The sequence below is a fragment of the Nocardiopsis baichengensis YIM 90130 genome, assembly GCF_000341205.1.
Lineage (GTDB): Bacteria > Actinomycetota > Actinomycetes > Streptosporangiales > Streptosporangiaceae > Nocardiopsis_A > Nocardiopsis_A halophila.
Genome location: NZ_ANAS01000004.1, coordinates 446,320 through 495,000 on the forward strand (window position 1 = coordinate 446,320; position 48,681 = coordinate 495,000).

Sequence of the window (48,681 nt, forward strand, 5' to 3'; positions counted from 1 at the left end):
AGGCCTACCCCGACGCCAAGATCCTCCTGACCGTCCGGGACGCCCGTCGGTGGTACAAGAGCGCCTCTGAGACCATCTTCCAGTCCGCGCGCATGCTCGACGCCGTGGACGGCGAGGAGCACGGCGGCGCCGGGCAGGAGGACGAGGCCGGTGCGACCACCACGGCGCACCTGAGGAGGCTCCACGAGACGCTGCTGAGCACCATGTGGCGCGGGGCCTTCGGCGTCGGCGCCGACGAGGTCCCCGACGAGGCCACGGCGGTCGCGGCCTTCGAGCGCCACATCGAGTACGTGCGCTCGCGGGTCCCCGAGGACAGGCTGCTCGTGTTCGAGGCGGCCCAGGGGTGGGAGCCGCTGTGCGACTTCCTCGGCGTCCCCGTCCCTGAGGACGAGCCCTTCCCCCACCTCAACGAATCCGAGGACCTGAAGGAACGGCTGGGGAACGTGATGAGGGGCGGCCGGCCCTACTAGGCGCCACCCGAGGCGCGGACCGCGGACCGCAGAGGGCGGCCGCCGGCCCCGGGGCTCCCCGAAGGCCGGCGGCCGCCCCGGGGCCTCAGTCCTCGACCGGGGCCAGGCGCACGGTTCCGTCCTCGTCCACGCTCCATCCGGGGTTGTGGCAGACCTCCCACACCACGCCGTTGGGGTCGGCGATGTGGCCGTGGTACCCGCCGAAGGCCGCCTTCTGCGGACTCTTGACCAGGCGGGCACCCGCCTTCACCGCCCGGGCGACCACGGCGTCGACCTCCTCGGGCGAGGCGACGTTGTGGGCCAGGGTCAGCCCGCCCAGCCGGGCGTCCTCCGGGCCGCCCGCCATGTCGCGGGCGAAGGCACCGGACTCGAAGAGGCCGAGGACGGTACCCGGGGCGATCTGGAAGAAGATGATCTCCCCCGGTACGTCCAAGAGCGGCCGCCAGCCGAGCCCGTCGGCGTAGAAGGACCGGGCGGCGTTGAGGTCGAGCGTGGACAGGGTGATGAAGTGGACCGACTGGTTCATGGGTCCGATCATGGCGGGGAGGGGGGGAGGAGTGTCTTGAACGAAACGGACGCGCCGCGATCGGCCTACCGGGAGTTCCCGCCAGCGGGCCCGGTTCCGGCCGCCGTGTGCGCCTGGGAGCAGACCATCGCCCCCGGGCGGGGATACGTCCAGCGGGTGCTCCCCGACGGGTGCGCCGACGTGGTGGTCACCGCGCACGGCCAGGCCCGCCTCGTCGGCCCGACCGCCGAGCCGGCCCTGGCCCGCCTGGCCCCCGGCGGGACGGTGCGGGGGCTGCGCCTGCGCACGGCGGTGATCGGGGCCGCGCTCGGATGCCCGGTGGGCCCCCTGCGGGACGCGGACGTCCCTCTGGAGGACGCCCTGCCCTCCGGCGCCGCCCGCCGCCTGGCCGAACAGGTGTGGTGCGGCGACCCGCCGGAGCTTCCCCTCCACCGCCGCGCGGACGGCCGTGTGCGGGCGGCGCTGCGGGCGCTCGGCACACCGGCCGGCCCGGGGGCGCCGGCCCCCTCGGTGCGCGGCGCCGCCGAGTCCGCCGGGGTCTCCGAGCGCCACCTGCGGCGGCTGCTGGCCGACGCGACCGGGCTGGACCCGCGGGCGCTGCAGCGCGTCATGCGCCTGCAGCGCTTCCTGGCCCTGGCCGACGCCGCGCCCGACCTGCGGGCGGCGGACCTGGCGGCGCAGGCCGGCTATGCCGACCAGCCGCACCTGACCCGCGAGGTGCGCAGGATGTCCGGGCTCACTCCCGCGGTCCTGCTGCGTGAACGCGCCGCCGGCGGCGGGGCCCCGCCGCCGCCCCGGCCCGACGCCCGCTCGGCCGGGTCGCCCCGGCCGCGGGAGCTCAGCCGAAGATGTTCCACCAGCGGCGCTTGCGCCTGCCGTCGGAGGCCCGCAGCGCCTCCCGCGCGCGCTCGGCGCGCTGCTCCTCCAGACGCCGCCGGGCCTCGGCGTTCTTCTCCCGCCACTCGGCCACGACCTCCTCGACGTCGAAGGGCATCATGTTCAGCGGCGGGCCGGAGGTGGGGAACCTGACGGTGCGCACGATCTGCTCGTTGATCCCGGCGATGATCCGGCGGGCCTCGTCCTCGGTGCGGGCGCCCACGGCGGCGGCCCGCGCCTCCTCGGCCTCCTTGCGCACGCGCAGCGCCGGCGGCAGCGGCGCCACCCCCTCCTCCTCGGTCTTGCGCCGCACCCACCACAGGGCGTCGCGCGGGCGGTCGATGTCCGGGATGGGCTTGCCCGCCCCGGGCAGGCCGTCGAACTCACCGCGGTCCATCGCCCGGCGGACCTGCTGGTCGGCCCAGGACTCCCACTCCATCCCCGCGGGCTTGCGTTCGGTCATGGCCGCTCCCCCGTTTCCGTGCTCCGCCGTCCCGCCGCGCCCGGTCGCCTCCGCGCGGCGCCCACACTTCATGATACGCCTGTATCATAACCACGGCCGGAGCCCCTGGGAAAGGAGCACGCACGTGCCCCGCACCGTCGACCACGCCCGACGGCGGACCGACATCTGCGACGCCCTGGTGCGCACCGCCGCACGCGAGGGCCTGCACGCCGTCACCATGCGGTCGGTCGCCGCCGAGGCCCAGGTCTCCCTGCGCCTGGTGCAGTACTACTTCTCGACCAAGGCCGGGCTGATGCACGCCGCCCTGGTCCACCTCGAAGAGCGCAGCCACCGCCGCTGGTCCGAGCGCCTGGCCGGGCTCCCGGTGCCCGCCGCGCCCCGCGCCCGCGTCCGCGCCTTCCTCGAGGAAGCGCTGCCCACGGACGAGGAGAGCCGGGTCTTCCACCTCCTCTGGACCTCCTTCGCGGTCCTGGCGATGACCGACCCCGCCCTCGCCGAGCAGCCGTTCGTCTCCGGCCCACAGCGCTTGGAAGGCCAACTGGCCGCACTGCTGGAGGAGGCCCGTTCCCAAGGCGCCCTGAGCCCCGAACAGGACCCGGCCCTGGAGGCCGCCCGGCTCCTGGCCCTCACCCACGGGCTGGGCACCGACGTGCTCACCGGGCGCATCACCCCTGAGCGCGCGCTCGCCGTGGCCGAATACCACACGGGCGCCCTTTTCGACGCCTGCGTCCCCGCCGACGACGGGACACCGGGGCACGGCTGAGGCCCGCCCGGGCGGGCGGACCTCCACCGCCCCCCTTCATCGCCCTGGGCCGAGGCGGGCGCCGCGCCGCCGGATCCGCGCCCGCTGAAGGGTAGGTAGATGCCACGCCGCCACCGCGACGAAAGGACGCCATGTCCCCCACCGAATCGGAACCCAGCGACGCGGAACCCGCGGAGAACGAACACACCGCACCCGCCGCACGCACTGCACGCACCGAGCTCAAGGCCGCCGTATGCGCCGAGATCGACCGGCGCGCCGGGGAGATCACCGCGGTCTCCCGCGAGGTCCTGCACAACCCCGAGACCGGCTTCCGGGAGGAGCGGACCGCCCGCCTGGTCCGCGACCGGTTCGCCGCCATGGGGCTGGAGCCCCGGTCGGGGATGGCCGGGACCGGCGTCGCGGCGCGGATGGACGGGCGCGCCCACCGCCGCACCGTCGCCGTCCTGGGCGAACTCGACGCGCTGCTGGTCGCCGACCACCCCTGCGCCGACCCCGCCACCGGAGCCGCGCACGCCTGCGGGCACAACGCCCAGATCGCCTCCCTGCTCGGCACCGCCTACGGCCTGGCCCCGGTCATGGACCGCCTCGACGGGGACGCGGCGCTGATGGCCGTCCCCGCCGAGGAGTGCATCGAGGTCGACTGGAGACTGGACCGCCGCGCCGCCGGGGACCTGGAGTTCATCGTCGGAAAGCCCGAACTCGTCAGGCTGGGCGCCTTCGACGGCGTGGACATGGCGATGATGGTGCACGCCGGCCCCGCCGTGGCGTCCCCGGCCATGTCGGTGTCCATGACGGCGAACGGGTCCCTGGTCAAGCGGGTGACCTTCCACGGAACCGCGGCCCACGCCGGCGCCACCCCCTGGAACGGGGCCAATGCCCTGAAGGCCGCCACCCTGTCCCTCGCCGCCATCGACGCCCAGCGCGACACCTTCCGCGACGCCGACGCGGTGCGGGTGAGCCAGATCCTCACCGGCGGCGAGGCCGTGAGCGCCGTTCCGGCCAGCGCGCGCATGGAGGTGATGGTGCGGGCCGCCACCGTCGAGGCGATGCAGGACGCGTCGGACAAGGTCGACCGCGCCCTGCGCGCCGGAGCGCTGGCGCTGGGCGTGCGCCTGGAGATCGAGACCGTGGGCGCCTACCTGCCGCTGCGGCCCGACGCCCCCTTCGCCGACCTCGCCTATGCCAACTGCGTCGAACTGTTCGGCGCCGGGGAGGTGGTGCGCGACGCCGGGTCCATGGGCGGCTCGACCGACATGGGCGACCTGGGGTTCCTCATGCCGGTGCTGCACCCGTGGTCGGCCTCGGGGTGCGACGCGCCCTTCCACGGGCCCGCCTTCCACACCGCCGACCACGAGGCGGCCGCCGTGGCCCCGGCCAAGGCCATGGCGATGACCGTGGTCGACCTGTTGGCCGACGGCGCGGCCGGAGCCGAGCGGGTCATCGCCGATTCCGGCCCCAAGCTGGGCACCGAGGAGTACCTGGACCTGCGGCGCTCCTTCGATGCCCACACCGTCGAGGACCCCCTGGAGCGGCTGCGATGAGCGGGGACGGGACCGCGTCGGCCCGCACGCACGGGACCGGTGCCGCTCGGAGCGCGGGCGCCCTGCACGAACGGGACGCCGTGGGGCTGGCGCGGATGCTCCAGGAGAAGCGCGTGTCGGCCCGCGAGGTCGTCGCGGCGCACCTGGACCGGATCGCCGAGGTGAACCCCCGCGTGAACGCGGTGGTGACACTCTGCGCAGAGCGCGCGCTGGAGGAGGCCGCGGCTGCGGACGAGCGCCTGGCCTCGGGGGCCGTCCCCGGCCCGCTGCACGGGCTCCCCGTGGCGGTCAAGGACACCCATGCGACGGCGGGGGTGCGTACCACCCTGGGCTCGCCGGTCTTCGCCCACCACGTCCCCGAGGCGGACGACCTGGTGGTGGAGCGGATGCGGGCCGCAGGGGCGATCGTGGTCGGTAAGACGAACGTGCCGGAGTTCGCTGCGGGCTCGCACACCTTCAACCCGGTGTTCGGCACCACCCGCAACCCCTACGACGCCTCCCGCTCGGCCGGGGGCAGCAGCGGCGGTGGGGCGGCGGCCCTGGCCGCGGGGATGCACCCGATCGCCGACGGCTCGGACATGGGCGGATCGCTGCGCAACCCGGCCTCGTTCACCAACGTGGTCGGACTGCGGCCCTCACCGGGCCGGGTCCCGGCGTGGCCGTCGGCGATGCCGTGGGAGACGCTGTCCACGCCCGGGCCGATGGGCCGGTCGGTGGCGGACGCGGCCCTGTTGCTGTCGGTGATCGCAGGGCCCGACCCGCGGGCGCCGATGGCGCTGGGCGAACCGGGCCGGGTGTTCGCCGATCCCTGGCCCGCGGAGGTGCGCGGGGCGCGGGTCGCGGTGGCGCCGGACTTCGGCGGGGCGCTGCCGGTCGCCCCCGAGGCGGCGGCCGTCGTCACCGCGGCGGCCCGGACCCTGGAGGGGCTCGGCGCCGCGGTCGAAGAGGCGGTGCCGGACTTCTCCGGAGCGGACGGCGTCTTCCGGACGTTGCGCGCGTGGCAGTTCCATCTGGCGTGGGGCCCGGTGATCGAGGCGCACCCGGGCGCGGTCAAGGAGGCGGTGGTGCGCAACGCGGCGGCGGGGGCCGCACTGAGCGGCGAGCGGGTGGGACGCGCCAAGCAGGGCCTGGCCGGGCTCTACCACCGGTTCCGTCTCTTCTTCGAGCGGTACGACCTGCTCCTGCTCCCGGTGAGCCAGGTGCCGCCCTTCGATGCCGGGGCCGAGTACCCCGCCGAGGTGGCGGGACGGCCCATGGGCGACTACCTGGAATGGATGGCGTCGTGCTACTGGGTCTCGGCGACCGGCTGCCCTGCGCTCTCCGTCCCGGGCGGTTTCACCGGCGAGGGGCTTCCCGTGGGCGTCCAGATGGTGGGCCCGCACAGGGCGGAACGGCGGCTCCTCGGGATGGCCGCGGCGTTCGAGGCCGCCACGGGGTATGGACGTCGGCGCCCGGGACTGAGCTGATGCATCTGCCCGGAGGACTCTTCAGCGCAACCTCAGTGCAGCCTTGACGATGTAGATTCAACTATGACAAAACGCAGAGCGCTGGCACGGCGATCGGTTCGCGCCTCCAGAGCGCTGGAGACACGAACCGATCGCAGCCTGAGGACTTTCTTCCCATCGGATTCCCGGAGACGGTGGAAGGCGCGAACGACGCCCTTACAGGCCTCCTCCAAGAGGATTCCATGACTCCAGAAGAACTGGCAGAGAGGATCAAGGCGAGCGCCGACCCCGAACAGGCCTATGAACTCATGGCCGCGCAGCCGATGAGGGCCCGCCAGGCCGCCCATCACGCCCTGCCCCTCGCCTCTCGCCTCGCCCTGTGGGAGGTCCAGTTCGACCGGTTCGCGGAGGACGAGGTCCTGAGGTCCGCATGGGCACCGATCCTGGGACATCGACCTGAGTTGAGGTCAAGGGCTGCGGCCGACGCGGGGAGGCCGGTACAGGGAGGACGGTCCGGGAAGGAGCCGCAGCGGCCGGGCGGCCCCGAGTCACCCCTCGGGACGGTCCTCCAGTAGAGCCTGCGCAACCGCACTGTCCGTCACCAAGGTCGACACCAGGCCGCTCTTGAGCGCCGCACCGATCGCCCTGGCCTTGGCCTCGTCGCCCGCTCCGGCGACGGCGACCACCTCGGGGACCTTGCGCAGCTGCTCGGCCCGGATGCTGATCACCCGCTCGTCCAGATCGCAGTGGACCGGCCGCCCCTCGGCGTCGATCAGCTGCGCCGACACCTCCGCCTGCACCCCCAGGCCGCTGTAGCGCGCGCGGGAGTCCGGGTCCAGGGACTGGAACACCGTGGAGTTGTGCTCGTCCCAGCCGCCGATGGCGACCACCGCCGTGGTGAGCCGGTCGTAGTGGGCGAAGGCCGAGGCGATACCGGGGTCCGCGCGCAGCGTCGCGGCCGTGGCCGCGTCGGGCAGGATCAGCGGGGCATAGACCGGGTAGGCCGGTCCGCCCGACAGCGACGCCGCCCGGCGGACCGTCTCCACCGAGCCGCCGCCGTCGGCGAACTCCGAGAGCACCCCGTTCAGCTGAACGACCGTGCACCGGGGAAGCTCGGCCAGTTCGGCGCCCACCGCCTGCAGCACCCGGCTCCAGGCCAGACCCAGCACCTCGCCGGGGCGCACGATCTCCGGCAGCAGCCGCGCCGCCGCCGCGCCCAGCGCCCTGCGGGTCTCCACCGGGTCCTCGGCGGCCTCCACCACGATCGCCCGGCGCAGCCCGTAGGCCTGCCGGAGCCGCTCCGACAGCTCACCGTCCAGCCGCGCGGGCAGGCGCACCTCGATGCGCACGATCCCCGCGCCGCGGGCCGTGTCCAGGTCCCGGGCCACCTTGAAGCGGCTCAGCCCGAACTCCTCGGCGATCTCCACCTTCGACCGCCCGTCCAGGTAGAACCTGCGCGCGATCGCGGCCAGCCGCACCATCTCCGCGGGGCCGCCCGCGGCGGCCTCCGGCGCCTCACTCCGCCGTTCGCTCATATGCGCAGCAGTGTACTCGATCGAGCGAGACGCATTGACACCGTGTTTCGCTTGGGTTTTCAATACACGAAACATCTGTGATCCAGGACGCTCACATGAGCGTCCCCGGTCACGCCACCCCCGACCCCTGGAGAGACCCCTCGTGCGTGCCGCCATCATCGACGAGCCCGGAACCGTCAGCGTGGGCGAGAGGCCCGACCCCGCCCCCGCCCCCGGCGGGGTGGTGGTCCGCGTCGGCGCCTGCGGGATCTGCGGAACCGACCTGCACATCGCCGACGGCGAGTTCCCGCCCAGCCCCTACCCCCTGGTCCCCGGGCACGAGTTCGCCGGGACCGTCACCGCCGTCGGCGAGGGCGCCCCCGGCGGCCTGCGCCCCGGCGACCGGGTGGCCGTGGACCCGTCCCTGTTCTGCGGCCACTGCACCTACTGCCGCGCCGGCCGCGGCAACCTCTGCGCGAACTGGGGCGCGATCGGCGACACCGTCGACGGCGCCTTCGCCGAGTACGCGTCCGTCCCCGCGGCCAACTGCTACCGCATCCCGGACACGATGACCCTGCGCCAGGGCGCCCTGGTCGAACCGCTCTCCTGCGCGGTGCACGGGCTGCGCCGGATCGGCGCGCAGGTCGGCGAGCGCTTCCTGGTGGTGGGCGCGGGCACGATGGGCCTGCTCCTGCAGCAGCTCCTGCAGCGCTCCGGCGCGCGCGTCACCGTCGTCGACCGCAACACCCGGCGGCTGTCCATCGCCGCCGGCCTGGGCGCGGAGGCGACCGCCGCCGACACCGCCGACCTCGCCGACGAGCGCTTCGACGCCGCGATCGACGTGACGGGCGCTCCCCCGGCCATCGAGGCCGCCTTCTCGGCGCTGCGCCGGGGCGGCCGCCTCCTGGTGTTCGGGGTCGCCGCCGACGACGCGCTGGTGTCGCTGTCGCCGTTCCGCGTCTACAACGACGAGATCACCATCGTCGGCTCCATGGCGGTGCTCAACAGCTTCGGCCCCGCCGTGGACCTGATCGGCTCGGGCGCGATCGAGACCGCCCCGCTGCTCACCGATGCGCTGCCGCTGGAGAAGTTCCCCGAGGCGCTGAGCATGATGCGCTCAGGGGCCGGAGTGAAGATCCAGGTCGTCCCCGACGAGGACGGCGCCCACGGCGACGGCGGCACCGCCTGACCCCCGAAGCGATCGGAAGAGGCAGCACAGTGCACCCCACCCCCTTCGCCCGCGCCGCCGCCCGCGCCTTCGCCGTCGCCGCGGCCGGGCTGCTGCTCACCGGATGCGCCGGCGCCGGGGCCACCGGCTCCGGCGGCGACTCCGTCCGGCTGACCGTCGCCATCGTCTCCAACCCCCAGATGCAGGACGCGATCTCGCTGGAAGAGCGCTTCCGCCGGGAGAACCCGGGGATCGAGGTCGACTTCGTCTCGCTCCCGGAGAACGAGGCCCGCGCCAAGATCACCACCTCGGTGGCGACCGGCGGCGGCGAGTTCGACGCGGTGATGATCAGCAACTACGAGACGGCCCAGTGGGCCGAGTACGGCTGGCTGGAGAACCTGCAGCCCTACATCGACGACTCCCCCGGCTACGACGACGGGGACTTCATCCCCTCGATCCGCGAGGACCTGTCCTACGAGGGCGACATGTACTCGGTGCCCTTCTACGGGGAGTCCTCCTTCCTGGCCTACCGCGAGGACCTCTTCGACCAGGCCGGCGTCGAGATGCCGGAGAACCCCACCTGGGACGAGGTGGCCGAGCTGGCCGCCGAGCTCGACGGCGTGGAGCCCGGCGTCTCCGGGATCTGCATGCGCGGCCTGGCCGGCTGGGGCGAGATGCTCAGCCCGTTCAACAGCATGCTCCACACCTTCGGCGGGCGCTGGTACGACCAGGACTGGAACGCCGAGCTGGACTCGCCCGAGTTCCGCCGCACCGCCGAGTTCTACGTGGACCTCACCCGCGAGCACGGCCAGACCGGGGCGGCCAACAGCGGATTCGGCGACTGCCTGAACCGCTACGCCCAGGGGCGGGCGGCGATGTTCTACGACTCCACCTCCATGGTGAGCACCATCGAGGACGACAGCGCCGGGACGGTGGCCGGGCTCAACGGCTACGCCCCCGCGCCGGTGTCCGAGTCCGACTACGGCGGCTGGCTCTACACCTGGTCGCTGGGGATCCCCTCCACCTCCGAGCACAAGGAGGAGGCCTGGGCGTTCCTGGAGTGGATGACCGACAAGGACTACATCCGCCTGGTCGCCGAGGAGTACGGCTGGCAGCGGGTCCCGCCCGGCAACCGGCTCTCGACCTTCGCCGAGCCCGAGTACCAGGAGGCCGCCGGCGCCTACGCCGACCCCATGCTGGAGGGCATCGAGCAGGCCGACCCCGCCGAACCGACGACACGGCCGGTCCCCTACCACGGCATCGGGTTCCTCGCCATCCCCGAGTTCCAGGACCTGGGCACCCGGGTCAGCCAGCAGCTCAGCGCCGCCATCGCCGGGCAGGTCACCGTCGAGGAGGCGCTCGCCCAGAGCCAGCGCTACGCCGAGGACGTCGGCGACACCTACAAGGAGGACGAACGATGAGCGCTGCGACCGCGCCCGCGCCGGAGGCGCCCGCGGCGCCGGCGCGGCGGACGGGACCGGACCGGCCCCCGCGCGCCAACGGGTGGGCCCGGCGCGCCCCGCTCCTGCCCGCACTGGTGTTCCTGCTGGTCACCACCCAGCTTCCGTTCCTGGCCACGATCGTCTACTCGCTCCGGTCATGGAACCTGCTGCGCCCGGACTCCCAGGCGTGGGTGGGCCTGGCCAACTACGCGGGGGTGTTCACCGACCGCCAGTTCCTCGGGGCCGCGGCCAACACGGTGCTGATCACCGCCTCGTGCGTGGTGGTGGCGATGCTCCTGGGGATCGGCCTAGCGCTGCTGCTGGACCGGCCGTTCCGGGGGCGCGGGGTGGTGCGCACCCTGGTCATCACCCCGTTCCTGGTGCTGCCGGTGGCCACCGCGCTGCTGTGGAAGCACATCATGTTCGAGCCGGTGTTCGGGCTGGTCAACTTCGTGCTGGCGCCGTTCGGGGCGGGCGGGACCGACTGGGCCTCGCAGTCGCCGGTGTTCTCGGTGGTGGTCGCCCTGGTGTGGCAGTGGACGCCGTTCATGGCCCTGCTGGTCCTGGCGGGCCTGCAGAGCCAGGGCAAGGACGTGATCGAGGCGGGCCAGGTCGACGGCGCGTCCCGGTGGCAGATGTTCGTCTGGGTCACCCTGCCGCACCTGCGCCGCTACATCGAGCTGGGTGTGCTCCTGGGGTCCATCTACGTGGTCAACACCTTCGACACGATCTACATGATGACCCAGGGCGGTCCGGGGACCGCCAGCTCCAACCTGCCCTTCTACATCTACCAGCGGACCTTCCTCGGGTTCGACATCGGCCAGTCGGCGGCCATGGGCGTCGTGGTGGTGGTCGGCACCATCATCGTGGCCACCCTCGCGCTGCGGCTGATCTTCCGCACCTTCATGAACGCACAGGAGGCGAGAACGTGACCGCCGTGAGCCCCCCGCGTCCGGCACGACGCGCCCGCGCGAGCGCGCGCGGCACCGCCCTGACCGCGGCCACCTGGGTGATCGCGCTGGTGTTCGTCTCGCCGGTGCTGTGGCTGGTGCTGACCGCCTTCAAGGAGGAGAACCAGGCGGCGACCGATCCGCCGACGCTGTTCTTCCAGCCGACGCTGGACCGCTTCTCGGCGGTCCTGGACGCCGACTTCCTGCCGTACGTGGGCAACTCCCTGATCGCGACGCTGGCCTCGACCCTGCTGGTGCTGGTGCTGGGCCTGCCCGCCGCCTACGCGCTGTCGGTCGCCCCGGTGAAGCGCACCCAGGACGTGCTGTTCTTCTTCATCTCCACGAAGATGCTGCCGGTGGTGGCCGTCGTGGTGCCCATCTACGTGGCCGCCTCGCACCTGTCCATGCTGGACAACGTGTGGACGCTGGTGGTGCTCTATACGGCGATGAACCTGCCCATCGCGGTGTGGATGCTGCGGTCCTTCTTCCTGGAGGTGCCCGGGGCGATCGTGGAGGCCGCACGGGTCGAGGGCGCGGGCCTGCCGCGGATCCTGTGGTCGGTGATGCTGCCGGTGATGGCGCCCGGCATCGCGGCGACCGCACTGATCTGCACGATCTTCGCCTGGAACGAGTTCTTCTTCGCGGTCAACCTCACCGCCGCCCAGGCCGCCACCGTCCCGGTGTTCCTGACCGGCTTCATCACCAGTGAGGGGCTGTTCGTGGCGCAGCTGTCCGCGGCCGCCGTGATGGCCTCGCTGCCGATCGTGGTGGTGGGCTGGACCGCCCAGCGGCAGCTGGTGCGCGGCCTGTCCATGGGCGCGGTGAAATGACGGGCGGGGGCCGCGGCGCCCCGCCCGCGGCGGCCCCGCCATGATGGGGGACCGTCGGATAGTCCCGGTCCCGGTGCCGCGGCGAGCGCCGCGGCACCGGGACCTCCGAACGTCGGGAGACACATGATCATCGTCTGCGGCGAAGCGCTCGTGGACCTCATCCCCGGGGAGTCCGCCGGCGACTGGAGGGCGCTGCCGGGCGGCGGCGCCGCCAACGCCGCCATCGCGCTGAACCGGCTGGGGGCGCCCGCGCCCCTGCTCTGCCGCCTGTCCGGGGACCATTTCGGCCGGATGCTCCGCGCCCACCTGGAGGGGAACGGGGTGGACCTGCGCTGGGCGGTGGACGCCCCCGAGCAGACCACCCTGGCCTTCGTCGCGGTCGACGGGGCGGGCTCGGCCGAGTACACCTTCTACGCCCAGGGCACCGCGGACTGGCAGTGGTCGCCCGAGGAACTGCCCTCCGCCACCGGCGGTTCGTGCGTGCACGTGGGGACCCTGGCCACGGTGCTGGAGCCGGGGGCCTCGGTGCTGCGGTCGTGGCTCAGGGCGCGGCGCGGGGACACCGTGGTCTCCTACGACGTCAACGTCCGCGCCGTCGCCTGCCCGGACATGGACGCCTACCGGGACAACGCGCGCGCGTGGTGCGATGTGGCGCACGTGCTCAAGGCCAGCGCCGACGACCTGGCGCTGCTCTTCCCCGAGCAGTCCCCGGTGGAGGCGGCCCAGGCCCTGGTGGAGGAGCACGGCCTGCGCCTGGCGCTGGTCACCCTGGGCGGCGAGGGGGCCGTGGCGGTGACGCCCGGGCACGAGCCGATCCGGGCCTCCGCGCCGCCGGTGGAGGTGGTCGACACCGTGGGAGCGGGCGACGCCTTCATCGGCGCCTACCTGTCCGAGCTGGAGCGCCGCGGATTCCTGGCGAGTCCGGCGGCCCTGGAAGGGCTCGGGCCCGAGGAGGCCGCCGAGACGCTGGGGTTCGCCGCGAACGCGGCCGCCCTGGCGTGCACGCGCGCCGGTTCCTCCCCGCCCACGCGGGACGAGGTGGACACCGCGTTCGGCAAGGCGGTCTCCTGAAGTGCGGGCCTCGCTGGCCGCACCCGGGGAACGCTCCGCCCCTTGCACCTCGGAGCGCTTCCCGGGCCGAAGGAGCGCACCCCGTCCCCTGAGGGAGATCCCATGGCACTCATAGCGGGCGTCGACAGTTCGACGCAGGCCACCAAGATCGTCGTGCGGCGCGCCGAGGACGGCGCACTCGTGCGCACGGGCCGCGCCCCGCACCCCGACGGCACCGAGGTCGACCCCGAGGCCTGGTGGCGCGCCTTCCAGGAGGCCGCGTCCGGCGGGCTGCTGGAGGGCGTCGAGGCGATCGCGGTCGCCGCCCAGCAGCACGGCCTGGTGGCCCTGGACGAGCAGGACCGGGTGGTGCGCCCGGCCCTGCTGTGGAACGACACCCGTGCCGCGGGCGCCGCCGCCGACCTGGTCGCCGAGCTGGGCGGCCCCAAGGCGTGGGCGGACGCGGTGGGCAGCGTCCCGGTGTCCAGCTTCACGGTGGCCAAGCTGCGCTGGCTGGCCGAGCAGGAGCCGGAGAACGCCTCCCGGGCCGTGCGGGCCGTCCTGCCGCACGACTGGCTGACGCGGCGCATCACCGGCGCGCAGGAGGCCGTGACCGACCGCGGCGACGCGTCGGGGACCGGCTACTTCTCGCCGGGCGAGGGCGCCTACCGCGACGACCTGGTGCGCCTGGCGTTCGGCCGGGAGCTGCTGCTGCCCCGCGTCGCCGGCCCCGGTGAAGCGCTGGAGTGCGCCCCCGCCCCGGGGCGGGAGGCGCTGCGGGCGGCCGGCGTGGGCACCGGGGACAACATGGGCGCGGCCCTGGGGCTGGGGCTGCGCCCGGGCGACGTTGCGGTGTCGGTGGGCACCTCGGGCACCGCCTTCGCCTCGGTGCCGCGGCCCACCGCCGACGAGCGCGGGCTGGTGTCCGGGTTCGCCGACGCCGCCGGGGGCTTCCTGCCCCTGGTGTGCACGCTCAACGCGGCGCGCGTGCTGGAGGCCGGGGCGACGGCCCTGCAGGTCGGCCGCGAGGAGTTCGACCGGCTGGTCCTCTCGGCCGGGCCGGGGGCCGAAGGGCTGGTGCTGCTGCCCTACCTGGAGGGCGAGCGCACGCCGAACCTTCCGGAGGCCGCCGGGCGGCTGGACGGCATCACCGGTGCGAACCTGCGCCCGGCCAACATCGCGCGGGCGTTCGTGGAGGGCATGCTGTGCGGCCTGGCCGACGCCGTGGACGCGCTGGCCGACAACGGCGTCCCGGTGGAGCGGGTGCTGCTCATCGGCGGCGGCGCGCGCTCTGAGGCCGTGAAGACGCTGGCGCCCCAGGTGTTCGGGCGCCCCGTGCTGGTGCCCGAGGACAGCGAGTACGTCGCCGACGGCGCCGCGCGGCAGGCGGCGTGGGCCCTGCTCGGCGGCGCCGAGCCCCCTGAGTGGGGCACGGGTGCACAGACCGAGGAGTGGACCGGTGAGGCCGCCCCGGAGGTCAGGGAGCGCTACGCCGAGGTACGTGCGCACCTGCAGGCCCAGAACCCGTGATCACGGGTGGCGTGCGCGGCTCGGGCGGTGTGGTCCGGGCCCGCTGAGGACGCGGGGGGCCGGGCAAAAGACCGGCCCCCTGCGCATTCGCTCGCCATCCGGTCGGCGATGCTGCGGGAGCAGCACCTGTCTTCGCCCCTAGGGTCGAAACGCATGGGAGGTCACGCCATGCCTGTGGGTCCCTCGGGCGGCGCCTCAGGGGGCGCCTCAGGGGGCGGTGCCTGTTCCGCTTCGACTCCTACCGGCTCGCGCGACCCCAGGTCGATGCGGAACGGCGGATAGGTGTCGGTCATGAGGAAGGCGTAGGCCGCGACGCGGAACCACCAGCGGGCGATGCCCATCAGGAAGTCGAACAGCCCCCGCGGGTAGCGTGCCGTGAACAGCAGCGCGACCGCCACGATCAGCACCAGCACCGGCACCAGGCCGATGCCGACCGCCATCGCGTCCGAGGCGGCCGTGTCCGCGGACTCCTCTGTCATGAAGCCCTTGTCGAAGCCGTTGCCAACGGCGAACGCCAGCCCGCTGAAGAAGACCGTGAGGACCAGGTAGTGGGGGAGGGCGAGCAGCCACCACTTGACCAGGACCAGCCCCCGGGAGAGCTCTCCGGGCTCGGCGATGTCCAGGCGCGCAGGGTAGTCGGGGGCCGGCCCGAGGGTGAAGGGCGGGTACCGGTCGGTGCCGAGCACGTTGTAGCCGTAGAAGTCCACGCGCCACGACCACCGCAACACCCCGAGGTTGAAGCGGTAGATCCAGCCCGGGTAGCGCGCGGTGATCAGGATCGCGACGAACGCCACGATCGTGAGCACCAGGAAGGCCAGCCACAGGAAGAACAGGATGATGTAGTGCGGTATCGCCAGGAGCCACTTGACCAGCCACATCCAGCGGCTCGGGTTGTCCAGGTCGCCTTCGACCCGGACCGGGGTGGTCGACATCTCGATGCCCTCCAGACACAGGGGATGGTCCTGCGTAAGGCCATGTGATCGGCCGTCCCCCCGGGATGACGGCGGTCGGTTGCAGCGGTCTCCAGTGGACCGCGCACGAACGCCACCCGATTAGGGGTGAACCGCCCTCGATCCGGGGACCTTCGGGCACTCCGTCCGCACCACCGCAGAGCCGTTGAGAAGGGCGAGGGTGACGAGGCGATCGTGGATGCCTCGTTCACCGAGAGGTTCCTCGACTATGCGGCGGAGGACGCGGTGCTCTGAGCCTCTGTCCCTCTGATCGGGTCGGACGCGCGGCCGGAGGGGCCTCAGGCGACCGCGATCAGGCCGGCGAGGGTCAGTGTCGCGATGAACGTGCTCGCGGCGGCTCCCAGTGCCAGGGGGCGGGCTCCGCTCTTCGCCAGGGTCGGGAGGTGCACCCCGGTCCCCATCGCGAACAGGCCCGCCGAGAGCAGTACCGTCTGCAGCGCTTCCCCGAGGGCCAGCGCCTCCTCCGGGAGCAGGCCGCTGCCGCCGACCGCCGCCGCCACGAGGAAGCCGACGACGAAGAGCGGGACCAGCGGCGGACGGTGACCGCTCCCCCGCTCAGGGGGACCGGTCGCCGTGCGCCTCCGCCAGGCCCCGAGGGCGACCATCAGCGGCGCCAGGAGCACGACCCGGGTCAGTTTCACCACCACCGCGACGGCCAGCGCCGTTCCTCCCACCGCGCCCGCTGCCGCCGCCACCTGGCCGACCTCGTGGACGCTCGCGCCAATCCACATCCCCGTCAGGTCGGGGCCCAGCCCGAACGCCGCCCCGAGGGCGGGCAGCACCGGAATCGCGATGGTCCCGAACACGGTCACCAGTCCGACCGCGGTCGCCACGTCATCGTCGTCGCCGCCCACGGCATCGTTGGCCGCGGCCACGGCCGACGCCCCGCACACCGACACCCCGGCGGCGATGAGCATCCTGCGCTCAGGCCCGATCCCCATCACGCGCCCGAGGGCCACGGTCGCGACGAAGGTCGCCACGAGCCCGCCGGCCACCACCAGCAGGACGGGCCCGCCCAGTGCCAGCACGGACGGCAGCGACAGGCCCAGCCCCAGGAGCACGATCCCCGCCCGCATCGGCGTCTTCACCGCCGCCTTCAGGCCGGGCCGTGCCCGGTCGGGGACGAGGCCCGTGTTGGCCAGCACCGCCCCCAGGATCAGTGCGGCGACCAGGGCACCGACGTCCGGGACGAACGCGTGCAGCACCAGCGCGGCCGCCACTCCGGCCGCGGTCAGCGCGGCCCCGGGAAGCAAGCGGACGTAGCGCTCCGGGATTCGGGGCACCTGAGGGGAAGGGGACTTTCTGAGCATGCCCCCACCGTCCCGCCGCCCGCCGCCTCCCGGTAGCCGCCGAATCCGCGGGAGGACATGCAGTCACTGCATGAATCCTCCCTCCACCGGGCGGGTGGCCTACAGTGACCGCATGACCAACGGCCACCCGCGCAACGGCGCGCCGGGGGCGGGAGCAGGGGCCCACCGCACGTGGCCCGACCTCGCCAGCATCGAACTGTTCCTGCTGGTCGTGGAGGAGGGCAGCATCGGCCGGGCCGCCGCCCGCGCCGGGCTCACCCAGGCCTCCGCCGGACGGCGGCTGGACACCCTCGAACGCGAGCTGGGCGTCCCCCTCCTGCTGCGCACCACCGGCGGCTCCCGGCCCACCCCGCAGGGGCGCACCGTCGCCGACTGGTCCCAGGCCGTCCTGGACGCCGCCCGCGACCTGACCGGCGGCGTCGCGGCGCTGCGCCGGGACCGCAGGGCCACGCTGCGCCTTGCGGCCAGCATGACCGTGGCCGAGTACCTGGTCCCGGGGTGGCTGGCGCGCCTGCGCGAACGGGCGCCGGAGGTGGCGGTCGCGCTCGAGGTGCTCAACTCCGAGGAGGTCGCCCAGCGGGTGCGCGACGGCGACGCCGACCTGGGCTTCGTGGAGTCCTTGGACGCCCCGCACGGGCTCGACCGGCGCCTGGTGCGCCGGGACCGCCTGGTCGCCGTCGTCGCGCCGGGGCACCCGTGGGCCGCGCGGAGCCGCCCCCTGCCCGCCCGCACCCTGGCCGGGACGGCCCTGGTCACCCGCGAGCGCGGGTCCGGGACGCGCACGACCCTGGAACAGGCGCTGCGCTCGGCGCTCGGCGCCGACCCGGAACCCCCGGCACTGGAGCTGCCCTCGAACGCGGCGGTGAAGGTGGCGGTCCAGAGCGGGGCGGCGCCGGCCGTGCTCAGCGAACTCGCCGTCGCCGCCGAACTGGCCGACGGCCGCCTGCGGGAAGTCCCGGTCGGCGGCGTCGACCTGCACCGCCCGCTGCGTGCCGTGCGCCGCCCGCACACCCGGCCGGTTCCCCCGGCCGACCTCCTCGTCGAGATCTCCGCCGAAGGGGAGTGACGGGCTGCGGCCCGCCGCCCCTCAGCCCGTGGGCGCACAAGGCCGAGGGGCGCCGAGGGGTTCGGGCACGGCTCCCTCTGCCTCCGGCAGAGGGGGACCGCGCCCGAACCCCGGGCCTACTGAGGGCTCCTCACTCCCCGGCCCGGCGGAGGACCGCCCGCGCCTGGCCCAGCAGGGGCGCGTCGATCATGCGTCCCTCGTACCGGAACACCCCCGAAGGGTTCTCCTCGGCCGCCTTGAGGACGCCGCGCGCCCAGCGCACCTCCTCCTCGGGCGGGCGGAAGGCCTCCCGGATGGGCTCGGCGTGGCCGGGGTGGATGCACATCTTGGCCCTGAAACCGGTCTCGGCCGCCTCGCGCGCCTCCGAGGCCAGCCCGTCCAGGTCCGCGATGTCCAGGTACACCGTGTCGACCGCGGGCTTGCCGTGCGCCGCCGCGGCGATCAGGACCGAGGAGCGCGCGTGCACCACCACGTCGTGCATGCCCCCGGTTGAACGGCGGCTCGACGCCCCGCCGAGGTCGGCCATCAGGTCCTCGCCTCCCCAGGTGAGCGCGGCGCACCCGGGCTCTGCGGCGATTGCGGGGGCGGCCAGGACGCCTGCGGCCGACTCGCACAGCGCGATCACCCGGGCCGGCTCCAGCGCGCGCACGGGCCCCGCCCCCTCGGCCTTGGGCAGCATCACGAACCGCACGCCCAGTTCCCGCACCGCGCGCGCGTCCTGCTCCCACCACGGACTGCCGAAGGGGTTGACGCGGACGATGGTCCGTTCCGGGTCCAGCTGCGGCCAGGCCTGGGACAGCTGCTCCCGCGCGCCGTCCTTGGCGTCGGGGGCGACGCTGTCCTCAAGGTCGATGATGACCGCGTCGGCGCGGGCCGCGGCCTTGGCATAGCGGTCGGGCCGGTCACCCGGGCAGAACAGCAGCGCCGGGCCGGGGATGTCGGGACCGCCGGTCATCGCTCCCCCTCCGGCTTGCACAGCATCAGGGCGCTGCGCTGAGCGCGCGCGACGAGTTCGCCGTCCTGGTTCAGGGCGCGGTGCTCGAACTTCACGACGCCGTTGCCCGGGCGGGAGGAGGAGAGCCGCTTCTCCAGCACCGTCGTCTCGGCGTAGAGCGTGTCCCCGTGGAAGACGGGGCGGGGGAAGGCGATCTCCCCGAAGCCCAGGTTGGCCACGGTGGTGGCCTGGGTCAGCTGGGCCACGCTCAGCCCCACCAGTGTGGAGAGGGTGAACAGGCTGTTCACCAGCGGACGCCCGAACTCGGTGGACGCGCTGAAGTGGGCGTCCAGGTGCAGGCTCTGCGGGTTCATGGTGAGGGTGCTGAAGAAGGTGTTGTCCGCCTCGGTGACGGTGCGTCCGGGCCGGTGCTCGTAGACCGCGCCCTCCTTAAGCTCCTCGTAGTACAGGCCGCGCTGCACGATCCGCTCAGGGGTCGCCTCCGGACCGCGTTCCTCCACGTCGCCTCCTCGTCGAGCCGTTCCGGGCGGGGTGTGCCCGTGATCACTTCGCCATGCTTGCACACCGCCTCCGCGCCGCCCGGCCCGGGAGCTCCCCTCTGAGGGACGTGTGTCCGTGTCGCGAATTTTCGGCGGAGCACGGCATGCGTGCGCCTTCTGAGAGGAATAGAGTCCGATCCGACGCTTCACCCCGACGCCCACCCCCTACGCGCACGAGCCGTGCCCGCGCCGCGCGCTAGATCGGACCGACGATGACCGAGCCGACGATCGACGACCGCGTCCCCCACTCCGCCCGGGTGTGGAACTACTGGTTGGGCGGCAAGGACAACTACGCCGTCGACCGCGAGGTCGGCGAAAGGCTCAAGGAGATCGTGCCCGAGGGCGTGGTGAGCGCACGCGCGGACCGGCAGTTCCTGGCGCGCTCGGTCCGCCACGCCGTGCTCGACGGCGGCATCCGCCAGTTCCTCGACGTCGGCACCGGGCTGCCCACGGCCGACAACACGCACGAGGTCGCGCAGGCCGCCGCGCCGGAGTGCCGGGTGGTCTACGTCGACAACGACCCGCTGGTCCTGGTCCACGCCCAGGCGCTGCTGGTCGGAACGCCCGAGGGCGCCACCGACTACATCCACGCCGACGTGCACGACCCCGAGGCGATCCTGGCGCAGGCGTCCCGCACCCTCGACACGGGGGCGCCCGCGGCCGTCGTCCTGTCGAGCGTGCTGAACTACGTGGTCTCCCAGGAGGAGGCCCGCGCCATCGTCTCCGCGCTGATGGGCGCCTTCCCCTCGGGGAGCCTCCTGATCGTCGGGCACCCCACGGCCGACGTCGTCCCCGAGCGCATGGAGGAGCTGCTCCGGGTCTGGAACGAGGCCAACCCCCACCCCATGCGGACGCGCAGCAAGGGCGAGATCGAAGAGCTCTACGAGGGGCTGGAGCTTCTGGAGCCGGGCGTCGTCTTCGCTCCCGACTGGCGGCCCGACGCCGGCACGCTCTTCGCCGGCCGCGCCATTCCGCACCTGGTGGCCGTCGGCCGCAAGCCCTGAGCCAGGGCCGCGGCGCCAGGGCCCCGGCCCCGGGGAGCGCGAGGGCGCTGCGGCGCCCAAGGCGCCCAAAGCGCCCTGTGGGACGCGGTCTCCGTATCCGGACCGCGGTCCCATCGGTGTCCCACCGCACTCCGCCGTCGGCAGAGCACGTATCCGTATGGGTAAGACGGCGGACCGGTCGTCCGTAGGGCGGCCGGTGGACTTCCGTGCACCCAACCGGCCCCGAGTGCGCACGTTCTCACCGCTCAGGGCCCCAGAATTGATCGTGCGGCCGGAGGTCCTGGAATCCGGGCCGCACCGAGGGGATCCCCTGGGGGAGCAGTGTGCGGACGTCGCTTGAGGGGGAGCGGCGTCGCCGCTCCTCCAGGGACCACTCTCCCGCCGTGCCCGCCTCGTGTCCAGCCCGCGCCGTCCGTCCGCGCGGGGGACCGGCGGCACGGCGGTCCCATGTCCGCACCGTTCTCCCCGCCTCGGCCGACGCGGCCGACGGCGCGCGGGCGCCGCCCGCGGCGCTCACGGCCCCTGACCACGCCCTCATCGGAGGGCCGTCACTCGGGGGCGGGCTCGGCCAGCCGCTGCCCCACCAGCACCCGGGAGGACACGCCGAGCTTGGCCAGGATGTTCTCGACGTGGGTGTCCACGGTCCGCTTCGAGATGATCAGGCGCTCGGCGATCGCGCGGTTCGACAGCCCTTCGGCGATCAGGCCGGCGACCTCGCGCTCACGGACGGTCAGCGCGGCCCGGCCCGGAGGCGGGTCCCGGCGCCCGGGCGTCAGGGTGTCCGCCCCGGCGACCGCCGCATCGGCGACCTCGTCCAGGGGGTGCTCCGCCCCCTCGGCGAACAGCTCGGCGAAGTGCCCCTCCCCCAGGCCGGCGCAGAGCGCCCGCACCGCCTCCTGGTGGAACGCCTCCATGATCGCGGTGCCGCCCAGCCGCTCCCCCGCCCGCTCCCACAGGGGGTCGGCCGCGCCCAGGAGCCAGGCCGCGCGCTCGAGGCGCTCCTGCCCCAGCGCGCCCAGGGCGCTGACCTCCAGGGAGTAGGCCAGGCCGACGAAGTCGCCGAGCTCACGCTTCATCCTGATGGCGGGGCCCGCGGCGGCCTCGGCGCCGTCGGTGTCGCCCTTGAAGGTCAGGGCGGCGCTGGTGATGACCAGAATGTAGGAGCGCAGCCACATCTCGGTGTCCAGCCCCTCCAGGCGCGCCAGCCCCTCGGCGCCCACCGCCACCGCCTCGTCCAGCCGGCCCGCCAGCAGGTGGAGGTAGGCCTGCTGGGCCAGGAGGGACACCTCGGTCGTGAAGTCGCCCGCGGCCTTCGCCGCGGCCAGGCAGGCGTCGTACTCGGGAACGGCGTCGTCGTGCCGTCCGGCGAACACCAGCGCGAGGTGGCGGTACAGGTGGATGCGCCCCCTCAAGCGCTCGTCCGGGCCCTCCGGCAGGTCCGTCGCCTGGTCCAGGTCGGCCAGGGCCTCATCGAGTTCGCCGCGGAAGGTCCCCAGGTAGGCCCGGACCCCCATGGGCCACACGCGCTCAGGGGCGTGCTCGGGCAGCGCCTCCACGGCCTTGGACAGCCAGTACCTGCCCTCCTTGAGGCGGCCGGAGATCTGCCAGTAGCCCCACAGGGACGCGGCCAGGTGCGCCGCGCGCGTCTCCCACCCCGCCGTGCCGAAGGCGTACTCCAGGGCGACCCGGATGTCGGCGTGCTCGGCGGCGAGCGCGCGAAAGCTCCCGAGCTGCTCTTCGGTGAAGCGCCGGTCGAGGCGGTCGGCCAAGCGCCGGCAGCGCTCGATGTGGCGACCGCGGAGCTCCCGCTCCTCCCCCGCCTCGGCCAGCCGCTCGGCCCCGTACTCGCGCAGCGTGTCCAGCTGCCGGTAGCGGTCGCCGCCCTGGTCGGCGCGCAGCACCACGGACTTGTCGACGAGGCCGATCAGGGCCTCCAGCACCTCGGCCCGGTCGAGCCCGTCGCCGGCGCACACCTCTTCGGCGGCCTCGGCGTCGAATCCCCCCGCGAAGACGGACAGCCGGCGCCAGAGCACCCGCTCCTGGGGCGTGCACAGGTCGTGGCTCCACTCGATGCCGGTGCGCAGCGTCTGGTGGCGGGACAGCGCCGCCCGGGAGCCGCCGGTCAGCAGCTGGAAGCGGTCTTCGAGCCGCTCCACCAGGCGCTGCAGCGGCAGGGCGCGCAGCCGCACGGTGGCCAGTTCGATGGCGAGCGGGATGCCGTCCAGGCGGCGGCACAGGCGCACCGCGTCGCGGCGGCCGGTCTCGTCCAGGGCGAAGCCGGGCACGACCGCGGCGGCCCGCCGCTCGAACAGCTCCACGGCGCTGTGCCGGAGGGCGTCGGCGTCGTCCGGGTCGGGCACCGGCATCGGCGGGACGGGGTGGCTGAACTCGCCGAGGACGTTGAGGGCGTGCCGGGAGGTCGCCAGGACCGTCACCCCGGGGCACTCCCGCAGCACGACCTCGGTGAGCATGGCGCAGGCGTCGCTCAGGTGCTCGCAGGTGTCCAGGACCAGGAGCAGGTCGCGTCCGCGCAGGTACTCCAGGAGCACGTCCAGCTGGCAGCGGGCGTCCTGCTCGGCGAGGCCGAGCGTGGAGGCGACGGTGTGCGCGATCAGCTCGGGGTCGCGCAGTCCGGACAGCTCGACGAAGCGCGCGCCGTCGGCGTAGCGCGGTGCCACGCGCTCGGCCACGTGCAGCGCGATCCGGGTCTTGCCGACGCCGCCGGGGCCCAGCACGGTGACCAGCCGCCCCTGGCCGAGGAGGTCGGTGACCCGGGCCACCTCCTCCTCCCTGCCGACGAACCCGGTCAGCTGCCGGGGGAGCGCCCCCGCCGTCCGCTGGATCATGATGCAGGTCCTCGCCCGTCCACCGTGACGCCGTATTCCGCCTCAGTGCGCACTGTACCGACACGAGGCGCTGCGTATACGGCGATTCCCTGAATCGCCCCCGGACGCGGAGGCACCCCCGCCTCACCGGCCGCCGGCCGCCGCACCGGCACCGGCAGGGGGCCGTGCGCGCCCTGCGCCGGGGACCCTGCCGCGGGCCCCGGCCGCGCCCAGGAAGGCCGGGGAGGGCGGATCGGCCGCCGACCCGCCCGGCACGACCAGGCGTTCGGGAGAACCCGGCGGCACACCGAGGTTCCCGGGGCCTGCCCTCAGCGGTCGGCGACGGCCGCGCCGATCGCACCGACCAGGCGTTCGAGGATCGGCCGCGGGGTGGCGAAGTTCAGGCGCACCCACCCGCGCCCCGCCTCACCGCACTCGGCTCCGTCCACGACGGCGACGCCCGCGTGCTCACGGAGCCACCCGGCCGGGTCGTCGTCGGGCACCAGGCCGCCCAGGTCGATCCAGGCCAGGTAGGTCCCCTCGGGAGGCCGGTAGGCGGCGCCGGGCAGGTGCTCGGCCAGCAGGTCGCCCAGGGCGCGCCGGTTGCCGTCCAGGTAGTCCAGGACCTCGGCCAGCCACGGCGCGCCGTGGCGGTAGGCGGCGGTGTTGGCCGCCATGCCGAGGACACTGGCGCCGTGGAGGGTGAACGGCTCCATGCGCTCCACCGTCTCCGCGTCGGCGTCGTTGGTGACCATCAGTTGCGCGCACTTGAGGCCGGGGATGTTCCAGGCCTTGGAGGCGGATGTGGCGGTGATGCTGTGCCCGGCGGCGGTGGGACCGGTCGAGGCGTAGGGGACGTGCTCGTGCCCCGGGTAGGTGAGCGGTGCGTGCACTTCGTCCGCGAACACGCGCCCGCCGTGCCGGTCGACGACGTCGGCGACCGCCTCCAGCTCCCGACGGGTGAACACTCGGCCCAGGGGGTTGTGCGGATTGCACAGGACCAGCAGGTCTCCCCCGCTCTCGAAGGCCTCGGCGAGGGCGCAGGGGTCGAGGGCCCAGCCGTCTCCGCCACGCCGCATGGGGACCTGGACGATGTCGCGCCCCAAGCGCGCGGGAATCGTCAGGAAGGGCATGTAGCACGGCGTGGGAAGGATGATCGGGCTCCCCTGCCGGGAGAAGTGGGTGACGGCGATCTCGAAGGCGCGCAGCACGTCGGGCACCGTGTGGATCCGCTCGGCGGGGGCGCTCCAGCCGTAGGCCTTGTCGTACCAGTCCCGGCAGGCCTCGGCCAGCTCGGCGGCGGCTCCCGGGGGCGGGTAGCCGAAGGCGGCGCCCTCGACCGAGGAACGCAGCGCCTGGAGGACCGGTTCCGCGGTCCCGAAGTCCGTTTCGGCGACGAACGCGCCCAGGACGCCGTCACCGAAGCGCGACCACTTCAGCGTCCCCTTCGCCCGCAGCTCTTCGGCCGTCAGTGCATCGAACTCCTCGGCCAGGCCCATGCGCCGCCCCTTCCCTCGTCTCCCTCGTCCCGGTCCGCCGCACCACGTCCTCCGCGATGCGTTCCCGCCCGGCGGGGGCGCACCCTCGGCGGTCCCGCCGACGGCACGCGTCCGCCCGTCGGGCCGCGCCCGCCGAGCCCTCTCCACGCCGCCCCTTCCCGGTCTTCCCCGCCACGGGGCGCTCTCCCCCACCGCCGCAGGTCCTGCCCCCGGTGGCCGCACCCGGCCATCTATTGCGTATTACGAAACTGATTGCGCTATACCCAACCGTGTTCGAGAATGTTGGTGCAGGATCCCAGTCCTACGTCGGGTTCCTCGTTCCGCGCCTCCTGCGGGAGACCGTGCCCCGGCGGGACGGGGGCCTTGAGGGGTGATGTCGTTGCCAATCCCGACCGACCTGGAGATCGCCCGCGGCGCCGAGCTGGAGCCGCTGTCGAGCATCGCCGACAGGATGGGGCTTCCGCCGGAGCTGCTGGAGCCCTACGGCGACCACGTGGCCAAGATCCGCCTGTCCGCGCTGGACGCGCTCAGCGAACGCCCCCGCGCCCGCTACGTCGTCGTGACCGCGGTGACGCCCACACCTCTGGGCGAGGGGAAGACCACCACCACGGTCGGACTCGGCGACGGCCTCAACCGCATCGGCCACCGCGCCTCCATCGCGATCCGCCAGCCCTCGATGGGACCCGTGTTCGGCATCAAGGGCGGGGCGGCCGGCGGCGGCTACAGCCAAGTGGTGCCGATGGAACGCCTCAACCTGCACCTGACCGGCGACATCCACGCGGTCGGCGCCGCGCACAACCTGCTGGCCGCCCTCGTGGACAACCACCTCTTCCGCGACAACTCCCTGGACATCGACCCGCACGACGTCTCCTGGCGGCGCGTGGTCGACATCAACGACCGCTCCCTGCGCTCGGTGGTCACCGGTCTGGGCGGCCGACTGGACGGGGTGCCCCGCCAGACCGGCTTCGACATCACCGCCGCCTCCGAGGTCATGGCGCTGCTGTCGCTGTCGTCGTCCGCGCGCGACATGCGCGCCCGCCTGGGGCGCATCATCGTCGCGGGCAACAGGGCCGGCAAGCCGGTGACCGCCGAGCAGCTGGGCGGTGCCGGGGCGATGGCCGCCGTTCTGCGCGAGGCGATCAAGCCGAACCTGCTCCAGACCCTGGAGCACACCCCGGTGCTGGTGCACACGGGCCCGTTCGGCAACATCGCCACCGGCAACTCCTCGGTCATCGCCGACCTGGTCGGCCTGCGCTGCGGAGACTTCCTGGTGACCGAGGCCGGGTTCGGGGCCGACATGGGCGCCGAGCGCTTCTTCAACATCAAGTGCCGTGTCTCGGGCGAGGCCCCCGACGCGGCGGTGGTGGTCGCCACGGTGCGCGCGTTGAAGGCGCACTCCGGGCGGCACGCGGTCGCCGCCGGGCGTCCGCTGCCCGAGGGGATGCTGGAGGAGAGCACCGACGACGTGCGGGCCGGCGCGGCCAACCTCGTCAAGCAGATCGAGAACTGCCGCCTGCACGGCGTCTCGCCGGTGGTGGCGGTCAACGCCTTCCCCACCGACCACGCCTCGGAGCTGGAGGAGGTGCGCCGGATCGCCGCCGAGGCGGGGGCGCGCAGCGCGGTGTGCACCAATGTCGCCGACGGCGGGAGCGGCGCCGAGGACCTGGCGCGGGCCGTGGCCGAGGCCGCGGACGAGGAGTCCCGCTACGCGCCGCTGTACCCGCAGGACGCGGCCATCCGCGACAAGGTCGAGGCGGTGGCGCGCCAGGTCTACGGCGCCGACGGAGTGGAGTTCTCCGAGACCGCCGAGCGCCAGGTGCGCGCCTGTGAACGCGGCGGCCTGGGCGGGCTTCCGGTCTGCATCGCCAAGACGCACCTGTCCCTGTCGTCGGATCCGGCACTGCGCGGAGCCCCCACGGGCTGGACACTTCCGGTCCGCGAAGTCCGGCCCGCGGCGGGGGCGGGATACGTCTACCTGATCTGCGGGACGATGCAGACGATGCCGGGCCTGGGCAGTGCGCCCGCCGCCTACGGCATCGACCTGGACGACGACGGAGAGATCACCGGCCTGTTCTGACCAGGGCGGGAATCGGTCCCGGTCTCCAGAGCGGCCCTCCCGGTGCCGGGAGGGCGGAGCGGCGGGGGCGGCGGGTGCCGCCCCCGCGGTGCCTTTCCCGGGGCCCGGGTCAGGCCGGGACGGTACCGGTCTCCCGCTCCCAGACCCTGTGTCCGGCCAGCAGGGTCGACAGCGCACGCGTGAGTTCCGCCGGGTCCTTGCCGCGGTGCGTGGCGACCCCCTGGTCCACCACGACGCCGTCGGCCGACGGCTCCGCCATGCCCAAGTCGGGCAGAGCCGCACGGGAGAGCACGTCCACCCCTTCGTTCAGCGCGGCGACCGGCTTGTGGTGCTTGAACGCCTCGGCGATGAAGTGGAGGGTGAGGCCGTCGGCCGACAGACGCGCCGCGGACTCGGGCCCGCCCGGCACCGCCACCGCGTCGTAGAGCACCGAGGCGACGGTGCTCATGGCCCGGTCCGCCTCCAACCGTGCCCCGTCGGCGGTGCGCACGGGCCCGTCGTGCGGCGCCAGCACCTCGGCGTGGGCCCCGCCGTCGGCCATCGCGCCGCGCAGCGCCTCGACGTCGGCGCCCTGGACGCCGTCCGCGGCCAGGAGCGCCACCGTGCGCCCGGTGATCTCGTTCATCGCGGTGCGCGCCTGGCTCAGGGTCGGCGACGACCGCCGGGGGCCGGGCTCCCCCTCCCCCTCGGGCGGGTCCGCCCCGATCCCCTCGGCGACCTGGCGGGCCAGCCCGCGGTCGACGTTGACCAGGTGCTCGACGACGCGCTCGCGCACCTGCAGCGAGTCGCACTTGCCGAGTTCGAACCGGAAGGCCTCGACGAGGTGGTCGCGCTCCCAGGACGCGAGGCTGTTGTAGAACAGGGCGGCCTGGCTGTAGTGGTCCTGGAAGCTCTCGCTGCGCTTGCGGATCTTCGCGCCGTCGACCCGCTCCTGGTGGTGGCGGAACGGCTCAGTGCCCAACGCAGGGCAGCCCCCGCCCAGCGAGTTGGCGGCGTAGCTGGTCGTCCCCGTGTGGACGCGGTGCTGGCCGTAGCCGTCCCGCTGGTTGTTCGTGACCTCGGCCACCGGGCGGTTCACCGGGAGCTGCTGGAAGTTGGGCCCGCCCAGTCGGATCAGCTGGGTGTCCAGGTAGGAGAAGTTGCGGGCCTGGAGCAGCGGGTCGTTGGTGAAATCGATCCCCCGCACCACGTTCGCGGTGTGGAAGGCGATCTGCTCGGTCTCGGCGAAGAAGTTGTCCGGGTTGCGGTCCAGCACCATCCGGCCCACCGGGGTGACCGGGACCTCCTCCTCCGGCACGATCTTGGTGGGATCGAGCAGGTCGACGTCGAAGGAGTGCTCGTCGCTCTCCGGGATCAGCTGCATGCCCAGCTCGAACTCGGGGTACTGGCCGCTCTCGATCGCCTCCCACAGGTCGCGGCGGTTGAAGTCGGGGTCCTTGCCCGCGATGCGCTGGGCCTCGTCCCACACGAGCGAGTGCGTGCCCAGGCGCGGCGTCCAGTGGAACTTGACGAGGGTTCCCCGCCCCTCGGCGTTCACCAGCCGGAAGGTGTGCACGCCGAAGCCCTGCATGGTGCGGTAGCTGCGCGGGATCGCGCGGTCCGACATCAGCCACATGATCATGTGGAAGGTCTCGGGCTGGAGGCCGACGAAGTCCCACAGTGTGTCGTGCGCCGACTGGGCCTGGGGGATCTCGTTGTGCGGCTCGGGCTTGACCGCGTGCACGAAATCAGGGAATTTGATGCCGTCCTGAATGAAGAAGACGGGCATGTTGTTCCCGACGAGGTCGTAGTTGCCCTCCCGGGTGTAGAACTTGGTGGCGAAGCCCCGGACGTCGCGCACGGTGTCGGCGGAGCCGCGCGACCCGGCGACCGTGGAGAAGCGGACGAAGACCGGCGTCTTGAGCGACGGGTCGCACAGGAAGTCCGCGCACGTGTGGTCCGCGAGGGACTCGTACACCTGGAAGTGGCCGTAGGCCCCCGCTCCCCGGGCGTGCACCACCCGCTCGGGGATCCGCTCATGGTCGAAGTGGGTCAGCTTCTCCCGGAAATGGAAGTCCTCCAGGAGCGTCGGGCCGCGCTCGCCCACACTCAGCGAGTTGTCCGTGTCGTCCACCCTGACCCCGGTGTCGGTGGTCAGCGCCCCCTCAGGATCGACGCGGGCGTCGTCCAGCCGACGGTCCTTCTCGTCCCTGCCGGAGTCCTCCCTTTCCCCAGTGCGTCGTTCCGGGTTCTCGGGCATTGTGAAATCCTCCCGCTCGGTCTTCGGATGGCATCCGCCTCATGGGGTCGGCCGTCCGCCGACCGCCCGGAGGGCGATCGGCGGACGCCCTTGATCGGCGTCGGGCCGTCGACGCCTCTCCCCCTCCCAGGGGCATATCAGCGGGCGCCGGAGAGCTCGCTCCGGGCGATCTGCTCGATCAGGCGGTCGCAGAACGCGGTCAGGTCGCCCGGGTCGCGGCTGGTGGTGACGCCGCGGTCGGTGACGACCTCCTCGTCGACCACTTTCGCCCCGGCGTTCCGCAGGTCGGTGCGGATGCTGGGGTAGGAGGTCACGGTCCGGTCCCGCGCCACGCCGGCCTCGGCGAGGATCCACGGCCCGTGGCAGATCGCCCCGATCGGCCGCCCGGAGTCGGCGAAGGCCCGGACGAAATCGACCGCCTCGGCGACGATGCGCAGCCGGTCCGGGTTGATGGTCCCGCCGGGAACGACGAGCCCGTCGAAGGCGGCCGGGTCCGCCTCACCCACCTTGCGGTCCACGGCGAAGGTGTCGGCGGGTTCGATGTCGCCGTTCATCGCCTGGATCGGCCCGGGGACGACGGACACCAGCTCGACCCGGGCCCCGGCCCCCTGCAGGGCGCCGCGGGGCCGCTCCAGCTCGACCTGCTCGACGCCGTCGGCGGCGAGCAGGGCCACCGTGCGCCCTTCCAGTTCACCGGCCATGACGGTTCCCCCTCCTCGTCTGTCGTGGCTCGTCCGCTCCGGCTACCCCGGCGTGCGGCGACCATGCGTACGGGAGTCGGGCGCGCCGCGCCCTCAGGGGCGGGGCTCGGCGCCGGCAGAGGCGGAAGGGGCGGCAGGGCCGACGGGGGCGGTGGGAGACCGTTGCGCCGCCGGGGCCCGGGGCCTAGTGTCGCCTCTGCCCCTGCCCCCTCGCGCATCGGGAGGTCCCTTGCGCAGCAGGTCCTTGGCCGTGACCGTTCCGGCGGCGGCGTTGATGGCCACCCCCGTCCTCCCCTTCCTCAGAACGGGCGGCCTCTGGTTCGGGCTTCCGCCGATGCTGGTGTGGGTCGTCCTGTGGTGCCTGGCGGTGACGCCCGTGCTGCTCTTCGTGGAGCGGGGCGCCGACCGCGAGGAGGGCGGGGCATGAGCACCACGCTCGCCATCGCCCTGGCTGGGATGGCCGCGATCGCCGCCTGCGGGATGCTCGGCCGGCGCCGCCCCTCGGGGGACCTCGCCGACTGGACCGTGGGCGGGCGCAACTTCGGCGCCGCCACGGTGTGGTTCCTCCAGGCCGGGGAGATCTTCACCGCCTTCACCTTCCTCGGGCTGGTGGGCCTGGTCTTCACCGGGGGCGTCGCCGCGCTCTACGTCGTGCCCTACCTGGCGGTCGGCTACATCCTGCTGTTCTTCGTCGGCCCCCGCATCTGGCGGCTGGGCCGGGAACGCGGCTACCTGACCCAGGGCGACTTCCTCGCCGACCGCTACGGCAGCCGCGTCCTGGGGGCGGTGTCGGCGGTCTTCGCCCTGCTCTTCCTCTTCCCCTACCTGCAACTCCAGATCACCGGCCTGGGACTGGTGCTGGAGCTGGTGACGGGGGACGCCGCGTCCGGCGCGGTGAGCATGGCGGCCGGAACGGTGCTGGTGGTCGTGTTCGTGCTGTGGGCCGGGGTCCGCGGCGTCGTCACCACCGCCTACTTCAAGGACGCCGTCACCCTGGTGGTCATCACGGCGCTGGCGGTGGTGGTCCCGATCCACTACGCGGGCGGCCTGGGGAACGTGTTCGAGCGGGTGGCCTCCGAGCGGCCCGAGCTGTTGACCCTGCAGGTCGAAGGGGCCGGACCGGTGTGGTTCTTCACCAGCGCGCTGGTGAGCGTGCTGGGGTTCGGCCTGATGGGGCTGCCCTTCCTGTGGAACAGCGTGCTGAGTGCGGGGAGCGCGCGGGCGCTGCGCCGCAACTACGCGTTCCTCCCCCTGTTCACCCTGGTGGTCGCCTTCCCGGTGACGCTGGGATTCACCGCCGTGCTCGTGCTGTCCCAGGACACCGAGCCCAATGGTTCGCTGCTCACCCTGGTGCGCGAAATGCTCCCCGACCCGCTCGTGGGGGTCGTGGCGGTCGCTGCCCTGACCGCGTCGATGGTTCCGGCGGCGAGCATGGCGATCGGAGTCTCGACCCTGGTCGCGCGCAATGTGGCACCCGTGCGCTCGCCCCGGACGCAGTTCTGGGTCAACCATGCCACGGTGGTCGCCGCCTGCCTCGCGGCGCTGACGCTGGCGCTGCTCAGGCCGGACCTGCTCGCCAACCTGATCCTGCTGACGTACGCGGGGCTGGTGCAGATCACACCGGCCATCGCGCTCGCCCTGTGGCGGAGGCGGCCGGTGCACCCCGCGGTGGTCCTGGCCGGGACGACGGCCGGGGTGGCGGCGACGCTGGCGCTGTCCACGCTCCACGGGGCGGCGATCGCCGGTGTGAACGCCGGCCTGTACGGGCTGGGGCTGAACCTGGCGGTCGTCGGCATCGGCGCTCTCACCGAGCGCGCGGCGGTGCGCCGGGGTGCCCGGGACGGGTCCGCAGGAGGGGCCCGTGAACCCGGAGAGGAGCCCGAGTCCGCCCCGTCCGGGTGAGGTGTCCGCGACCGGGCGCCCTGGAAACGGGTGGGCCGGGTGGGCGGAGGAGAACCTCCGCCCACCCGGCCGATGCAACCCTTACCGCCTCTTTGCCCAGCGGCAACCGATTCATGCGCGTTCATGAAGATTGTTTTCGCCGGTGCCCGGGGGGCCGTGGACCGGGGTCGGGAACGACTCCCCTTCCGGACGCGCCGTTCCGCGGGTGCGGGGGCCGCTCCGGTCGGCGTCAGGAGGCCCGGCCGCCCTACCCGACCACCTCGGCCAGCCTCCGGCCCAGCCCGCCCCGGCCCCGGTGGACCGCCGCCATCGCCCGCGCCTCCGCCCGCGCGTCGCCCCCCTCCCCGAGCGCCCCCATGACCTCCAGGTAGCCGTCCAGCGCACGGACGGCCTCCTCCTCCAGCGGTTCGGCCACACCGCGCCGGAAGGCCGCGGACCCCAGCCCGTCGGCGGCGGGCCCCGTCCACAGCGCCAGCGCGTCGCGCAGGTCCGAGGCGGCGCCCCGCAGGTCGCCGCGGTCGGCGCCGCGCCGCGCGCGGCGGACCAGGGCCCGGAAGGCCGACAGGTCGAGCCGGTCGGCGTCGAGCTCGGCGCGGTAGCCGCCGGGGGTGGTGCTGATCAGGCCGGGGCAGTCCGCGTGCCGCGCCAGCGCGCCGCGCAGCCGGGCGACGTAGGTGTACACGGCCGCCTCGGGGTGTTCCGGCCCTCCTCCGCTGAGGATGTAGGGCACCAGTGCGCTCGCGGGCAGGCTCGCCCCGGACCGGGCCAGGAGGGCGGCGAGCAGGGTGCGCTGCTTGCCGCCCGGCAGCGGGACGGGGCGCGTCCCGCGCTGGGCCCGGACCGGGCCGAGGATCCGGAAGGCGGTCGTGTCGTGCGCGGCCTCCCCGTAGGGGAAGGGGCCCGGGGGGCGGGCGGGGGCTGGCCTCAATGTCGCGGTCCGTCTCCGTCGGTCCGCCTCCGCGGAGCGCGGACGGTCGCCGCGCCCGGCACCGGGGGCGCGTTTCATCACAACGGGCGATTGTGATCTTACCCTCTGCGATTCGAGGAGGACAGGGGCGCCCCGGCCGGAAACGGCCGCGCGCCGCCCGGGCTCATCCCAGGCACACCGCCGCCTTCAGCCGCTCGCGGACCGGCGCCAGGTGCGGGTGGGTCTGGGCGCCCGCGCGCTGCACCAGGAAGCCGGTGTTGATCGGCGGGTCCTCGGGCTCCAGAAGCGCCACCAGCGCACCCGAGGACAGTTCGCGCGTGCACAGGTACCGCGGCAGGACGCTCACCCCGGCCCCGGCGGCGACCGCGGCGGCCACGCCCCGCAGATCGGGGACGGTGAGCGCGGGGGTCGCGGTCAGCCGCTCGCCGAAGACGTGCCGCCAGTAGCGGCGCAGGATGGGCAGGTCCTCGGCGTAGGACACCAGCGGGACCCCCACGAGGGCGGTGGGCCCCTCGGCGGCCAGGCGGCCCGGGTCCAGCCGCTCGGCCCAGGCCGGGGAGGCCACCAGGACGAAGTCCTCGTCGGCGAGCGGCTCGGCCGCCAGGGTGCGCCCGCGCGGCCGCACCGAGGAGACCACCAGGTCCAGCCGACCCGCGCGCAGGCCGGCCAGCAGGTCGTCGGCCAGGCCGGTCGCCACCCGCAGGCGCACCCCCTGGCCGATGAGGGGGGCCAGCGCCGGCAGGCCGGTGGTGCACAGCATCTCGGCGGGGCCGCCCAGGTGCAGCGGGGGCACCGGGGCAGGCGCGTCGGAGGCGCCGCCGGCGACCGCCTCCAGGGCGTCCATCGGCCCGGCCAGGCGCCCGGCCAGGTCGTCGGCGACGGGGGTGGGCGCCACCCCCCGGGGCAGGCGCTCGAACAGTCGGCGGCCCATCGCCGTTTCGAGGGCCTTGACCTGCGCGGTGGCGGTGGGCTGGGAGAGCCCCGCCAGGCGTGCCCCCGCCGTCAGGGAGCCCGCGCGGTAGACCGCCAGGAAGGTGCGCAGCTGGTCGAGGTCGAGGCGGCCATAAGGATTCCGATCGCTCACTCTGCGGAGTCTATGGGCGGCGTGATCTCTCCCGCGCCAAGGGCCCGTGCCCCTCGGTACGACTCCCTCTCGCCAAGGCGCCGGCGTCGCCCGCACCACGAGCGCCCGTGCGGGGCCGGAGTCGCTTGAGGGGACCGCCTCCTAGAGGTGCACGCTCCTCTTCCCTCGTACACCCTGCGATGTAGAGCGATTGCACCGCGCAGCCCGAGGTGCCGGAACGCGTGCCCTCTCTAGGCTCACTGGCCGTAAGCCGCCGCAGAACCGCGGTGGTGCTCGGAACGGAGCGTCGGGAGGACGACGGTGAGCGATCGAACTGCGCAGGGCGCCCGGGGACGGTTGGGAGTTCCGATGCTCGGGGTCATCGGACTCGCCCTGCTCGGTGTCCCACGGGTCATCGCCCATGACCTGGAGGTCGTGGGGCCGGCGGCCAACGCCTTGCTCGTGTGGGCGCCGCTCACCGTCTGGGTGGTGGTGGCGCTGTGGAGGCGGGTTCCCAACCCTCTGCTCACCCTGCTGGCGGTGGGGGTGGCGTACGGCGTGCTGCTGGGCGTGACGCACCAGGTGTTGTGGGCCTGGGCGTTCGATACACCGCCGGCGCTCGGCGGCAACCTGCAGGGCGTCCTTCCGCCCGCGGTGGAGGCGTTGGTGGTGCGGGGGTTCTCGTTGGTGAGCAGCCTTGCGGTGGGAACCCTCGTGGGAACGGGGTGCGGCGTGGTGGCGTGGCTGGTCAGCCGGGCCGTCCCGGGGTATCCGCGCACCGCCGCCTGACGGGCGCTCCGCCCGGGCACGGGTGCGGACGGGCACCGACGGGGCGGGAGCAAGGGCGGCCCCGGTACGCTCCGCGCACGTGTGCGCGGGCCGCAGGCGTGCCGCGGCCGCTCACGCACGTGCGCGGACCGACTACTCTTGGTGCACCCCGCTCGAGCCATGTCCCCGCCCCCGACGCGCCCGGAGAGCCCCGTGTCCACCACCGCCCTGTCCCGTGCCCACGCCGCCTGCTACGCCCCGGCGGACTGGCGGCCGGCCGTGGCCGCCGTCCCGCGCAGCCCCTTCAGCGCGCGGCCGCTGTGGTCCGCCGAGCCCACGGACCCGGACCCCGCCATGGCGACCCTGCTCACGGTGCTGGACAGCGCCGGCATCCGCCCCGGCATGCGGGTCCTGCACGTGGGCTGCGCCAGCGGCTACGCCACCGCCCTGATCTGCCACCGGACCGGCGACGCCGACCTGGTCACCGCGACCTCGGCCGACCCCGCCGAGGCGGCCGCGGCGCGCTGGCGGCTGGCGCAGGCGGGCTACCCCGCCCGCGTGGTCATCGCCCGTCCCGACCAGGGCCATGCGCGGTGCGGCCCCTACGACCGGATCGTGTGCACCGACCCGATCGGCCCGCCCCCGGCCGCCTGGCGGGAGCAGCTCGCGCCCGGAGGGCGGGTGGCGCTGCCGCCGCGGATGTGAGGCGCTCCCGCCCGGGGCCGGCGGCGCGGGCGCCGTGACGCACCGCCCTCCGGCCCCGGGCCCGCCGCGGGCCCACCCGTCAGCGGGGCCCACCGTGCGAGCGGCGGGCGCGCTCGAAGGCGCACCGGGCGCCCAGCCACGCCGAGGCGGGCGCGGGGCGCACCGTGCACACCGCCTCCACCGGGGACCCGGCCACCAGTCTGCGCCCGGTCGACGGGTCGACGCGCAGGCGGTCGGCGATCCGCTGCCAGGTGCCGTCGGCGCACCAGCGCCGGTACCACTCGGCCGCCGCCTCCCCTTCCGCGGTACTCCCGCCCAATTCGTGCCAGGGGCATCCGGTGCGCAGGCGTTCCAGCACCGCCTCGACCACGCGGCGCATGCCGCCCGGTCCTTCCCTCTCTCCGGCGCCGACGGGCATCAGCGGCGCCAGCAACGACCATTCGGTTTCGGTGATTCGGTCACGTACGGCCACGCCTCACCAGCCTGCCACTCGCGGCCCGGCCGCGCCACCGCCCCGGCGGGGTGCCCCCGGACGTGCCGGGACGCCGCCCCCGCCGGGCGCGGAGCGGCGTTCCGGTCACACCTCAGACCTCCTTGTGGCTCATCCACATCAGCACGGCCGCGGTGACCACCCCGTACAGCAGGTGGCCGGCCAGGCTCGTCCACGCCTGCTCGCCGAACGCGAACACCGGCATGCCGAGCATGGCCGGCATGAGGGCCAGTCCCCCCGCCACCCACCAGAACAGGCCGTAGGCCGCGCCCGCGGCCAGCACGGGCCAGGGGCGGTCGGCGACGGCGCCCGCGATCAGGCCGAAGACCAGGCCGAATCCGGCGGAGATCACCAGGTGCACCGCGCCGCCGGCGATGGCGTTCTCGGTGCCCACCAGCATGCCGACCGCCGGGAGCATGCCCGCGGCGGCCATGAGGACGCCGAAGACGACACCGCCTGCCAGGCCGGAGACCAGGCCTCTCCAGGCGTGCACGAGCGCGTGCGAACGCGCGTGGGCGATCGTGGACATGGCATCCACCTCCCCGTGGGGACCGCGCGCCCGCACGGCCGCCCCGCGGGGCGCGGGGTCCTCTTCCACTTCTGGTCCCCATTCTCCTCCCCGCCCGCCGTTCGGTCATCACGGATCGGGCGCCGTTCGGCAACGGAACGCCCTGGTGTCCGGGACGGGCGGGGAGCCGGGGCGGTTCCCGGGCAGGGCGCTCGGGACGGCCGCCGGTCTCAGCCGGTCACCGGCGTGAGCGCGTACCGGGACAGGATCGGGTTGATCGGCAGGAAGAAGCTCGTTCCACCGGTGGAGCAGTTGCCCGAGGCCACCAGCAGGAGGCCCTGGAGCTGGCCGTCGCTGTAGAAGGCGCCGCCCGTGTCGCCGGGTTCGGCGCAGAGGCTGGTCCGGGTGGCGTTGTAGACGTGTCCCTGCGGGGTCCGCACCGTCTGGTTCTTGGCCACGATGGTGCCGCACCGCCAGCCGGTGGTCGGGCCGGGTCGGCACACGGAGGCGCCGACGGGCGCCTCGACCGTGCCGCGGACGGTGGCGTTCGCGCCGCCGCCGGTCCGGATGGAGGAGGTGGGCCTCCAGCCGTCGTCGGCTTCGACGAGCAGCACACCGCTCTCAGGGGAGCTCCAGGCCACGGTGCCGGTGCCGCCGTCATGGCCGCGCACCCGGTCGCCCTCTCGCCCGCAGTGGGCGTTGGCCAGGAACCCGGCCGTGACGACCGCGCCGATGGTGCAGCGGCCCGGGTAGGCGTCGTTGAAGAAGGGGTCGCCGGCGACGATGTCGGCCTGGGCCGCCTGAGCGGACCGCGCCGGGACGGGAGGTCCGGCGTCGGCGGCGGCCGGAGCCGCGGTGGCGGCGGTGACGAGGGCCGCGGCCACGGCGGCGCCGAGGGCGGCTGCCGCGCGCAGCGGCCGGATGAGCCGTCGGGAGGGTCTTCTTCCAGGGCGGGCGCTGGGGGACATGGCGTTCCTCGCGGTGTGGGGAGGACGGTGGGGCGGAAGCCGGCGGGCGCTCCGCCCGGGAGGGCGCGGCACGCCGGTCGGCGCGGCGCCGTGGCCACCGGGACGGCGGGTCAGTGGCGACGATAGGCCGATGCGCTGCTCCTGCCCAGACCCACGGGGAGGACGGTGCCAGCCCCGGGAGCGGTGGAGCCCTCCGCACCCGGGCACGTCTTACCCGGCAGCCGAGGAGCCGTTCAGGGGCTCCCGGAAACCCGCGGCGCCTCTCCCGGCGCGGCGCGGAACGAGGGCGTCTGACGTCCTCTGGAGCGTTGCCAGGGTTTCGTATCCCGGCCCGCGGACGTCGGTGACCGGCTCCCCGCGTTCGCGTCCGGCAGGACGCCTGAGCCAGCGCGCCGATACGGGACTCGGGGGCTCAGGCGGCTCTCCGCCGTCCGAACGGACACGGAGCATACTCGGAGGGACGCCGTGCGCCGGGCGCTTCAGCGCCCCTGAGCGCGGTAGGCGATGGGAGTGCAGGTCAACGGTTGTCCGGGGCGGGCCACGGGCACGGTCTCCATGTGGAACCGATGCTGGCGCGCACCGTGCAGTCCCTCCCCGAGGGGCCGCACCTGGTGTACGAGCCGAAGTGGGACGGGTTCCGCGCCCTGGCCTCGACCGGGCCGGTCCGCCTCCACTCGCGCCGGGGGCGCCGCCTCGACACGCGCTGGCCCGAAGTGGCCGCCGCGTTGGACGCCCAGATGCCCGACGGACTCCTCCTCGACGGCGAGATCGTCCGGTGGGCGGACGGCCGCCTGGACTTCGCGGCGCTCCAGCGGCGCAACCGCGCCTCCTCTCGTTCGGCGCGGCGCCTGGCCGCCGAGGAACCCTGCCACCTGGTCGTCTTCGACCTGCTGCACGAGGGCGGGACCGATCTGACCCGGCGCGCGCTGCGCCACCGCCGCGCCCGGCTGGAACGGCTCTTCGGCGGGGTGGACGACCCGCACCTCGTGCTGGGCTGGCAGACCGGCGACCCGGCGACCGCGCGCGAATGGTTCGACGGCCTGGCCGACGCGGGGATTGAAGGGCTGGTCGCCAAGGACGACCGGCGCTCCTACCGGCCCGGGCGGCGCGGGTGGGACAAGTACAAGCGGGTCACGACGACGGAGGCGGTGGTCGGGGGCGTGGTGGGCCGACCGGACCGCCCGTGGGCCCTCATCCTCGGGCGCCGCGATCCCGGGTCGGGGGCGCTGCGGCCCGTGGGCCGGACCCACGATCTCGACGAGGCCCAGCGGGAGGGGCTGGACGGGCTGCTGTCCAAGGCCGGCGACGACCACCCCTGGCCCCGCACGCTGGGGCCGGCCTGGGGCCGGGAGACGCGCCAGCCCTACACCAGGGTCGAGCCGGACCTGGTGGTGGAGGTGGAGCCGGACGCGTCGGTCGCCGGAGGCAAATGGCGGCACCTGGTGCGCTACCTCCGTCCGCGCCCGGACCTGTCGCCGGGCGAGGTGCCCGAGGGGCTGGCGATCGACGCGGAGGAGCCCGGCTGAGGAGCACCCGCGGTCCGGGCCGCCGGGCCGGGATCCAGAGCCGGGACGAGAGCGGCCTCAGCGCGCCGCCCGGGCGGAGGTGTTCCTGGCCTCTTCGACCGCCTCGGCCAGCTGGTCCCTGCTCATCTTGGAACGGCCTTGGACGCCCAGCTCCCCGGCCTCCTTGAGGAGCTCCTTCTTCGTCGCCCCCTTCGGGGAGGACGGTGCGCCGTCCGCCTCGGACTCGTTTCCGCGTCGCGGCTTCGGCGCCCGCGCGCCCTTGGATCCGTTCCCGCCGCTCCCCTTGCCCCCGTTCGCGCGGGTCTGCCTGCGCTCCTTGAGGCTCTTGCGCAGCGCGTCGGTGAGCTCGACGACGGTGGACTCCTCTTGCGGCTCCTCTTCCTGGTAGGTGATGGTGCGGCCCTTGCTCTTGGCCTCGATCAGCTCCTCAAGGCGCCGCTCGTAGTCGTCGCTGTAGTCGGACGGCTCCCAGTCGGTCGCCATCGCCTCCACGAGCTGTTCGGCCAGTCCCAGATCCGAGTCGCTCAGCTCGGCCTCGGCGACCGGCGGCATCACGTCCCAGGGGTCGCGGACCTCGTCCGGCCACCACAGGGTCGAGGCCGAGAGCACCCCCTGCTGCGGGCCCACCAGGACCAGGTGCTCGCGGTCGCGCATGATGAACGTGGCCAGGCCGAGCCGCTCGGTACGCTCCAGGGCCGCGCACAGCAGCCGGTAGGGCTTGGCCGACGCGCGCTCCCGGGGGCTCACGAAGTAGGTCGCCGAGTACCAGAGCGGGTCGACCTGCCTCTCGGGAACGAACCCGCGGATCTCCATGGCCCGTGAGCGCGCGGGGAGGATCGATTCCAGGTCCTCCGCCTCCAGCACCACGTAGTCCTCGCCGTCGTCCTCGTCCACGCGGGCGCCGCGGACGATGTCGTCCTTGGGCACCTCCTCGCCGGTCCGCTCGTTGACCCGCTTGTAGCGGATGCGGTCCGAGGTCCCCCGCTGGAACTGGTGCATGACCGGCCCGTGCCTCTCGCGCGCGCTGTACAGCCGTACCGAAAGCGACACCATGCCGAACGTCAGGGTGCCGGTCCATACCGGATTGACCACCGCAGCCACCCCCTCACCGCCATGATCACCCCTACCGGGTAAAGCACGGCTCCCCTCGGGTCAAGGGCACGGGAACCGCGCCGGGGGGCCGCAGCGTCGCAATGGCGTGAGTGACGAGATGAGACCGGCGCACGGCCGGCACCGCCGCCACGCCGGCGAGGGCGCTCCGGGAGCGGACTTCGCCGACGCCCTTCTGGAGGCCTTCGCCCGCGAGCGGATCGAGGCCGAACACCTCCCTCCCACCGGGGTCCGCACCGCGCTCCCCGGGGGCGGCACCACCGACCTGGACTTCGCCGACGCCTTCCGGGAGGCGGCGGCCATGCCTCCCGCCGACCTGCCGGGCTTCGCCGCGGGCGTGGTGCGCGGCCTCATGCGCGGCTTCCGCCGCCGCGGCGTCCCGCTGGGCACGCACTACCCGCTGCCCGCGGACGACGCGGCCGGCCACGCCGTGCTCCGGGCCTTGGAGGGGCACGGGTTCTCCCCGGTGTTCCTGGACCCGGACACGATCGGCCTCAAGGCTCCGGACGGCACGGCCGGCAAGTTCGACGCGCGGGGCTACCGCTCCGCGGTCGAAGGGCGCCTGCCCGAAGAGGTCGAGGCGCTCGCGGCGGACTTCGCCCGGGACTGCGCGCAGGAGCATGCGCGGATGTCCGAGCAGGAGCGGGGACGCCCCCCGGCGCAGCCGGCGGGCGGGGCGGACCCGGGGTCCCTGCGCATCCGGCTCCACGCGGAGGAGACGCTGGCCAGGGAACTGACCGAGGAGATGCGCGCGAGCCTGGTGACGCGCCCGCTGGCGCCGGGCCTGTGGGAGACCGTCGCCGTCGACGGGCCCGACTCGGTGCAGATGCTGACGCGGGCCGCGCTCCAGCGGACGGGGACCTCCCCCGAGCAGGCGTTCCGCACGGCCGTGGACAACTCCCTGGGCGAGCCCGCGGAGGTCTCCCGGCACGAGGGGCCGGGCGGCATCCCGCTCGTGCACATCGGGGGCGACCACCTCTTCATGGCCGCGCACGTCCACGCGCTCGACCGCGCGCTGGGAGGGGCCCCGCCGTCGGGGGCGCTGGTCGCCCTGCCGGTGCCGCAGGTGGTCATCGCCCACCCGATCGACGGGCACCATCCGATCGCGGCGCTGGAGACCGTGCAGGAGGTGGCGGCCCGGTTCGCCGAGGGGGACAAGCCCATCACCGGGCAGGTCTACTGGTGGCGCCCAGGAGGAGGCCTGGACGGGCGGCCGGACCTGCGTCCGGTACGGGTGGACGTCGACCACGCGGCCAAGAGCATCGCCCTGTACGCCGACGACGACTTCCACCAGGTCGTGAGCGCCTTCACGGTCCCGTGACAACTCCGGGCGGACCCGGCACGCGACAGCGGGGGCCTGGGGCGAAGGGGGCGCGGCTCAGTGCCAGCCGATGCCCAGGACGCCCCCGCCCATTCCCTGCTCGGCGATGTGGACGGAACCGCAGGGAGCCGGGTCGAGTTCTCCCTCGACGACCTCGGGGGCGCCCGGGCCCGACTGGGAGAAGCGGAAACAGCGCGCCGGCAGGGCGTCCGGGTCGAAGCGGACGTCGAGGACGTAGGTCTGCGCGGGATAGCGGAACGCGCGGCGGAAGTCCCTGCTGACGGTGGCGTCGGTGATGGCGAAGGCGTATTCGACGAGATGGGTCTGTCCTGCCCTCAGCGCCCGGTCGAACAACAGCTCGACGGCGACCAGCGGCTCGCGCGGGTGGCGCCGCACCCGCCCGACCGTGCAGCCTTCGACCGCCAGCGGCCGTATCGCCGCGGGAGGGACCCCGGGCTCGCCGCTGTAGACGGCCGTGCAGCGGTCGGGGCCGTCGTCCAGCGCGCGCAGCACCATCCGGGTGCCGAGTCTGCGGATGGCCTGGTCGGCCCCTACGCGAACGGTGTCCATCTGGCAGAACGCCCGCAGTGACGACTCGAACAGCGCCGATTCGTAGGAGGCGCCGTACGGCTCGGGGACGATGGGCGCGCAGGGCGCCGGCGCTCCCGGCGGGGAGGGCGGCTCCGCCCGGCGCGCCCAGCGCCCTCGCGGGCGGGGCGGGCCCAGGAGCGAGCGCAGCGCTCCGTCGGGCAGGCGCAGGATCTCCTCGATCGCGCACAGTGCCCGCAGGGACTCCGGACGCTCAGGGCGGCTCCGCCCCTGCCTCCAGTAGCTCAGCGCTGTGAGACTGACCCGCACGCCGCGACGGTCGATGCGCCGCTGCAGGCCCTCGAGTGTCAACCCGCTGTCCTCGACCACGGCGCGCAGCGCCTCGTGGAAGGGGCCGGTGCTGAGCAGGCTCCTGGTCTCCTCGCTCACCGGCTCCGGCAGCCTTGCGCGGGCGATCGGCCCATTCCCGTCGGCCACGGCCACCTCCGTGCGCTCCGGCCCGTTCCGGGACGCCACATCTCTTACCACGCGTCCCCGGCGCGGGCCACGGCCCCCGTACCCCGGTACGGGCCGGAGCACGGGCCGGGACACCAGAGGCCTCAGGGACGCCGGAGCCGTCCTCGCAGGGCCGACGGGGTCGTGGCGGGGGTCTTCAGACGCGCGCCCGGTCCTGCTCGGCGGCGTCCAGGCCCGCCTCGATCACCGCGCGCATGATGCGCGAGATGCGCCGCTCCCCCAGACGGGGCGCGCGGCGGGCCATGGCGGCGACCAGGCCGCGCTCACGGTCGGTGTCGCGGCCGGCGAAGCCGCCGACCGGCTTGAGGCTCTGGACCTGTGCGGCCAGAAGCGCGCGCCGCTCCAGCAGCTCGGCAAGCTGGGCGTCCACCTGGTCGATGCGCCCGCGCAGCTCCTGGACCTCGGAGGCACTGCCGTTCCTGGCGCCGTTCTCGGGGGTCATCGTCGCTGATTCCTTTCGGCCTGGGGCGGCCGACCGCCCACCTGGCCAAAGGGGAGCCGACCGCTGGAAAAAGAAAAAGAGCGGAAGGCGTCGCCTTCTCGCTCTCAGCCGGCTCGGGACCCGTCGACCGCTCTGCTCACGCTCCAGCGGCCGGCCGCTCCCGGGCCGGCTCGATAAACGTGAAATAGCGGTGCGTCTGGCAGGTCACGAGGGTGAGTGTACCGCAAGCGCGCGGCACGGGACGTCCCCGGCCGCCGGGCGGCGCCTGTGCGACACACGCCCGGGCGCCCGGACAGGCGGAGGCACCGCGGCTACGGTGGCCCCATGGCTTCCCTGGATGATGCACGCGTGCGCGACTTCCTCATGGAGGGCACCCGCACGGCGAAGATCGCCTTCACGGCCTCGGACGGCCGTCCCCTCGTGGCCCCGGTCTGGTTCATCGTCGAGGACGGGGAGATCGTCTTCAACACCGGTGGGACCAGTGCCAAGGGCCGGTACCTGTCGCGGGATCCGCGCCTGGCACTGAGCGTCGACCTCGAGCGGCCCCCGTACGCGTTCGTCCAGGTGCAAGGGCGCGCCTCGGTCTCCGAGGACCCCGATGAGCTGCTGCGCACCGCGACCGCGATCGCCGCGCGCTACATGGGGCCGGACCGCGCCGAGGAGTTCGGCCGCCGCAACGGGGTCCCCGGAGAGCTCGTGGTGCGCGTGCGCCCGGAACGCGTGATCACGCAGTTCGACGCCACGGACTGACGGCCCGACGGGGCGGGCCGAAAGCGGCACCGGCCTCACTCCTGCCGCGCGGAAGCCTCGACCGCGGCGGCGCACGCCCCTCCCGGGGCCGGGGGGCCGGTGTCGGCGGGGTACTCCAGGAGCAGCACCGAGACCACCGGGCCGCCGACGGTCTCGTACATGTGCGGCCGGTCGGCGGGGAAGCAGACGTAATCGCCGGGGTTCAGCTCGTAGGGGGCGTCCGGCGGGCCGACCCGCAGCACCCCTTCGGTGACGACCACGTGCTCGCGGCCGGGGTGGCCCGTCGAGCACTGCCGCTCCCCCGGGCGGACGCGCTGGTCGTACAGCTCCAGGACGCGCGCGGTGACGTCCATCCGGCGCAGCATGCGCAGGTCGACGGCGTTGCCGCCGAGGACCTCCAGGCCGTCCGAGCGCACCAGCACCACCTCGGGGTCCTCGCACTCGGTCAGCAGCGAGGAGACCGGCACCTTCAAGGCGTTCGACAAGCTGAACACCGTCTCGATGGTGGGGTTGCCCGAGCCGGACTCCACCTGGGACAGCGTCCCCTTGGCGATCCCGGACCTGCGCGCCAGCTCCGACAGCGTGAGCGCCGACCGCTCGCGCAGCGCCCGCAGATTGGCGGCCAGCACCCGGCCGCCCCGTTCCTGCTCCACGGCACCTCCTCGGCTCGGTCCCCAGGAGGGTACCGGGAGGGCCCTGGGAGCGGCCGCCCCCGAAAATTCGGTGTACGGGCTACACCGTTTCGTCTATGCTGTACACCGAAAGAGCGGCGGACCCGAGGAGGACGGCATGGCGAACGTGGACGGCACCACCGGCGTCACGGTGCGGACCTACCGCGAGCAGGACCGGTCCCGGCTGCGCGGGGTACTCGCGCGCAGCGGCGAGGGCGACCCGGCGGCGACGTCGGTCTTCGGCGAGCACGACCCGGCGGTGTGGCTGGACCGCTACGCGGACGGCGATCCCGGCTCCTTCTTCGTGGCCGAGGAGGACGGCGAGCTGCTGGGCTACCTCACGGGGTGCCTGGACACCTCGGCCCTTCCCTCGGACTCGGAGTGCTTCGAACGCCTGCTCCGCACGGAGCGGCTGTTCCTGCGCCCCGAGACCGCGCTGTTCCTGGGGCGGATGGCCTTCGACTCGATCGTCGGTCGCGGAAAGGAGACCGCCAAGGAGTTCGACGACCCGCGGTGGCCTTCGCACCTGCACATCCGCCTGGTCCCCGAAGCGCGCGGCAAGGGCATCGGCTCCGCCCTCATGCGGCGATGGCAGGAGCGCCTGCGCGAAGAAGGATCGCCGGGGTGCTTCCTCCAGGCGATGTCAGAGAACACGGGGGCCATCGCCTTCTTCGAACGAATGGGATTCGAACACCACGGACCGCCCCGCATCATCTCCGGCTTCCGAGGCCGAAACGGCGAACGCCTGCACCTACAGACGATGGTCTGGAGCCCGTGACTCGCCCCCAGGCCCGAGTGAAGGTCGCCCGGTCGTCTGCCCGGAGAACCGAACCCGTACGACGATCAGGTTCACCGGTCTCGGAGACGGACCACCGGACATCATCGACACCGTCCCGCAGCACGCCTAAGGGGTCCACTCCGACCTCGGAACCGGCCTCCCCTGATGAGCAGTGACTCCCCGGCACCACCGACGGATCGAGGCCTTCTCTCCGGCCCGGATTTCGAGAGAGAGGGGCGAGGTCGTCGGCGTCCCGGTCGCGAAGGCGGCGACCTCCCTTCCAGCCACTCGGAGAAGACACAAGGACCCCGCCGAAGAAGCAACACAGGTTCAGCTCACCCGCCGGTGCGCCGCCGTATCCGCCGCCCATGGGCAAGGACGCACCACCCATCGAGGAGTGAGGCGGGGCCGAGCCGGAGTGGGCCTCCGGCAGGTGTCGGAGGCCCGCTGCGGGCCCGAGCGGTGGCGGGGCTGTGGGCGACTGGGAGCGCGGTCCCTCGGGGCAGGACGGCACCCACATGGTCCGCAGCGCGGGGGCGTGCCCCGGGTCAGAAGCGTCCGGGATCGGAGGCCGGCTCCGAGGCGTGGTCCTCGTCGCCGACGTCGCCGACGGAACCGGAGTCGGGGCCGTCACTGCTCCCGTTCCTGTCGCGGCGGTCCGCCTCGTGATCGACGCCCTGGTCGGAGACGCGGTCGTGCTCAGAGCCGGAGGGGTCCGCGTCGCGGACGTCCACTTCGTGAACGGCCGGCTCCTCAAGGGCGGAGTCACCGTACAGGTCCGAGGAGGCGTCGAAGGCATGGGCGAACCCCGTGCCCAGGTCGTGCTCCCTGCGCAGCCGGAGCGCGCTGGCGGTGTAGCCGTTGGACTGGAGGAAGACGGCGAAGCGCTGGAGGAACCCCTCGTACTCCTCGTCGTCCTCCCAGTCCTCGGAGACGGCCCCGGCCACCGCCGTCCAGCGGTCGGGGTCCTCGTCCCGCCTGGCGGCGGCGGAGGCGCGCTCGGTGAACTCGGGGACCGGCCCGGCCGCGCCTCCTCCGGGGCTCCTCGGCCGGACGCCGGACGGCATGGCCCCGGAAGGTCCGGACGGTTCCGTCCCCCGGCCCACCCCCCCGGAGCGCACGGCCCCGGCGAGGACGTCGTCCCCCTCGGCCGCCTCCATCAGCTCCTGGTAGACCTCGGGCAGCGGACGTCCGGTGGCGGCGGAGGACAGGCGGGCCAGTGTGCCGATGCGCTCGGCGGCCTCGTCCACGCGCGCGGGGTCGCGCGCGAGCCACCACAGCAGGGCCGAGCCGGGATCGGAGAAGACCTCCTTGCTCAGGTAGTCGCGCTCCAGGCGCTCGGCGGCGCGCTCCTCCTCACGGATGGCCTCGCGCTTGCGCAGATCGCTCAGGCGCACCAGGCGCTCCTCGTCCTCGGGGGACAGCTCCAGGCGCACCTCCTCGGCCCAGACCTGTCCGATCCCGGGGTGGGAGCCGGGTTCGGGGCCGAGCGCGGCGGCCAGCCGGAACTGCGCGGTCTCGACGTCCTCGGGGCGCTCGCCCGCGGCGAACTCGCGGGCACGCCGCTCGACCGCGCAGACCGCGGCCCCCTCCGCCCCTTCGGGCGGCCCGGTCTCCCGCCAGCACACCGCCGCGGAGAAAAGGAACGGGTAGTCCTTGCGCGCACTGGGCAGCCGCATCCGCAGGACCTGCCTGCGCCTATGGGCCGCGGCGGCCTCGGCCCGCGCGCGCTCGGCACCGGCGCCGCGCCGTCCCGCGGAGCCGCCGGCCAGGACCGCCGTCAGCACCAGGGCCGTGAAGAGGGCGAAGAGCCCCGCCGCCAGGGCCGTCTGCCCGGTGTCGGGCGGCCAGCCGGGAACGCCCCAGCGCTCGACGGCCCACCAGGTGAGGCAGGCCAGCGCCGCGGCGAGGGCGGCCGCGGCCAGGAGCGCGGTGAGGACGCGGCCGTTCCTGCTCATCTGCGGTTCGGGCGCCGTTCCACCACGCGGCGGTGCGGGCGCCCTCCTCCTTCCTGCGGAAGCCGTGCGCGCCGCACGCCGCTCATGCGCCGGGGGCGCGGCCGTGCGGGGCGGAGCTCCGCCCGGTCATCGGGCGGACGGTGATCATGCCTGAGCGGCACGCTACTCCCTCCACGCCCGCCCCACGGCCGTTTCCCGCCCCACGCACCCCACATCACCCCGCCTGTGGCCGGATCCGGCCAGATTCGGGCGTTTCGGTGCGGGACCGGGTCCGGCCGTGAACCCGGTCCCGCCCCGGGCCCGTGGACCCGGCGGCCCTGGGTCCACGGGCGGGCCCTCACCCGCGGGGGTCGGGACGCAGGGTGTAGTCGGGGAAGTTGCCCGGCAGGCGCTCGCCCTCGGGGCCACGGGTGACGGCGCGCACGAGCAGGTCGCCGCCGACGAAGGCGCCGCGCCAGGAGGCGCCCCAGCCGCCGAAGAGCTCGTCGCGGTCACCGCGCGAGCGGGGCCGGTTCACCCCGACCTTGAACGCCCGCACCTGGGCGGCGATGCGCTCGGCCGCCTCCGGGTCGTCGCAGGACAGGCTGGCCACCAGCGAGCCGTTGCTGGCGTTGAGCGCCGCCAGCAGCTCGGCCTCGGTGTCGACCAGGACCACGGTGTCCACCGGCCCGAAGGGCTCGGCGTGGAACAGCGGCGAGGAGCGCGGCGGCTCCAGCAGCGCCACCGGCGCCATGTAGGCGTCGGCGTCCTGGCCCGGGAGCAGCGCCGCCTCGTCGAGGCCGCCCCGGTACAGCGGGACCGCTCCCCCTGCGACCGCGTCGTCGACCTGATCCGCCAGGTCCTTGGCCTTGGCCGCGGTGATGAGCGGCCCGAAGTCCAGCTCGGGCAGGTCGTCGCCCGGATCGGCCACGGCCAGCGGGTGGCCGAAGCGCACCGCCCGGGCCGCAGGCAGGTAGGCCTCCAGGAACCGGTCGAAGAGGGAGCGCTGCACGACGAAACGGGGGTAGGCCGTGCACCGCTGCTTGGCGTAGTCGAAGGTCTTGCGGATCTGCCCGGAGAGCGTCTCCCAGTCGCCGAACTCCCACACGCCCCAGCAGTTCAGCCCCTCCTGCTCCAGGATGTGCCGCCGCCCGAGGTCGGCCACCGCGGTGGCGACCTGGCCGCCCGCGTCTCGGCCGCCCACGAAGGACACGCAGCCGACCTCCCGGCCGCGCACCAGGGCCGGCGACAGGTCCCGTCCGGCACCGCTGACCAGGGTGAGGGGCAGGCCTTCGCGAACGGCCAGGGCCACGGCCAGCGTCAGGCACACCAGGCCGCCGTCGGTGGGGGTCTTGGCGATCGCGGCGTTGCCCGCCAGCGCCTGCACCGCCATGGCGTGGGCCAGCACGCTCATCGGGTAGTTCCAACTGGCGATGTTGGAGACCGGGCCCGGGAGCGGGGCGCGGCCCTCCAGCATCCCCTCGATCCGCTCGCCGTACCAGCGCACGCCCTCGATGGCGCGGTCCACGTCCTGCAGCGCCAGCCGCCACGGCTTGCCGATCTCCCAGACCAGTGCCAGCGCCAGGGTCTCGCGGTGCGCGCTCCAGGCGTCCAGGGCGGCGCGCACGCGGGCGCGGCGCTCGGACAGCGGGGTGTCCGCCCAGGCCCGGTGCTCGTCGGCGGCGGCCCGGACGGCCTCCTCGGCCGTGGCCGCGTCCAGCATGGGGAGCGCGGCGAGCTCGCCGCCGTCCACCGGGGAGAAGAAGGGGCGCGGGGTGCCGCCCGTCCTCCAGGCCCCGCCCCACCGGTTGAGCGCCCCGGCGGGGCCGAAGGCCTCCGGTGCCGCCTCGCGGCACCGGGAGTGGACGGCGTCCCACTCGGTCCCGGGCTTGAGGATCGGTCCTCTCACAGGACGGCCCTCCCCACTGCGGCCTCGCGCACATGGGCCGCCGTCTCGCTGGGGGTCTTGCCGACCTTCACGCCGGCCGCCTCCAG

General features: G+C 74.2%; 43 protein-coding genes and 1 pseudogene (1 of these 44 only partly in view). 22 read left to right on the top strand and 22 right to left on the bottom strand.

Translation table 11 applies throughout. The annotated features are described in order from the left end of the window. Positions 1-470, top strand: the 3' portion of a protein-coding gene (locus C892_RS0103320) for a sulfotransferase family protein (protein WP_017556054.1). 238 nt of this gene lie to the left of the window's left edge; 470 of the gene's 708 nt are visible here — the last part of the coding sequence; its start codon lies off the left edge, out of view; it ends in the stop codon at positions 468-470. A gap of 85 nt (positions 471-555) precedes the next feature. Here the strand turns inward: C892_RS0103320 and C892_RS0103325 are convergent, their stop codons facing one another. Then, the gene (locus C892_RS0103325; RefSeq protein ID WP_026124114.1) at positions 556-996 is read right to left on the bottom strand and encodes a VOC family protein; all 441 of its coding nucleotides are present in this window, start codon (positions 994-996) and stop codon (positions 556-558) included. Between C892_RS0103325 and C892_RS32715 the strand changes: the two are divergent. Next, a pseudogene (locus C892_RS32715) lies at positions 979-1,743 on the top strand (helix-turn-helix domain-containing protein); the annotation flags it as partial. The gene C892_RS0103325 and the pseudogene C892_RS32715 overlap by 18 nt on opposite strands. A 91-nt stretch (positions 1,744-1,834) precedes the next feature. Here the strand turns inward: C892_RS32715 and C892_RS0103330 are convergent. Beyond that, positions 1,835-2,335, bottom strand: coding sequence for a DnaJ family domain-containing protein (locus C892_RS0103330; protein ID WP_017556056.1), 501 nt, complete (start codon positions 2,333-2,335; stop codon positions 1,835-1,837). A 124-nt stretch (positions 2,336-2,459) separates the two neighbouring features. Here C892_RS0103330 and C892_RS0103335 point away from each other — a divergent pair, with 124 nt between their 5' ends. From C892_RS0103335 to C892_RS0103345, 3 genes are all read left to right on the top strand, one after another. Then, complete coding sequence (locus C892_RS0103335; RefSeq protein ID WP_017556057.1) at positions 2,460-3,098, top strand: TetR/AcrR family transcriptional regulator; 639 nt, start codon at positions 2,460-2,462, stop codon at positions 3,096-3,098. Between the two features lie 131 nt (positions 3,099-3,229). Then, positions 3,230-4,639: an amidohydrolase gene (locus tag C892_RS0103340; protein ID WP_017556058.1), complete on the top strand. Its 1,410-nt coding sequence runs from the start codon at positions 3,230-3,232 to the stop codon at positions 4,637-4,639. After that, the gene (locus C892_RS0103345) at positions 4,636-6,105 is read left to right on the top strand and encodes an amidase (RefSeq protein ID WP_017556059.1); all 1,470 of its coding nucleotides are present in this window, start codon (positions 4,636-4,638) and stop codon (positions 6,103-6,105) included. The genes C892_RS0103340 and C892_RS0103345 overlap by 4 nt, the downstream gene beginning before the upstream one ends. 527 nt (positions 6,106-6,632) lie before the next feature. On the opposite strand, the gene C892_RS0103355 is transcribed toward C892_RS0103345, so the two are convergent. Further along, positions 6,633-7,565, bottom strand: coding sequence for a sugar-binding transcriptional regulator (locus tag C892_RS0103355; RefSeq protein ID WP_193374737.1), 933 nt, complete (start codon positions 7,563-7,565; stop codon positions 6,633-6,635). A gap of 196 nt (positions 7,566-7,761) precedes the next feature. On the opposite strand from C892_RS0103355, the gene C892_RS0103360 reads away from it, so the two are divergent. The 6 genes from C892_RS0103360 (at position 7,762) to C892_RS0103385 (ending at position 14,568) form a co-directional block, all read left to right on the top strand. Next, positions 7,762-8,787: a zinc-dependent alcohol dehydrogenase family protein gene (locus C892_RS0103360; RefSeq protein WP_017556061.1), complete on the top strand. Its 1,026-nt coding sequence runs from the start codon at positions 7,762-7,764 to the stop codon at positions 8,785-8,787. 29 nt (positions 8,788-8,816) lie between these two features. Beyond that, entirely contained in the window at positions 8,817-10,187 is a 1,371-nt protein-coding gene (locus C892_RS0103365; protein WP_017556062.1) for an ABC transporter substrate-binding protein, read from the top strand. Next, complete coding sequence (locus C892_RS0103370) at positions 10,184-11,140, top strand: carbohydrate ABC transporter permease (RefSeq protein ID WP_017556063.1); 957 nt, start codon at positions 10,184-10,186, stop codon at positions 11,138-11,140. The genes C892_RS0103365 and C892_RS0103370 overlap by 4 nt, the downstream gene beginning before the upstream one ends. Further along, positions 11,137-11,988, top strand: a complete 852-nt coding sequence (locus tag C892_RS0103375) for a carbohydrate ABC transporter permease (RefSeq protein ID WP_017537912.1) — start codon at positions 11,137-11,139, stop codon at positions 11,986-11,988. Before C892_RS0103370 ends, C892_RS0103375 begins: the two co-directional genes overlap by 4 nt. Positions 11,989-12,111: 123 nt before the next feature. Next, the gene (locus C892_RS0103380) at positions 12,112-13,059 is read left to right on the top strand and encodes a PfkB family carbohydrate kinase (protein WP_017556064.1); all 948 of its coding nucleotides are present in this window, start codon (positions 12,112-12,114) and stop codon (positions 13,057-13,059) included. 102 nt (positions 13,060-13,161) lie between these two features. Beyond that, entirely contained in the window at positions 13,162-14,568 is a 1,407-nt protein-coding gene (locus tag C892_RS0103385) for a xylulokinase (protein ID WP_017556065.1), read from the top strand. A gap of 161 nt (positions 14,569-14,729) precedes the next feature. Here C892_RS0103385 and C892_RS0103390 read toward each other — a convergent pair whose 3' ends face one another. Together C892_RS0103390 and C892_RS0103400 are read right to left on the bottom strand one after the other, a co-directional pair. Further along, complete coding sequence (locus C892_RS0103390; RefSeq protein WP_017556066.1) at positions 14,730-15,500, bottom strand: DUF4389 domain-containing protein; 771 nt, start codon at positions 15,498-15,500, stop codon at positions 14,730-14,732. Between the two features lie 317 nt (positions 15,501-15,817). Then, complete coding sequence (locus C892_RS0103400; RefSeq protein ID WP_026124115.1) at positions 15,818-16,822, bottom strand: YeiH family protein; 1,005 nt, start codon at positions 16,820-16,822, stop codon at positions 15,818-15,820. Positions 16,823-16,961: 139 nt separating this feature from the next. Here C892_RS0103400 and C892_RS0103405 point away from each other — a divergent pair, with 139 nt between their 5' ends. Beyond that, positions 16,962-17,915, top strand: a complete 954-nt coding sequence (locus tag C892_RS0103405) for a LysR family transcriptional regulator (RefSeq protein WP_040685259.1) — start codon at positions 16,962-16,964, stop codon at positions 17,913-17,915. Between the two features lie 130 nt (positions 17,916-18,045). On the opposite strand, the gene C892_RS0103410 is transcribed toward C892_RS0103405, so the two are convergent. Continuing rightward, complete coding sequence (locus tag C892_RS0103410; RefSeq protein ID WP_017556070.1) at positions 18,046-18,870, bottom strand: HpcH/HpaI aldolase/citrate lyase family protein; 825 nt, start codon at positions 18,868-18,870, stop codon at positions 18,046-18,048. After that, a complete protein-coding gene (locus C892_RS0103415) occupies positions 18,867-19,370 on the bottom strand; it encodes a MaoC family dehydratase (protein ID WP_017556071.1) in 504 nt (167 codons plus the stop codon). Before C892_RS0103415 ends, C892_RS0103410 begins: the two co-directional genes overlap by 4 nt. Before the next feature lie 251 nt (positions 19,371-19,621). On the opposite strand from C892_RS0103415, the gene C892_RS0103420 reads away from it, so the two are divergent. Beyond that, complete coding sequence (locus tag C892_RS0103420; protein WP_017556072.1) at positions 19,622-20,413, top strand: SAM-dependent methyltransferase; 792 nt, start codon at positions 19,622-19,624, stop codon at positions 20,411-20,413. A 548-nt stretch (positions 20,414-20,961) separates the two neighbouring features. Here the strand turns inward: C892_RS0103420 and C892_RS0103425 are convergent. Both C892_RS0103425 and C892_RS0103430 read right to left on the bottom strand, forming a co-directional pair. After that, on the bottom strand, positions 20,962-23,259 hold the full coding sequence (locus C892_RS0103425; protein WP_017556073.1) for a LuxR C-terminal-related transcriptional regulator: 2,298 nt from the start codon (positions 23,257-23,259) through the stop codon (positions 20,962-20,964). 308 nt (positions 23,260-23,567) lie between these two features. Beyond that, positions 23,568-24,737, bottom strand: coding sequence for a MalY/PatB family protein (locus tag C892_RS0103430; protein ID WP_017556074.1), 1,170 nt, complete (start codon positions 24,735-24,737; stop codon positions 23,568-23,570). Between the two features lie 373 nt (positions 24,738-25,110). Between C892_RS0103430 and C892_RS0103435 the strand changes: the two genes are divergently transcribed. After that, complete coding sequence (locus C892_RS0103435) at positions 25,111-26,814, top strand: formate--tetrahydrofolate ligase (RefSeq protein ID WP_017556075.1); 1,704 nt, start codon at positions 25,111-25,113, stop codon at positions 26,812-26,814. A 109-nt stretch (positions 26,815-26,923) separates the two neighbouring features. On the opposite strand, the gene C892_RS0103440 is transcribed toward C892_RS0103435, so the two are convergent. Beyond that, complete coding sequence (locus tag C892_RS0103440) at positions 26,924-29,053, bottom strand: catalase (RefSeq protein ID WP_017556076.1); 2,130 nt, start codon at positions 29,051-29,053, stop codon at positions 26,924-26,926. Between the two features lie 137 nt (positions 29,054-29,190). Then, on the bottom strand, positions 29,191-29,754 hold the full coding sequence (locus C892_RS0103445) for a type 1 glutamine amidotransferase domain-containing protein (RefSeq protein WP_017556077.1): 564 nt from the start codon (positions 29,752-29,754) through the stop codon (positions 29,191-29,193). 229 nt (positions 29,755-29,983) lie between these two features. Here C892_RS0103445 and C892_RS0103450 point away from each other — a divergent pair, with 229 nt between their 5' ends. After that, the gene (locus tag C892_RS0103450) at positions 29,984-30,181 is read left to right on the top strand and encodes a hypothetical protein (protein WP_017556078.1); all 198 of its coding nucleotides are present in this window, start codon (positions 29,984-29,986) and stop codon (positions 30,179-30,181) included. Next, positions 30,178-31,656, top strand: a complete 1,479-nt coding sequence (locus tag C892_RS0103455; protein ID WP_017556079.1) for a sodium:solute symporter family protein — start codon at positions 30,178-30,180, stop codon at positions 31,654-31,656. The genes C892_RS0103450 and C892_RS0103455 overlap by 4 nt, the downstream gene beginning before the upstream one ends. Before the next feature lie 247 nt (positions 31,657-31,903). Here C892_RS0103455 and C892_RS0103460 read toward each other — a convergent pair whose 3' ends face one another. Both C892_RS0103460 and C892_RS0103465 read right to left on the bottom strand, forming a co-directional pair. Further along, the gene (locus C892_RS0103460) at positions 31,904-32,584 is read right to left on the bottom strand and encodes an AfsR/SARP family transcriptional regulator (protein WP_017556080.1); all 681 of its coding nucleotides are present in this window, start codon (positions 32,582-32,584) and stop codon (positions 31,904-31,906) included. 163 nt (positions 32,585-32,747) lie between these two features. Continuing rightward, a complete protein-coding gene (locus C892_RS0103465) occupies positions 32,748-33,668 on the bottom strand; it encodes a LysR family transcriptional regulator (protein ID WP_017556081.1) in 921 nt (306 codons plus the stop codon). Positions 33,669-34,016: 348 nt separating this feature from the next. On the opposite strand from C892_RS0103465, the gene C892_RS0103470 reads away from it, so the two are divergent. After that, a complete protein-coding gene (locus C892_RS0103470; RefSeq protein ID WP_017556082.1) occupies positions 34,017-34,436 on the top strand; it encodes a hypothetical protein in 420 nt (139 codons plus the stop codon). Between the two features lie 192 nt (positions 34,437-34,628). Next, positions 34,629-35,120, top strand: a complete 492-nt coding sequence (locus C892_RS0103475; protein WP_017556083.1) for a protein-L-isoaspartate O-methyltransferase family protein — start codon at positions 34,629-34,631, stop codon at positions 35,118-35,120. A gap of 79 nt (positions 35,121-35,199) precedes the next feature. Here C892_RS0103475 and C892_RS0103480 read toward each other — a convergent pair whose 3' ends face one another. The 3 genes from C892_RS0103480 to C892_RS28510 all read right to left on the bottom strand — a co-directional run bounded on the left by C892_RS0103480 (position 35,200) and on the right by C892_RS28510 (position 37,086). Then, positions 35,200-35,592 carry a transposase gene (locus tag C892_RS0103480; protein ID WP_275041805.1) on the bottom strand — a complete coding sequence of 131 codons (393 nt, stop codon included), beginning with the start codon at positions 35,590-35,592 and terminating at the stop codon, positions 35,200-35,202. Positions 35,593-35,704: 112 nt separating this feature from the next. After that, complete coding sequence (locus C892_RS0103485; RefSeq protein WP_026124117.1) at positions 35,705-36,139, bottom strand: hypothetical protein; 435 nt, start codon at positions 36,137-36,139, stop codon at positions 35,705-35,707. 209 nt (positions 36,140-36,348) lie between these two features. Beyond that, positions 36,349-37,086 (bottom strand): S1 family peptidase, encoded by a 738-nt coding sequence (locus C892_RS28510; RefSeq protein ID WP_017556085.1) that lies wholly within the window; start codon positions 37,084-37,086, stop codon positions 36,349-36,351. A 566-nt stretch (positions 37,087-37,652) separates the two neighbouring features. Here C892_RS28510 and C892_RS0103500 point away from each other — a divergent pair. Beyond that, positions 37,653-38,612, top strand: coding sequence for an ATP-dependent DNA ligase (locus tag C892_RS0103500; RefSeq protein ID WP_017556086.1), 960 nt, complete (start codon positions 37,653-37,655; stop codon positions 38,610-38,612). Between the two features lie 57 nt (positions 38,613-38,669). On the opposite strand, the gene ku is transcribed toward C892_RS0103500, so the two are convergent. Next, positions 38,670-39,704, bottom strand: a complete 1,035-nt coding sequence (gene ku, locus C892_RS0103505; protein ID WP_017556087.1) for a non-homologous end joining protein Ku — start codon at positions 39,702-39,704, stop codon at positions 38,670-38,672. A gap of 106 nt (positions 39,705-39,810) precedes the next feature. On the opposite strand from ku, the gene C892_RS0103510 reads away from it, so the two are divergent. Beyond that, positions 39,811-41,043, top strand: coding sequence for a hypothetical protein (locus C892_RS0103510; protein WP_239647245.1), 1,233 nt, complete (start codon positions 39,811-39,813; stop codon positions 41,041-41,043). A gap of 57 nt (positions 41,044-41,100) precedes the next feature. On the opposite strand, the gene C892_RS0103515 is transcribed toward C892_RS0103510, so the two are convergent. Together C892_RS0103515 and C892_RS0103520 are read right to left on the bottom strand one after the other, a co-directional pair. Next, positions 41,101-42,069 (bottom strand): hypothetical protein, encoded by a 969-nt coding sequence (locus tag C892_RS0103515; RefSeq protein ID WP_239647246.1) that lies wholly within the window; start codon positions 42,067-42,069, stop codon positions 41,101-41,103. A 175-nt stretch (positions 42,070-42,244) separates the two neighbouring features. Beyond that, positions 42,245-42,550, bottom strand: a complete 306-nt coding sequence (locus C892_RS0103520) for a chorismate mutase (protein WP_017556090.1) — start codon at positions 42,548-42,550, stop codon at positions 42,245-42,247. Positions 42,551-42,874: 324 nt separating this feature from the next. Between C892_RS0103520 and C892_RS0103525 the strand changes: the two genes are divergently transcribed. Beyond that, complete coding sequence (locus tag C892_RS0103525) at positions 42,875-43,300, top strand: PPOX class F420-dependent oxidoreductase (protein ID WP_017537942.1); 426 nt, start codon at positions 42,875-42,877, stop codon at positions 43,298-43,300. Positions 43,301-43,335: 35 nt separating this feature from the next. Here the strand turns inward: C892_RS0103525 and C892_RS0103530 are convergent, their stop codons facing one another. Continuing rightward, positions 43,336-43,953 (bottom strand): helix-turn-helix domain-containing protein, encoded by a 618-nt coding sequence (locus C892_RS0103530; RefSeq protein ID WP_017556092.1) that lies wholly within the window; start codon positions 43,951-43,953, stop codon positions 43,336-43,338. A 136-nt stretch (positions 43,954-44,089) separates the two neighbouring features. Here C892_RS0103530 and C892_RS0103535 point away from each other — a divergent pair, with 136 nt between their 5' ends. Next, positions 44,090-44,749, top strand: a complete 660-nt coding sequence (locus tag C892_RS0103535) for a GNAT family N-acetyltransferase (RefSeq protein WP_017556093.1) — start codon at positions 44,090-44,092, stop codon at positions 44,747-44,749. Between the two features lie 548 nt (positions 44,750-45,297). Here C892_RS0103535 and C892_RS0103540 read toward each other — a convergent pair. Together C892_RS0103540 and C892_RS0103545 are read right to left on the bottom strand one after the other, a co-directional pair. Continuing rightward, positions 45,298-46,707 carry a hypothetical protein gene (locus C892_RS0103540; protein ID WP_026124119.1) on the bottom strand — a complete coding sequence of 470 codons (1,410 nt, stop codon included), beginning with the start codon at positions 46,705-46,707 and terminating at the stop codon, positions 45,298-45,300. Between the two features lie 337 nt (positions 46,708-47,044). Then, positions 47,045-48,595 carry an aldehyde dehydrogenase family protein gene (locus C892_RS0103545; protein ID WP_017556094.1) on the bottom strand — a complete coding sequence of 517 codons (1,551 nt, stop codon included), beginning with the start codon at positions 48,593-48,595 and terminating at the stop codon, positions 47,045-47,047. Between the last annotated feature and the right edge of the window lie 86 nt (positions 48,596-48,681).

What these genes read in the sequence shown, in the direction of transcription:
- C892_RS0103325 (WP_026124114.1), bottom strand. Translation starts at nt 996, where the DNA reads ATGAACCAGTCGGTCCACTTCATCACCCTGTCCACGCTCGACCTCAAC.
- C892_RS0103525 (WP_017537942.1), top strand. Translation starts at nt 42,875, where the DNA reads ATGGCTTCCCTGGATGATGCACGCGTGCGCGACTTCCTCATGGAGGGC.
- C892_RS0103345 (WP_017556059.1), top strand. Translation starts at nt 4,636, where the DNA reads ATGAGCGGGGACGGGACCGCGTCGGCCCGCACGCACGGGACCGGTGCC.
- C892_RS0103370 (WP_017556063.1), top strand. Translation starts at nt 10,184, where the DNA reads ATGAGCGCTGCGACCGCGCCCGCGCCGGAGGCGCCCGCGGCGCCGGCG.
- C892_RS0103330 (WP_017556056.1), bottom strand. Translation starts at nt 2,335, where the DNA reads ATGACCGAACGCAAGCCCGCGGGGATGGAGTGGGAGTCCTGGGCCGAC.
- C892_RS0103340 (WP_017556058.1), top strand. Translation starts at nt 3,230, where the DNA reads ATGTCCCCCACCGAATCGGAACCCAGCGACGCGGAACCCGCGGAGAAC.
- C892_RS0103485 (WP_026124117.1), bottom strand. Translation starts at nt 36,139, where the DNA reads ATGTCCACGATCGCCCACGCGCGTTCGCACGCGCTCGTGCACGCCTGG.
- C892_RS0103390 (WP_017556066.1), bottom strand. Translation starts at nt 15,500, where the DNA reads ATGTCGACCACCCCGGTCCGGGTCGAAGGCGACCTGGACAACCCGAGC.
- C892_RS0103440 (WP_017556076.1), bottom strand. Translation starts at nt 29,053, where the DNA reads ATGCCCGAGAACCCGGAACGACGCACTGGGGAAAGGGAGGACTCCGGC.
- C892_RS0103380 (WP_017556064.1), top strand. Translation starts at nt 12,112, where the DNA reads ATGATCATCGTCTGCGGCGAAGCGCTCGTGGACCTCATCCCCGGGGAG.
- C892_RS0103500 (WP_017556086.1), top strand. Translation starts at nt 37,653, where the DNA reads ATGCTGGCGCGCACCGTGCAGTCCCTCCCCGAGGGGCCGCACCTGGTG.
- C892_RS0103470 (WP_017556082.1), top strand. Translation starts at nt 34,017, where the DNA reads ATGCTCGGGGTCATCGGACTCGCCCTGCTCGGTGTCCCACGGGTCATC.
- C892_RS28510 (WP_017556085.1), bottom strand. Translation starts at nt 37,086, where the DNA reads ATGTCCCCCAGCGCCCGCCCTGGAAGAAGACCCTCCCGACGGCTCATC.
- C892_RS0103410 (WP_017556070.1), bottom strand. Translation starts at nt 18,870, where the DNA reads ATGACCGGCGGTCCCGACATCCCCGGCCCGGCGCTGCTGTTCTGCCCG.
- C892_RS0103535 (WP_017556093.1), top strand. Translation starts at nt 44,090, where the DNA reads ATGGCGAACGTGGACGGCACCACCGGCGTCACGGTGCGGACCTACCGC.
- C892_RS0103445 (WP_017556077.1), bottom strand. Translation starts at nt 29,754, where the DNA reads ATGGCCGGTGAACTGGAAGGGCGCACGGTGGCCCTGCTCGCCGCCGAC.
- C892_RS0103430 (WP_017556074.1), bottom strand. Translation starts at nt 24,737, where the DNA reads ATGGGCCTGGCCGAGGAGTTCGATGCACTGACGGCCGAAGAGCTGCGG.
- C892_RS0103355 (WP_193374737.1), bottom strand. Translation starts at nt 7,565, where the DNA reads ATGGTGCGGCTGGCCGCGATCGCGCGCAGGTTCTACCTGGACGGGCGG.
- C892_RS0103540 (WP_026124119.1), bottom strand. Translation starts at nt 46,707, where the DNA reads ATGAGCAGGAACGGCCGCGTCCTCACCGCGCTCCTGGCCGCGGCCGCC.
- C892_RS0103420 (WP_017556072.1), top strand. Translation starts at nt 19,622, where the DNA reads ATGACCGAGCCGACGATCGACGACCGCGTCCCCCACTCCGCCCGGGTG.
- C892_RS0103435 (WP_017556075.1), top strand. Translation starts at nt 25,111, where the DNA reads ATGTCGTTGCCAATCCCGACCGACCTGGAGATCGCCCGCGGCGCCGAG.
- C892_RS0103385 (WP_017556065.1), top strand. Translation starts at nt 13,162, where the DNA reads ATGGCACTCATAGCGGGCGTCGACAGTTCGACGCAGGCCACCAAGATC.
- C892_RS0103455 (WP_017556079.1), top strand. Translation starts at nt 30,178, where the DNA reads ATGAGCACCACGCTCGCCATCGCCCTGGCTGGGATGGCCGCGATCGCC.
- C892_RS0103520 (WP_017556090.1), bottom strand. Translation starts at nt 42,550, where the DNA reads ATGACCCCCGAGAACGGCGCCAGGAACGGCAGTGCCTCCGAGGTCCAG.
- C892_RS0103425 (WP_017556073.1), bottom strand. Translation starts at nt 23,259, where the DNA reads ATGATCCAGCGGACGGCGGGGGCGCTCCCCCGGCAGCTGACCGGGTTC.
- C892_RS0103405 (WP_040685259.1), top strand. Translation starts at nt 16,962, where the DNA reads ATGACCAACGGCCACCCGCGCAACGGCGCGCCGGGGGCGGGAGCAGGG.